Here is a 57,671-nt window from a genome sequence, read left to right on the forward strand (position 1 = left end):
AATCTTCCTACCCCAAAATCTTCCTACCCCAAAATCTTCCTACCCCAAAATCTTCCTACCCCAAAATCTTCCTACCCCAAAATCTTCCTACCCCAAAATCTTCCTACCCCAAAATCTTCCGTCAACAACACCCTCCCTCCCCGCAGCAATCGTCGATCGGTAGCTTCACCGATTTTCCGCCGGCTTTGGTGACCTTCGGCGAGCGGGCGACCTGGCCTCCGGTGCAGTCGTACGGCGCGGCGTTTTCCGGCAGGATTTCCGTTGCCGGTGAAATGCCGAGGAAATCTTGCGAGTAAGGTTCACGCTGCATCTTTTCAAAGGTTTTGCGGCAGACCGCGGCTCGGACGCCGCGGGTGAATTCGTGCCCGTCGTCGTCTTTCACACAGGCGTAGGGCCCCCGATACATCACCGCTTCGTTGTGTTCATAGCAAGGCGTGTCGGGATACTTGTACGCGATCACCGTGACGGACCTGAATTCGACCCCCTCGACGATTTGCCAGGGTTCGCTTTGATAGGCGGGCATTTGGGCGGCTTGAAATCCTGCCCGAGTGAATGCGTCGATGAACTCCTTTTCTTGCAGTGCCCCGCTGATACATCCGCTCCACAGTTGCCCGTCCTGCTGCATGTGCAGCGGGACGGGTTCGTCACTGACGATGTCACTGATTACGGCCCGTCCGCCGGGGCGCAAGACGCGAAAGATCTCCGCGAACAACTTTTCCTTCTCCGCCGCGTCGACCAGATTCAACACACAGTTGCTGACCACGACATCGACCGAGTTGTCGGCGATCATCGGTTCTTGCGATCGCAGGTCTGCGACAAACGCTTCAAACCGCTGCAACGCGGCTTCGCTATCGACGGGGTTGTCTGACAGATACTTATCAACGTGATCCCGATCGATCTGCATGTCTTGAATCTTGCCTTTGCAGAACCGGACGTTGTCGTACCCGATTCGCTGGGCAACGACGCGTTGACTGCTTCTTGCCAGAGCCAGCATGTCGTCGTTCATATCGACGCCGATCACGGCGCCGGATTCGCCGACGACTTGTGCGGCGATGAAACAGATCTTTCCGCCACCGCTACCGAGGTCCAACACCGTCTCGCCTTGACGGACATATTTCGAAGGGTCTCCGCAGCCGTAATCGCGATCGATCACTTCTTGCGGAATGACTTCCAGGTAGCGTCGGTCATAGTCGACCGGACAACACAGTGCGGGTTCACGCGCTTCGGCGGCCGAGGAATAACGTTGACGAACGGCGGATTCGGTGTTCAAAGTCGACATGGTTGGCGAAGGCTGCTCGCTGAGGAAAAGGAGACGGTTACAACAATGCGCCGCTGCAACTGCTGCCGGCGCCGGCGGTACAACCGTAACAGTGGTCTGCGGTTGCGATGCGGCGGTTGGCAAACTGGTGCAGCGAATCGGTGTTCCAGATCGTCGGCGGCTTGGTTGAATGAGAACCAACGGCGGAACTGCTCGCGGGCAGGTCGATCATCTGGTTGAAGTCACAATCATAGATCGCACCATCCCAGGCGATCGACAGCAGCGATCGGCACATCACCGATTCTGCCGCGGCGGAATTAAAGTTCTCCTCCAGCAGATGCATGTACTGCTCAAGACGTTGATTCTTGGCCAGGAACATCGCATAGCGTTTAATCGGAATGTTCGTGATCGTCAGCAGCTGATTGAAACGGATGCCATAGCGCGCCTGAAGTTCACGTTTGTAATCAGCCTGCAAACTCGCTTGGTCGGGCGGTAGAGACGGGCCGGTGGGGTTGAACACCAAGTCCAGCCGCAGCCGGCTGGAATCGTCACCGTAGCCGAGATCGTTCAACCGTCGCAGTGCATCGATACTTTGCCGAAACACGCCATCACCGCGTTGGCCGTCGACGTTTTGTTCCAGATAGCACGGCAGCGAGGCCACGACATCGACGCCATGGTCTGCCAAGAAGGGCGCGGCCCATTCGTAGCCCGGTTGTTGCAGGATGGTCAGATTGCAGCGATCGATGACCCGGATTCCGCGACCGCGGAACTCACGGACCAGGTAACAAAAGCTCGGATTCATTTCCGGCGCGCCACCGGTCAGATCGACGGTACGGAGGGCACGACAATCGCGAGACAGTTCGACGACACGGGCCGCCGTCTTGGCATCCATGTTCTCGCGTTTTTTGGTCGGCCCGGCATCGACATGACAGTGCGTGCAGGTCTGGTTGCACAGTTTCCCCAGGTTGATTTGCAATTGCTCCACCGCGATCCGCCGCATCGGCGAGGCTTCGCGGGCGACCCGGGCGGCGAACGGCTGGACAAGGTTGGTAGGCAAACCGGTGTTGATGACCGGCAAAAGTGACTTCATGGACGCAGCAATCGAAGGAACGTTGGGACACAGAGAAGAAATGCAAAGATAAGACAATGCTCATGCGGCGTGTGCAACCGCCAGCGGGAATTGCCGCCGAATCCGCCCGCCGATCGAGAACTTTCCGGCCACGACCGGCGTAGCAGTCGCGAGACAGGTACACCAGGCACCACGACCGAATCGACGAACATTGTCTTTGCCGCGAAAAATCGGGTTCTTCTTGCTCCTCGGATTGCTGATCGCCAAAGTGGTCGGCGTCGTGATGCGTGGCCCCAGCCCGATGGTGCTTGACGCCCGGTTTTACTGGGAATTGGGCGGCCTGGTCGCCGACGGTGATTGGTTGTTGATGCAGCGCCCGGTCGCCTATCGAACCCCGGCCTACCCGTGGCTGATCGGTTTGTTCCGGGCCGCTTGCAGCGATCCGCTGTTCGCCCTGGTTTGCTTCCAGAGTGTGCTGTGGATCGCCACGATCGGATTGATCGCGGCATTGGCGGCGGAGATTTCGCGAAGCCGGCGTGTCGTGTGGGTCGTTGTGGCCCTGGCGATTCCGATGCTCTGTTCGGCCGTGTACGTCACGACGGTGCTGACCGAAACACTCTTCGTCTTTTCAGTCGTCCTGCACCTGTGGACGGTCGCCCGGTTTACCCGCCAGCCGACGGTGGCGGGCGGAGTCTTCGTCGGACTGACACTGGGGTTGGCGATTTTGACGCGTCCGGTAGCGATGCTGGTGTGGATCGCCGACGTGGTTTACGTGATCACCTGCTGGTACTGGATTGCCAATCCGGCGACGAAGCATCTTTGTCGTCGCCGCGGCTGGATTTGCGTGATGCTGGCCGGCATCGTAACGGTTGCCTGCGTCGGTCCCTGGCTGGCCCGCAATCACGCCCTGTTCGGAAAAGCCATGCTCACCGAATTCGTCGGCCGCAACATTTGGATCGTCACCTTTCAGGACGGCAGCGGCGCCGGATTGGAGCTACCCGATACTGACGGTGCGGCGCAACTGAAGACCCAAATGGGAGACGGCGTTTGGGCAACCCTGTCCGACGAACAGAGCTGGCGACACACCTGGACCGTCTCCAACGCGTTGACCGCATCGGGAATGGACGACCCCTCGGCGGACCGATTGATGAAGCGGGTGGCCACCGATGCGATCGCGGAGGAACCGTTGCAGTTCGCGAGAAAAGCAGTCCGCCGGCTGGTCAACTTTTGGCGAACACGGGCGACGGAGATCCCGGCTCAGTTGGCCGATCTGGCAGCCGACGGTACCGCGACGCGTGAGCAGTTGTCCGAGAAGTTTTATGGGGGACAGCCGGTCTGGGGCATTAAAGTCCCACCCGTCGATACAGCCCTCCGCCATCGCTGGAGCAATTGGTTGGCCGGCAACACGTTATTGATGTTCGCCACGCTCGCTTCGACGATGCTGTTGATCTGGCGACGGCCCACCCGCGCCGCAGGCCTTTGGCTGGGGGCCATCCTCGGCTATTTTGCCACCGTCACCGCGGTGCTGGAAATCCCCGCGTATCGCTACCGCATGATCGTCGAGCCAATTGTCCTGCTGGTCATCGCGTTGGCGATCGTCTCTCTTTCGACAGGTGCCGGTGGTTTGAAGGTTTGGTGGGGAGGTTTGGTCAAAAAATTTAGTGGTCAAAAAATAAGAAAGAAAAGTGCAGGAACTTCATGAATGAATCACGCCCTCATTTTTTGACCAACCCATTTTTTGACCAACTGTTCCCGAACGACGATCCTACCGTAGCGACCCAGCGAAAATGAACAGTTCAAAGGAAAGCGGGCCGAGTGATCCGACCAGACCGATGGAACTGTCGGTCGTCATGCCCTGTCTGAATGAAGCCGATACGGTGGCAACCTGTGTCGAGAAAGCCGTCCGGGCGATGAGTGAAGCGGGCATCGTGGGCGAAGTCGTCGTCGCCGACAATGGCAGCACCGACGGATCACAGGACTTGGCAGTCGAACAAGGGGCACGAATCGTCGACGTGCCGCAGCGAGGATACGGCGCCGCGTTGATGCACGGCATCGAAGCCAGTCGAGGCAAGTACGTGCTGATGGGCGACGCCGACGACAGTTACGACTTTCTGGAAATCCCCAAATTCATCGACTCGCTGCGGCAAGGCCACGATTTGGTCCAAGGCTGCCGACTGCCCCGCGGTGGCGGCCGGGTCCTGCCCGGCGCGATGCCGTTCTTGCATCGCTGGTTCGGCAACCCCGTGCTCAGCTGGCTCGTTCGATTGATGTTTCGCATCCCGATCAACGACATCTATTGTGGGATGCGCGGCTTCACACGAAAACACTATGACCAGCTCGACCTTCGATCGCCGGGAATGGAATTCGCGACGGAGATGATCATCAAGAGCGGGCTGCACCGCGATTCGCATGGCACGTCGTGGAGCCAGGTGCCGATCACGCTTCATCCCGATGGCCGCCAGGCGCACCCGCCGCATTTGCGTACCTTTCGCGACGGCTGGCGAACCCTGCGTTTGTTCTTGGCGTTTAGTCCTACCTGGACGTTCTTCCGTCCCGGCTTGGTTCTGTTGATGATCGGGCTGGTGGGTTATGCATTGGCACTGCCGCAAGTCAAAGTGTTTGGCGCGGCGTTGGATGTCCACACGCTGTTGGTCGCCAGCCTGTTTGTGTTGATGGGATGGCAGTGCGTGTTGCTGGCGACGCTGGCGAGAATCTTTACCGGACGCGAAGGCATGATGCCGCCCCACGAAAAACTGGAACACGTCACCGTCGAACGTGGGCTGGCGTTCGGGATTGCGGCCGGAATCGGCGGCGCCGCGATGATCGGTTTCGTGGTCTGGCGATGGTGGCAACAGGACTTCGGCGCATTGGATTACCCGTTCACCATGCGGTGGGTCGTGCCGGGCGTGACGCTGGTCGCGATCGGTTTCCAGACCGCGATGGCATCGCTGATGAGCGGCGTGTTGATGATGCAGCGTTCACGTCGACTCGATCGGCCGATTGCGGAAACAAATGACGATCGCCAGACAACGCCCTCGTCGCCGCAAGAGACTTTGTCATGAACGATTCGTCGAGCCCGGACATCATTCGTCACGTCGCCGCGGGCCAATTGTGCTGCGATCCTATCTGGGAAGCCGCCTACAAACGATTTGAAACGCCCGAGCAAGAGATCGCCAAGTTCATCAAACGACTGCGGCGATTCGGGTTCGAAACGTTGAAACGCGACTGTCGCATCGTCGAAATCTTTTGCGGCCGCGGCAACGGGCTCGTCGCACTTGAGCGAATGGGGTTCCGAAACCTCGAAGGCGTCGATCTGAGTGACAGCCTGTTGGAAGAGTATCGCGGGCCGGCACAACTGCACTTGGCCGATTGCCTGGACTTGCCGCTGGATGCGAACCACTATGATGTCGTGATCGTCCAGGGCGGACTGCATCACCTGCCGGACATGCCGACGGACTTGGATCGAGCGCTGGCGGGAGTCCACCGGATCCTGAAACCGTCAGGAAAATTTTACGTCATTGAACCGTGGAAGACGCCGTTTCTGGTGTTCGCCCATGCCGTGACCGAATTGTCGTTGATGCGAACGTTGTATGCCAAAGGCGACGCGTTGGCGATCATGACCGAGCGAGAACGCGTGACGTACGAACAATGGCTGGGGATGCCCGACGTGATCCGCGAGACGTTCCAGCGGCACTTCGAGATCGAATCCTGGAAGACGACCTGGGGAAAACTTGCCGCCATCGCTGCACCGAGAGTCCATTGAACCGTCCCACCCTGCACCACTGGATCGATGGTGAACACCGCGCGTCATCGTCCGCCCACACCTTCGAATCGCTCAACCCCGAAGACGACTCGGTGATTGCTACCGCAGCGTGTGGCGACGCCGGTGATGTCGCGTTGGCGGTCGATTCAGCCGCCAAGGCGTTTGAGCGTTTTCAAGACTTGGGACCGTCGCAACGGGAAGCGATCTTGTTGCGTGCGGCAGAACTGCTGCAACAGCGATCGGCGGACTTTCGCGACCTGCTGATCCGCGAAATCGGCTCCCCCGTCGGCAAGGCGTCGATGGAAATCGGAATCGCGACCCGCGTGTTAAAAGCCAACGCCGCGATGGCCCGACGGATGACGGGGCGGACCTATTCGAGTGACGTACCGGGCCGTTGGAGTCTGGGGTTTCGAAAACCGCTCGGCGTCGTCGCCTCCATCACCCCGTTCAACGTCCCGCTGATCAAAGGCATCAAACACAGCAGCATGCCGCTGGCGACGGGCAACACAGTCGTCTGGCTCCCATCGCGGCAGACGCCGATGATTGCCGCCGCGATCACTCAGCTATACCACGATGCGGGGCTGCCCGCCGGGGCGCTGAACATGGTGTTGGGCGACGGCGCGGAGATCGGCGACGACTTGGTGTCCGCCCCCCAGATCGCCGCGGTCTGTTTCACCGGCTCGGCGGCGATCGGACGGCATGTGCAATCGATGTGCGGTCGATACGGAAAACGCGTGACGCTCGAACTCGGTGGCAAGAACCCGCTGATCGTGCTCGACGACGCGAACCTGGACGCGGCGGTCGGTGCGGCCGTGCGGGGCGGGTTCATCTATCAGGGCCAGATCTGCATGGCATCGAGCCGCGTGATCGTCGACGAATCGTTGGCCGAAGCGTTCACGGAGCGTTTTGTCGCCGCGTCCGAATCGCTGGGGATGGGCGAGCTGACGGATCCGCAAACGGTGATCGGCCCGATCATCACGGCGAATGCCCGCCAACGGATACGCGATCACCTGACTGATGCGGTCGACGGCGGAGCAAGCATCTTGTGCGGGAATCGATGGACAAACAATCGAGTGAACCCCACCATCGTTTCCGGTGTCACTGCTTCCATGAAGCTGTTTCGCGAAGAAACCTTCGGGCCGGTCGTCTCGATCGAGACGGCAAACGACCGCCAGCACGCGTTGGAACTCGCCAACGCCTCCCCCGGCATGCTCTCAGCAGCCATCTTCACGTCGGATCTCGATGCGGTGATGACATTCGCAGACTCTCTGAGGACTGCGATGGTTCACGTCAACGACATGACGATCCAGCAAGAACCCGAAGTCCCCTTCGGGGGTGACGGGCCATCCGGCTTCGGCCGCGAAGGCATGGAAACCGGCATCGAAGACTTCACGACCTGGAAATGGGTCACGCTGCGGGGGTAGCATTCCCGGTCCTGGTTTCTCAGAGTTGCGATTCAAGGGCCAGAATTCGCTGACTGCAACGGGATCCTTGGATGCCGTTTTGTTGCATCGTTCGCCCTGCCGCCAGGAAGGTGAATTCAGAAGAGATGAGTTGGTCAAAAAATGGGTTGGTCAAAAAATGAAGACGCAATTCTTCAATGAAGTTCCCATCCAATTTCTTCTTATTTTTTGACCACTAAATTTTTTGACCAAATCTCCCCACCACCGTCACAAACTAAACCTCCTTGAGCGGATTTCGCAAACCCGAACTCAGAACCCGCAACTTACAACAAACAACTTACAACGTTACCTTCAGGATATGGAAATTTCACAAGAACTCGCCGACCGCGTGATGCGGTTGGTCGTCTCGCCGGAATACCGGCCGAGCAAACCCAAACAGATCGCGGCAACACTCAATCTAGACGCGGACGACTATCGGGAACTGCGACGCACGATCAAGCAATTGGTATTGGAAGGTCGTCTGATCTATGCGTCGAATCATTTGATCATCAGCACCGGGGCGATCGGCGGCCCCCTGGACCGGATCCGTGGCGTCTTTCGCATGGCCGCCGGTGGACAATTCGGTTTCGTCCGGCCGGGCGACTCCGGCGACGGAGCGGTCAGCGAAGACCTGTTCATTCCACCGGGACAGACCGGCGGGGCGTTCGAAGGCGACCTGGTCGAAGTCAAAGTCCGACCGAGTCGCCGCGGCGGCAGCGAAGGCAGTGTCAGCCGAATCATCGAGCGATCGCGGCGACAATTCACCGGCACGTTCAACATGGTCGACGGCCGACCGGCGGTTTACCTGGACGGCACACCACACGACGCACCGGTCTTCATCGGCGACATCCAAGGCTTGCCGATCGAAAAAGACGACAAGGTGTTTGTCGAAGTGGTGACGTTCCCCGGCGAAAACGGCAAGGGTGGCGAAGCGGTCCTGTTGGAACGACTCGGCAGTTCCACCAATCCCGGGATCGACACGCTGACCATCATGCGGCAATACGGATTGCCCGATGAGTTCCCCGAAGCGGTGATCGACGAAGCGCGAAAGCGGGCCGATGAATTCGACGAAGACAACCCTCCGGCCGATCGGCTGGACCTGACCGGACAATTGACGCTGACGATCGACCCCTACGACGCGCGTGATTTTGACGATGCGATTTCGCTGGTCCGTGAAGACGAAGGGCGCTGGCGTTTGTGGGTGCACATCGCCGACGTCGGCTACTTCATCCACCCCGGCGGAAAACTCGACCAGGAAGCGCGTCAGCGGGCGACCAGCGTTTACCTGCCCGATCGCGTGATTCCCATGGTGCCGGAAATCATCAGCAATCACCTGGCCAGTCTGCAGCCGGAGAAAGTCCGGTTGGCAAAATCGGTCGAGATCGAAATGACCGATGACGGCACCGTGATCCATAGCGAAGTTCACAACAGTGTGATCCGCAGTGACATGCGGTTGCACTACCGTCTGGTCGACCAATTCCTGGAAGCCCCGGACAAGTATCGCGAGAAGTGGGGCGATGCGATTTGTGACATGCTCCGCGACATGCACTCACTGGCCATGATGATCCGCAAGCGGCGTTTTAAACGTGGCGCGATCTCGATGGACATGCCCGAAGTCAAATTGGAACTGGACCGCAGCGGCAAAGTCAAAGGCGCGTACCGGACAGAGAACACCGAAAGCCACCAGTTGATCGAAGAGTTCATGTTGGCGGCCAACCAAGCCGTCGCGACCTGGCTGGACGACGCGGGGCTGAAGTTCTTGCATCGCATCCACCCGCCGCCGGAACGGCGCAAACTGCGTCAACTGTCCCACTTCGTTCGTGACTTGCGACTGGGAATTGATTCGGTCGAGAGCCGGTTCGAAATTCAAAACGTACTCGACCGCGTCGCCGGCACACCGCTGGAAGACGCCGTGAATTTCGCGGTGCTCAAGAGCATGAACAAAGCGGTCTACGGCCCCCAGACCGACGGCCACTTTGCGCTCGACATGCAGCACTACTGTCACTTCACCAGTCCGATTCGGCGTTACCCGGACTTGACCGTCCATCGCCTGATCGACCGACTCCACGCCGGCGAGAAGACTCCCGATGAATCCGTCGGTGCGTTGTTGCAACTGGGGCACCATTGCAGCGACATGGAACGCAACGCGGCGCAAGCCGAGCGTGAACTGACCGAGCTGAAACTGCTGCATTACTTAAAGAAACACTTGGGCGACACGATGACCGCCGTCATCAGCCGCGTCTTTGCCGACGGCTTTTTGGCACGCTGCATCAAACTTCCCGTCGACGGTTACGTCAGCGTCGACCAGCTTCCGTCGGATCAATATCGATTTGAACGTCGCGGCCAGATGCTGGTCGGTTTCAAAGCACATCATCGCTATCGACTGGGCGATCAGTTGACGGTCAAAATCAGCCGCGTCGACCTGATCCAACGCGAACTGTTTTTGGAACCGGTCAAAAACCACTCGGTCGGCAAGAGCAACCCCAATGACCGCGGCGCGAAAGCCGGCAAGTCCGGCGGCGGCAAGTTGACGCACAAGGAAAAACGCAAAAAGGACCGTCGCCAAAAGGGCAAACGGAAACGGCGTTAGCGCTCGGTCAACGTGACCATCGATTCGACACCTCTTTCTTCCGCTTGCATCGACGGCTCGGGGAGGGCGCAAGCCCAGTACCGCTAATTCGACATTGGCCACCTCACAAACCGTGATGGTGGGCGACACGATGGAGACCGATATTCTCGGCGGCGTCCAAATGGGCTACCGAACGGTATTGACGTTGTCCGGAGGCACGAAACGAAAAGATTTAGACCAATTCGCGTTTGGGCCGGACGTGATTGTCGAATCGATTGCCGACTTGTGCGATGTCGGTGAGTTCGTCCAAACCAGCTTGCCGGTTGCCAACCGTGACGACGACACGGTCACCAACTTCGCCGCCTGGGCCGCCGCCAACGCGTGACGAACGCCGGACAGAATGCCCTTTCAACGGGAAACCGGATCGGAGCGATCCTTTGCAGTTTTCCTGTCGGCATCATTCCCTGACGCGAGACAACGCGGGGGCCAGACGACGCGTGTTTCAGTTTTACCGACCCTGGAACCGCGTCCCTTATTCGGTACACTTTTGCTTTGGCGGTCACCGCCGAAACCTTCGCGGCGTGTTGTTTCACCCGCGTCCCTGCCGATCATTGACATCTTTGCCCGCTTTCTGAGCGACCACGCCATCACCCATTTTCCGAGTGACGCATGAGTCAGGCCGATTCTTCACCACAAACGTACGCGCAAACGCCGCTGGGCGACTGGCATCGATCGGCCGGGGCCAAGATGGTCCCGTTTGCCGGCTATGAAATGCCGATTCAATACGAATCGATCGTCAGCGAACACCACGCCTGCCGCAACGCCGCGGCCCTGTTTGACGTCTCGCACATGGGACGGCTGCGGTTTGACGGCGACGGCAGCGAAGCGTTGCTGGACCGATTGCTGACGCGGCGCGTGACGGATCTGCCGATCGGCGGCGTTCGTTACGGCATGGTCTGCAATCCAGACGGCGGGATTTTGGACGATGTCCTGGTCTCCCATTTGAAAACGCCCAGCGAATCACGCTACCACCTGCTGGTCGTCAACGCGTCTAACCGGGAAAAGATCGTGGAGTGGATCAAACCCCTCCTCGACGATTTCCCCCGGGTCACGTTCTCCGATCGCACCGAGCTGACGGCGATGATCGCGGTCCAGGGTCCCCTGGCGATGGAGACCTGCAAGCGGCTGTTTTCGTTCGACCCGAGTCGATTGAAATATTATCAGGCGCGGATCACCGACCAATTCTCCAAACCCGTCATCGTCAGCCGAACCGGCTACACCGGTGAAGACGGATTCGAATTGGTCGTGCGGGCCGAAGAGGCGACTCGGGTTTGGGAAAACGTGTTGCTGGCCGGTCGCGACGCGGGGTTTGTCCCCGCCGGCCTGGGTGCCCGCGACACGCTTCGCATGGAAGCCGCGATGCCGCTGTATGGTCATGAGCTGGATGAAACGGTTGATCCGATCACCGCCGGTTTGAATTTCGCCTGCAATCTCGACGACCGAGACTTCATCGGTCGCGATGCGATCGCGGCGGTCAAATCCGCCGGCCCGCGGCGGGTCCGCATCGGCCTGCTGCCCGGCGGCCGCCGACCGGCCCGCGAGGGATGCGACGTGCTTTCGACCGACGGCCAGGTCATCGGCAAGATCACCAGCGGCGGTCCCTCACCGACGCTCGGTTATCCGATCGCGATGGCGATGGTCGACGCCGAACACGCGACGGCGTCGGAGTTTGAGATCGACATTCGAGGCAAACGTTCGCCGGCCACCCGCGTCAAATTGCCGTTCTACCGGCGTGCCAAGAAGTAGGGGCATCTGTCATACTAGTATTCCGTCTCGCCTTAAGATTCGGGTCAACGGTCGTGGACGACGCGAGGAGTCCTCGCAGCTGGCAATCCGAAAGGACTCGTCGCCTCGTCCACTACCCGAAAACCACTCCAAAACCACCTCCAAGGGAACCAGCCAAAGTGTCACGCGACAAGAGCAAACTTCTGTATGCCGAGACCCATGAGTGGGTCGACGTTGCCGAAGAAGGCGGTCAAAAGATCGCGACGATCGGAATCTCAGGCTTCGCCATCGAGCAACTCAACGATCTGGTCTACATGGAACTTCCCGAAGTCGGGAAGACGATCGATGCCGGTGAAGAATTCGGTGAAGTGGAATCCGTCAAAGCGGTCAGCCCACTGTACAGCCCCGTCGGCGGCGAAGTGATCGAAGTGCATGCCGAGCTGCCGGACAATCTGGATCAACTCAATGACGATCCCTATGACTTCGGCTGGATCGTCAAACTGAAAATTGCGGATGAATCCGCACTGGAAAACCTGATGGATTTCGCGGCCTACGAAAAGCAGTGCGCCGAATCCGGTTGATCCCATGACTGATCCACGCCCCGGGCGATTGCTGTTTCATCGCGAGGGCGAATCGGCCTGGAACATGGCGGTGGACCAAGCGATCGCCGAATCCGTCAGCGCGAACGCCCCATCGGGGTCCGCGCCGACGTACACGCTGCGGTTCTACACCTGGGCTGCTCCGACCCTCTCGCTCGGGTACTTTCAATCCAGCGCCGATGCGTCGCCGCGTTTCGACATCGCCGAGCGGGTCCGGCGCAGCACCGGAGGCGGTGCGATCTTGCATCATCACGAATTGACGTACAGCTTGACCGTGCCCAGCTCGGCGGGTGAACACGGGGCACGAACGGATTTGTACCGTCGCGTCCACGCCGCAATCATCAACGCGCTGCACCGCCACGGGATCGACGCGCGACCTTATTACCTGAACAAAACCCCCGCCGCCAAAACGCTTGCGGCCAGCGACGATCCCTTCCTCTGCTTTCAACGCCGCACCGACGAAGACCTGATTGTCAGCGGGTACAAAGTACTCGGCAGCGCCCAACGGCGTTTCAAACGCTCGATCTTGCAACACGGAAGTCTGCTGCTGCGTGCCAGTGAGTACGCCAGCGAATTGCCCGGACTTGTCGACCTGACCCCCATCAGCCTCGACCCCGAAACGCTTTGGAAGCGAATCAGCGAAGAATTTGCAGCGCTGTCGGGGATCGCGTTCGAATCGGACGTGTTAACCGCGACTGAATGGACCCGGGCCGATGAGATCGTGGCGAGCCGCTTCGGCCGATCCGAGTGGTGGACCCGTCGTTAAGATCAAGTGAGTTGTCGCGACAATCGCACACAGGCGTTGAGAATACGATATCCTGACCGCCGGAAAGAGAGACAACAGGGTGCATCAGAGAGTGAGCCGAGCAAGATGATCCAGTGCGCATTTACGCCAACCCCCTTTCGCGGGCGGGTATCGACAAAGCTGCGGTTGAACGCAAAACGGCCATTACGGCATTTTCCCCACCTCTGCAACTGTCTACAATACCACCACCCTTGTCGGCCCAGCCACGCGCTTTCTCGTGGCCCCATCGCTTATCAGCTGCTGACAAGTCAAGTTGCGCAAACCGTGATTCAGCGGAAGTCAAGATAGGAACAGGTGCCGTATGCAAGTAAAGCTGAGGGTCATGACGGGGAGCCACGAGGGGACGGAGATCCCGATCAGCGGTGATAAGTTCTTGATCGGCCGCAGTGAATCCTGCCAGCTGCGCCCCAAGAGTGATTCGATCAGCCGGAAACATTGCATTTTGGTCATCCGTGACGGCCGGTTGCTGATCCAGGATTTGAAAAGCCGCAACGGTACGTATGTCAATGAGAAACGCTTGCCGAGCGATCGCGCGAAGATCCTCTCCGCCGGCGACTCGCTCAAGATCGGCAAACTGCTCTTTGAAGTCGTCATCGAACACGGACTCAAGGGCGCCAAAAAACCACAAGTCGCCGACGTCGGTGAAGCGGCCGCACGAACGGTCCAAGACAGCGACAGCCGATTCGAAGAAGTCGACGTGACCGGCTGGCTGGACGAAGCCGATCAAATCGACCGTGTCCGCAAGCTTTCCGATCCCGACACACGCCAGTTCCGCATCGATGATCTCAAGCGAGCCGAACAGGAGGAGGACGACGATTCGTCTTCCAAGGATCCCTCCAGCGATAGCACAGAGCTTTCGGCCAACGACAGTTCGCTGTTGGAACGACTGCGCGAGCAGAAAAAAACCAAGAAAGGCAAACTGCCCGAAGGTCTCAAGAAGTCAATGACGGACAGCTCCAAGGCCGCCGCCGACGACGCACTGAAACGATTCTTCAGCGGACGTTAAACCTTGTCTCCACGCCAGAACCATCGGATGCGTGGCCGCCCCGAGCCCGCCGACCTGCAACCTTCGATCGACGGTTCCGGCGGTGCAACCCTCGAATCCAATGTCGCGCTGGCCCGCCGGATCATGGCCCAGGAAAGTGGCGCTTTTGCACTGCTGGTCGAACGCTATCACGATTTTGTCTTCCGCATCTGCTTCGCCATCCTGCGACATCGACAAGACGCCGAGGACGCGACACAAGATACCTTCAGTCGAGTCGCCAAGTACCTGGACCGCTGGGACCCCCGACGTCCGCTCGAGCCCTGGTTAGCCACCGTCGCCGGCAATCGCTCCCGCAGCCATCTCGCCCGCCGCAAAGTCTACGCGCCGCTGACTGACGCCGACGAACCGGAATCGCTGGCCACCGGCCACAACCACGCCGCCGATGCGATGCGTGAAGAAATCTCGTTGGCCCTCGGAAATCTTCCCGACAGGCAACGCATCGCGTTTGAATACTTCCATGAGCAATCGATGTCCTACGTCGAAATCGCTCGACAGATGCGATGCCCGATCGGCACCGTGAAGACGCTGGTGCATCGCGCACGGCTCTCCCTGATCGAACAACTCAGGCAACGAGACGTCGTGCCGGGCAACACGGTTGGCACTGCGCCGCAGCACAAAGGGGCTTTGAAATGAGATGCGACCAGTTTCACGATCGGTTGGATCAGCTCTTGGACGCGCGACAGGATGTCGGCCAAGACGCCTTGCTGTGCGACCATGCCGACCAATGCCAGACCTGTCGCGACAGCCTGCAGATCTGGTGCACGATCGATGCCTTCGTTTCGGCGGAAGCCCCCCTTTCGCCTGCTGACACTGAACCGAGGATGCCCAGTCGCCGCGGCGTCCCCATGGCCACGACCGGGAGATGGGCGACCGGGGCATGGGCGACCGCCGCTGTCATCCTGGTGTGCGTGGCGATTGCCAGTCGCCGGCTGTCCACCGATCCCTCCACCGGCACCCCCGAATCGCTCGCGGTCGCATCGCTGATCACCGACGGAACTTTCGCTTCTCAAATCCCACCCTCCCCCGGCGCCGCTGAGCGTGCCCAAGCGACCTCACTCAACGAACCCTCGCGACCACCGACCGCGGCGATCAGCTTGTCGACCAGTCAGTGGTGGAGTGTGGTCTCGGACGAACCCTGGGTGCACCACACCCTTCCAGCCGTTAACTCCGTTCGAATCGGAGTCGCACCGATTGGTCGTTCGATGAAACAGGCGATTGCCATTCTGATGATCCAGTCCGGCTCGACTACGATCGATGCACCCAACTTGACGCCGACCATCCAACCGAAACCCTTCCAGGAACAGACCTCTACCCTCGATTCTGCGATCGGTTTCGCGTCGGTGGTATAGTGGGGGGTAGCGAGGTCGAGGGAGTCGGTGACTGAATGAACGGGAAGTCAGCAACAACTTTCGTTATCAAAGGTGAGCGAAACGCTTGTTGGCTTGTCGATAGAATCGGATCACACATGGGATTAGCCGTATCGCGCTAGCGTACGGGCCTCAAGGGCGAAGAACACGCACCGAGGCCCGTAGGCTCGCGCCAAACGGCTGATTCAATCGACAACCGTTGACGCGTTCCGCTACCTCGTTCATTCAACGCCCCGCGCGTCGCAACCATGACATGATGCACAGCGTCTTCAACGACTTTTTGGTGGATTAACAGGGCAATCGAATGATGATGCGACTGCGACGATTCCGACTCTCCTCGCTCGCCGCCGCCGTGATCGCGGTCGTGGCGCTAGGCTCGTTTGCCAACGCCGATCAACGGATCGTGCTCAAAAGCGGAATCGCGCTGGAAGGCTTGTTCGCCGAAATCGCGTCGCTAAACCAAGATCCGTTTCAAGCCGGCGGACGGGGACAACCCAAGTCACGGCCCATTCTGTTAGTGGATGACGGTCTGCGCCGCGTCTACATCCACGAGCGCGGCATGGTTGCCGGTCCGCCGCAAGATGTCCGTGGCATCGAGCGAACCATCGAATTCAATCAAAAGTTGTCGCTTGGCGGCAGCGCGATCCAGGGCATCGGCGACATCCTGGGCGTCTCAGATTTCAACGAGTATGGACGTCGTACGGTCACGATCCGGGGACCGACGGGCGCGGCGATCGACATCGTTCAAGGCATCACGGAATTGAACTCGCGTTACGCAAAGGTCGAGGCGCTCGCATCGAGACCTGCATACGAATGGGACATGCGTGTCGCGACCAGTTCGATCATGTCCGATACCCTGCAACGGATCTTTCGCCAACGGATCGACCAAACCGACGTCAACGAACGCCTGACCGTGGTCCGCTTCTTCATCGAAGCCGAACGATTTCGCGCCGCCGAAGAAGAACTGACCCGGACGATTCGTGCTTTCCCAGAACTGAAGGACATGAAAACCCAGTTGATCGGCATCGTCAATCGACAAGCCAATCAATTGATCGACGAGGCCGCGCTACGGGCGAGCGTGGGACAAGAAAACTATGCCCGCACGGTCTATCAACGATTTCCGATGAACGCCGTCGGCAGGATCACGCGCGAGAAAGTCAAAATCGCGTCGGAGAAACTGGCCGAATCCGATCAACAAGTCAAAGACCTGGTCGAAGCGTTGCGCGCCGATTTGGCCAAGCTTCCCGAAGGCCAACGGGATTCCTTGCAAAAGGTGTTCGGCGAAATTGAAAACGGTCTCAGCTCGGCAACCCTGCCCCGCTTGAACGACTACTCGCGATTGCGAGACTCCGAAACCGTGACGTTGGAAGAACGTGTCGCCCTGGCGGTTGCCGGTTGGCTGATGGGTCCCGGCTCGGGTGAACAGAACTTGGTCGTCGCATCGTCCTTGGTCCAAGTCCGTGACCTGGTCGCCGAGTACCTGGGACCGGCGGATCTGGCGCGGCGGCCACAGATTCTCGAGGAACTGCGAGGCATCGAAGGTTCCCAGATCGAGTACGTCGCGCGATTGCTGCCGCAACTGCTGCCGGTCAAGGAGTGGCCGGATGGATCAGAGGATCCGACGATCCCCGGGATGTTCCGTGTCGGAAACATTGCCGGTGCGGAACAAGAGCAGGATTCGCTGATCGACGAACCCGCATACTTGGTTCAACTGCCGCCGGAGTACGATCCGCATCGCGAGTACCCGTGTCTGGTCGTGCTGGCTCCTCCGGGATCGCCACCGGAATCGGAGCTGGCCTGGTGGGCGGGTGATTTCGATGCCTCCCAAGGCACGCGGATCGGACATGCGACGCGCAACGGCTACATCGTCGTCGCGCCGCAATGGGGACGGGCGACACAGCGAAGTTACGAGTACACGCCGCGTGAGCACCATGCCGTGCTGTCATCGCTTCGGCATGCGATGCGTCGCGCGTCGATCGATGCCGATCGCGTCTTCCTGGCCGGACACGGCGACGGCGCGACGGCCGCTTGGGACATCGCACTCGCTCATCCCGACCATTGGGCGGGCATGATCAGCATCAACGGAGAACCGTCCAAGACGATTCAGCACTACTTTCCCAACGCGGAATACATCCCGCTGTACTTTGTGATGGGTGAAGCCTCCGGTCCCAAGCCGCCGCTGATCCGCATGGGCGGGGTCTTGGATGACTACATGAATGTGCGAAACGACGCGACCGTGGTGATGTACCGGGGTCGAGGCCGCGAGGATTTTTACGAAGAAATCCCCAAGCTGTTTGAATGGTTGAACGTCGCCACGCACGTGCGGAAGCCGATGCCGGAGAAAATCAATACCGTCACGATGCGCAAGGGCGACCAGTACTTTTGGTGGTTGGAGTTGGGGCCATTGAAACCGCTGGTGGAAATCAACCCGGTGCTGTGGGAGCAGGCCGAACGGAAGCGATCCGGGAAAATCGACGCGTCGGTGGGCGGCGGAAACCAAATCCGCGTCGACGGCCCGTCCGACTCCTTCATGTTGTGTCTTCGCCCCGATATGGGGGTGGATCTGAACGAGCAGATCGTGATTCGGCGAGACCGCGACCGGGTGCCCGACTACTACCGATTTGGTGGTGAACTGGAGATGCTGCTCGAGGACACCCGGCGACGAGCCGACCGCAAACGCCCCTTTTGGGCCAGGATTCGAGTGCCCATGAATGACTGACCTAGGGCTTCAATTTGCACCCTGCCGGCATCCTGACGGCGAGACGGGTCACGCGGAGCTAAAAAAACTGGACGATCCTATTCCCGCCACCGACAATATGGCACTAAATCTGTCGAATGGCGCCGGAGAAAAAAAGGTCCAAGTTTGGCAGCGAACCGTTCCTGGGTTGTTGGGCTCCCATTAGTTGGGCGTTGAATTCCCAAGCTGCAATCGAAACGCTTGCCGACGCCACATTCCCACCGTCCCTTCAGTCTGCCCCTTCGATCGGCCCACCTAGCGGCCTGTGCGGCGAACTGATTTCCCCATCCTGTGATTTGCATTTTGTCCAAACCGGCTGAATTCGAATTTCTTGCCCCACCCGTCGGCGACGCGGACGTGGTGGATGATGTTGTCACCCTGGGACCGGCCGATTTTCAGCGGATCGGTATCCAGCCGACCGAAACTCGACTTGCAGTGATCCGTCACGCGGCCAGCCGCGCCGCCAAATCGTTGGCCAGGCGACAGCTGAGCGCCCCGAACCCGATGACCGAACAACAACTCTCGCGAATCGCCGTTTCGACGTATCGGCTGTTGGATCCGCGGCAGCGAATGGATCGTCACTCCCGCGCCCATGTGGGCCGCATCCGTCCCGCCGCCCTGTATCGGGCCGGGCGAGCGGAATTCGCTGATGGTCAGATCCTGATCCAATCCTGCGAAGCGTCTGAGTCGTCGACCGCGACCCATCACATCGACGAAGTGTGTCAGGGGCGAGCGTTTGCAACGGACGTGACGACGTTCCAAAACGTCCGGCCGACGACGGCAAAGCCAGCAATGACGCTGCGACGTCTTGCCACGCGCCCCAGCCTGATCCTGACGATGATCGTCACCCTGCTGTTGACGGCCGGGGCGGTGTGGAATTGGGGACACAATCGAAACGCCGGGCCAGAGCGATCGCTGCCAGCGGCGAACCGTCGCTGAGCGGATCCGCGCCCGGATTCTGTCCCTCGCTTTGCAGGCGTCTACAATCAGACACGAGTGAGGCTCGTTTCTTAACTACTACGGATGATTGTGAATGAACGTCGCGACGGCAGCACCAACCGCAACGACTTTGAAAGAGTTGATCGACAGCGGATGGGAATCGAAATCGGTCAAGCGCGAGATCCGCGATAACTTCACGCGGATGCTGGCCAGCGGCGAAGAATTGTTCCCCGGAATCGTCGGCTATGACGACACCGTGATCCCGGAAATCAATTTGGCCCTGTTGGCCGGACACGACATGCTGTTCCTGGGCGAAAAGGGACAGGCTAAAAGCCGCATCATGCGGATGCTGACCCGGTTCTTGGACGAGTGGATTCCCTTCATCGACCATCCCGAGTTGCCCGTTCATGAAGACCCGACCCACCCGGTCACGTCCCTCGGTCGAAAACTGGTCGAAACGCTTGATCCGGAAGACATCAAGATCGGCTGGTGGCATCGCGACCACCGGTATTCGGAACGATTGTCGCCGGGCACCAAGTTCGCAGACATCATCGGCGAAATCGACCCGGCGAAACTGACCGGCGGCGTCAGCATGAGCGCCGAAGAAGCCTTGTCGTTCGGGCTGATCCCGCGAATGCATCGCGGCATCTTTGCCATGAATGAATTGCCCGAACTGGACGACCTGGTCCAAGTCGGTTTGTTCAACATCCTCGAAGAACGGGATGTGCAAATCCGCGGATTTCCGATCCGATTTGATTTGGACATCATGATCCTGTTCTCCGCCAACCCGTCGACGTACAACCGCAGCGGCAAGGTGATTCCCCAATTGAAAGACCGCATCGGGACGATCGTGCAAACGCACTACCCGACCGAACGTGATCAGGGAATCGACATCCTGCGGCAAGAAATCGGCGAGGACCTGGATGGCGAGTATCCGGTCCAAGTGCCGTATTTCATGTTCCAATTGGTTGAAGAGATCACCGAGCAGGCGCGGCGGAGCAAGTTCATCGATCAAGCGTCCGGTGTGTCGGCACGCTTTTCACTGGCCAATTTCCGAATCATGGTCGCCTCGGCACGCCAACGCGGCATCCTGCACAACGAAAGACCGGCCGTTCCACGAATCAGCGACTTGGGACACCTGTACTCCAGCTCGCTCGGCAAGCTGGAACTGGATCTGATGGGCACCCACCAGATGAGTGAAAAACAGGTGCTTGATGCGGTCGTCGCCAAAGCCGTCCAAGTCATCTTTGGTGAATACGTCGAAAAGCACGGGCTGGGCGAGATCGCCGAAATTTTCCGCAGCGGCGTCCGCGTCGAAGTGGGTGACTTGCTGCCGAGCAGCCATTACGCCGAACGTTTGCAGAGTGTCCCGCCGGCCTGGAATTTGGCATTCGAGGTCAACGCCAGCGAAAGCGAGGCGGTTCGGGCCAGTTGCGTCGAGTTTGTGTTGGCGGGCCTGTATAGCATGGACCGTATCAGCCGAGCCCAACGTCACGGCAAAATCGAATACGAAGTTTAATCGCATGAACAAACGACTCGGCGGCATCATCCACGCGTACCAAAAGTACGATCCGGCTTCGTTTCCGCCACCGAGCGAGCCACCGCCGGACCTCGTGACGCCGGCCTTTGAACAGGCGCTGATGTATGGTGAGTTTCGCGAATTGAGCGAAGAAGAACTCGCCCGTGCGGTGCGTTTGGATCCCAGCCAAATCCAAGGTCTGGGCCCGAGTATCGACTTTCTCAAAGCGATGCTCGAAGAACGCAAACGAAAGATTCTTGAAACCTATGAAGCGCGGTCGGTCCAAAAGAAAGCTCGCAAAGCCTTTCACTCCGCGGCCAAGGACGTCCGGATTCCCAAAAAGCTGGCCGAAACCTACCGACAAGCGATCAACCGCGAACAACCCTACCTGCTCGAATCGCTCTGGTATCGCGCCGAAGACCATGGCGGATCGCTCTCGACGGACTTGTTGAAGGTCGCCGCGCGGATGGGCGACAAACACAACATCGAAGAACTCGCCAGCAAGTATGAGTTCACCGGCAACGAGTCGATGTCGGTTCCCAAAGCCTTGGAAATCAAAGAAGAACTCGAAAAGATCGACGAGCTGCTGAAACAACTCGAAGAGGCAGCCAAGTCGGCCCAGATCGGGCTGATCGACATGGACATGCTCAGCGAGTTCGCTCAACCGGGCGACATGGAACAGCTCGAAGAGATGCGGCGTCAGGTCGAGAACTTGATCCGCGAAGAAGCCGAGCGCCAGGGGCTGCAACGTGATTCGGCCGGCCAGTTTCGTCTGACGCCCCACGCCTACAAGATCTTCCAAGGTCGCCTGCTTGAACGGATCTTCAGCGAACTGGCCCCCTCGCGGTCCGGACGACACCATGGAAATGTCATCGGTGAAGGCGCGGTGGAATTGCAACAAACCAAGCCCTACGAGTTCGGCGATTCGGTCGCCAACATGGACATCCCGCAAACGGTCATCAATGCCCTGCTCCGCCAAGGCGACGAGCGACCGCTGCGGCTGCGCGGCGATGACATCGAAATCCACAAGACACGCAATCACCCCAAGTGTGCCACGTGTGTGATCATGGACATGAGCGGTTCGATGCGCTACGACGGCCAGTACATGAACGTCAAACGCATGGCGCTCGCGCTGCAAGGGTTGATCCAATCGGAGTACCCCGGTGATTTCTTGCGATTCATCGAGATGTACACGTTCGCCAAACTCCGCGCCCCCGGCGAAATCATCAACCTGATGCCCAAACCGGTCACCATTCACGATCCCTGGGTGCGGCTCAAAGCAGACCTCAGTGACCAAAACGTCAGCGAAGCACAAATCCACCCGCACTTCACCAACATCCAACGCTCGTTGCAACTGGCACGTCAAAATCTGGTCAATTGCGACACGCCCAACCGCCAAATCGTGTTGATCACCGATGGGTTACCCACAGCGCATTGCGAAGACGAATGGCTTTACATGCTGTACCCGCCGGATCCGCGCACCGAGCAAGCCACGATGCGTGAAGCCGCCTTGTGCGCCAAGGAAGGAATCACGATCAACATCTTTCTAGTGCCCAGTTGGTCGCAATCCGAAGAAGACATCCGGTTCGCCAACCGGATGGCACAGTCCACTTCCGGTCGCGTCTTCTTCACCAGCGGAAACAACCTCGATCGCTTCGTCCTCTGGGACTACGTTCAAAACAAACGCGAAATCATCGCCTGAAGTGGCGTAAGCTTCCAGCTTGCGATCATCCAAAGCATCAGTGACGGCCTGACCACTGAATCAACGGTTCGCGATTGCGATGGCTCATACGGATTCGGGTCGGTCATGGTCTGTTTTGGTTGCTAGCAAAGATTGGTGAACCGTGGTTTGACATTGCCGGTCGGTGGGAAAGTTTTGTATTGGAAGTTCTGAATTGCGCTAAAGCCGCAGAGCGAGACGTCGATCGGACGTCACTGAAGATGGCAACACCTTACGAATTGGACCTGCGAGGCACGGATGCACTCGGCGAGACACTTAAACGATAGCCAAATTACCTCCGCTGGTGCGTCGGTGGCTGCTGCCGCCCGCGTTGCCGTGATCGCAACGATCGGTTTGTCCATGTTAGGCTGCCGAAGCGGACGGCCGACGGGTTCCATGGTCCAGGTGACCGAGGATCCGGCGGCGGTCGTGACCCATCTGCCGGCACCGGAACAGCGATTGGCCACATCGACGACCGGCAAAGACCGGGGACTGGTCAAGGTGGATCGGGGAGCGACGACGAAAACAGAACTCGCCAGTGCGACGACCAGCAACGTAACGGAAAAACCAAGACCGTCGGCGTCCAAGCCGTCCTCCACCGCGACAACGGCTGGTGCGACGACCCGGATGAGTCTGTCGGATGCGTCCCGAACCGACCGCGCACCTGCTGGAGCCCCCGCCGAGCCGCCCAAGGGATCGATCGCCGCGGCGACCGCCACACCCAAGTCGCCGGCGCCCCAAGCTTCCTCCGACAAGACCGAAAACGCCGGCGCGACCAACGTCGACGTCTCACCGGCCGGACTCGTCTCGGCTTCCCTGACCGATCTAAGCGCGACGCAAAAAGCCAACAAGCCGAGCACGGAGGAACCGGTCGCCAAAGCCGCGCCGCCGGCTGCCACCGCCGAGACGACCACCGCGGCTGAAACAGTGGCGAATTCTTCGGCCACCCAACCGCCCCGTACGCGACGACAGGCCGTCAACCAAACCGATCTGCCCAACGACGTGACCGCAGCGATCAGGCAATCGCTTGCCCGACTTCCCGCCTTGCCCGATTCGCGGGTCGCGGCCGACGGCTTGGCCCCCGTGCGACTCGGCACCGGCATGGTCCAACTGGCCCAGCAAGACGCTCCGGCACCGCCCCCAGTCGCCGAACCAGCAGCTGCGCCCCACGTCGGCGACCTCGTTGCGAAAGCGGCGAAACCGGCAGCCACCGAACCGCAACCGGATACGCCTCGGTCGACCGAGACGACGCAGGCGGTTGCCGAAACCCAGCAAACCGAAACGACGCCGCCCACCGAGCCGATGCTAGTCGCTGAGGAGGACCCCAGCGTGGTCATGAATGCGAACCAGGTGCTGCCGGCGTCACATGCGAGTGACGATGGCGACGACAACCTGGCATTCGCCGGCCACCAAAAGACGCCGGAGATTGAATCGGTTCCGACGGCCGTTGCGATGCAACAGCTGAGCGAAGCGGAACTCTATCGCGCGCTGCTTGACCGATTGTCTCAGCCGAATAACGGTGAAAGCCCGACTCAACGCGAGCGACGTGAATTCGTCATGCGTCACCTGATGGTGCTCGCCGGAGAACCCGAAGCCGCGCTGGAGTCCATGCAAGGATTGAACCCGACTGAGCAACTGTATCTGGAGAATCAGTTGATGGGGTTATGGACGATGATTGATCCCGAAGGCCATCCGTCCTCCGGTCGGCGGATCACCGAAGCATTGCCGAAATTCCGCGAAGCGACGCGTCTAATGGCGACCGCTACGGATTCGTTGACGTTGAACAGTTTGGAGTTCTGTACTGAGATTGAATCCTACGGTCAGATCAAACCGTTCGAAGGCAATCGATTCGTCGCCGGCCAACAAGTGATTCTGTACTGCGAGATCGAAAACTTTGCCGCCGAAGATCTCACCGGTTACTTCCAGACGCAGTTGCAGGGAAGCTATGACATCTACAGCGCCAATAACACCAAGGTCATCAGCCAACTGTTACCGGTCGACCAACAGCAATCGCGTAATCGCCTGCGTGACTACTTCGTCGCCTATCAAATGAACCTGCCAAAAGGGTTGCCGCCGGGGACCTATCGATTGCAACTGACGATCGAAGACATCGTCGGAAAGAAATACGGCCAATCCAGCATTCCGTTCGAGATCCGTTAGGACGACGTGAACCGACAGGGTGCCGCGTAAAAACAGTCAGGCTTGAAGCACTCGTATTCCTTGCCAGCTAAATTTTCGGGTAGTGGACGAGGCGACGAGTCCTCTGCAGTCGGCATCTTGGCAAGGACTCGTCGCCTCGTCCACTACCGCCTACCCGAAACGCAAGGCAAGGACTCGTCGCCTCGTCCACTACCACCTACCCGAAACGCAAGGCAAGGACTCGTCGCCTCGTCCACTACCGCCTATCCGAAACGCAAGGCAAGGACTCGTCGCCTCGTCCACTACCGCCTGCACTAGCGTGCCGGCCGTTTGCTTTCACGGAATTGGTGAAACAGATCGACCAGCGCCCAGTCAAAACTCATGTGGTTGGCTTCGGCGTGGCGAAGGGCGGCGGCGTTGGTTTGGTCGGCCGTCTGCGGCGACGGTACTTCGACGCGAGTCAGGGCGCTGATCAGCGGCGAGACGACGACCAACAGCAACGACAACACGATCGTGACGCGTGCCGTTCGCAGCTGATTGCGTGCTCGTCCGGCCGAGTCCGAGGTGTGTTCAAGCAGTTGATCGCGATGTCGACGTCCGGGCAAGATCGACCCACCCAACGCGGCGATCTGGCGTTCGATCGCTGCATGATCGTCGCGGAGTGGACATCCTCGTTTGCCATCGTGATGCATCGTCATTGGCCTAGCTCCACGACCGAACGTGAGGAGACAGCCACACCAGCGGGTTGGGAATGCGACACGCGTGAAAGTTTTCCGGCCAGTTTTTCGAGCGCGTAGCGATAACGGCTGGCGGCCGTCGAAGGCGTGATCTGCAGGACTTCGGCGATCTCGGCGAACGTCAATTGTTCCCAGATTTTCAACACCACGACTTCGCTCTGCGTCGCAGGCAGACTTTCCATCGCCTCCCAAACCAATCGATTTTCGTCATCGCGTTCGACGACGTCCGACGTTCGACCGATCAAACGCTCCGCGATCGAACCGATTGCCGACCAACGGCTCCGCGAACGCAGGATCACCAGCGACTCATTGCGGACCATCCGGAGCAGGTAGTGCCAGGGTTGATCGGCGCCGACGAGTAGCTTGGGACGCGTCGCGACCTTCACCATCGTCGTGCTGACCGCGTCTTCGGCGTCGTGCTGACGCCGTGTGATCGACGCAGCAAACCGGACCAATCGATCCGCCGTCAGGTCATACAACTGGGCCATCGCGAGCGTCTGGGCAGACGATTCTCGCCCGACCGCGATCTCGCGGGCCGCTTGGCGAATTTGGGCGTTAAAAGGGGCATCGTTGGGCATGACACTGCCCATGATGCGCTTCGGCAGCGGATTTGTCTAATCAATTCCGATTTTTGACACTTTTCGCTGAATCCGACGAGTGGAACTGAATCTCCGCAATCAGTGTTAATTGCCCCGCCCATTAGCCCACTACAACAACGTATCGCCCAAGAACTTGGCCGTCTCGCTCTGGTAGAAATAGTTCAGATGGTGGACGGTTTGCGACTGGCCGAAATCCATCAGCCGCGAATCGGGAATCTTCACGTCCGCGGCCAAATCGATCATCGAGGGTGTATCGACGACCAGATCGTTGGCACCGTCAAACAACACGTCGGCCGCGGCGTCGACCAGCCGTTCTTTGCGAAACATCCGCCAGAATTTCCAGGCCGGATCGCTGGGCTGGAAATCCGATCCCACGGCGTAGTAGCGTTCGGTTTGTGTCGTCGGGGTTTCCAACAGGCGACTCAGTTCGGGATTGTTGCCGACCCGTGACATGCCGAACAAACCGGGGACCATCGCCATCGCCGCATCGGCCACCGGCGTTCGTGCGGCCAAACTGGTGATCGACGTGACCACGCGCAACAGCGCTTCGACGACCGAAAAGACGGGGATCGCCAGTGCGGTCAGACCGGACGTGACTTGCAAAGCCCTGGAAAACTGAGTCAACAAGTGAATCGTCTCACGAATATTCGGCGGTGCGGCGAGCCCCGTTCCCGCCAGCGGTGACCCGACAAAAATCGACTTGTCGCAGCGTCGGCCCGTCGGATCAAAGGTTTCACACCACCACCGCGAAACCAGACCCCCGCGGCTGTGACTGACCAAATGAATCTTGGCGTCACTCTCGCCGATCGCGCGCTGTAAATCGAACGCATTCAGGATCGGCCCCACCGAGAGCGTCGGGTGATCGAAGGTGAAGACATTGCCGCGGTATCGCTGAAACGCTTGTTCGAGAAACTCGCCGCCGTCTTCGTTCTCTTTCTCAAGCAGTCCGGCGATCATGTTGTCACTGTTGCTGAACGTCCCGTGGACGAACAACAACACGTCTCCCGAGGACGGAAAACTCGCCGGCTGCAATGTCTTGGTTTGAGAGTCCAAACGCCGCAGACCTCGATGCGGCGTCAATTTATCGTCGCGGCGACTGAGGAATTGCGTGATCTTGGACGGCGGTAAACGCTCGAATTCCAATTCCAACGTTTCAAACCCTTCGCGGGTCTTGATCGACGGCGCGCCACGAAAGCGTCCCAGATCGGGCGGCAGCGCGGTGACGTCTTCCCAGTCCATGATGCCGTCGTCGTCGACCAATTGCAGTCGCACCAGCGGCGGCAACGGGCCGGAGGGCGTGACCGAATGGGTGCGAATCCGAGTCCGATCGGGCCGCTGGACCAACGGCCGAACGTGGCTGCTGCCGGCGGTGGCCGAACGCGCGATTTCCAGAAACTTGCCGTCCATGATTTGACCTGTCAGCCGACGTGAGACTCGGAAAAGCGAAGGGGCAGTGGTGTCACACCGTCTTCGGCGCGGGCGCTGACCAAATCGATCATGGCCCGAAAGGCACGACTGCGTTTTTTGTAGAAGTGCTCGCGGCCCTCGTCAATCGCAGCTGCAAAGCCTTTTCCGCGCGTCAACGCCACCGTCTCGATCGGCACCAGTTCGCCCCGATCGACAAACCCTTTGATTTCGGCATAGGTCTTCGGCCCCGATACCCATCGCTGCGATGCATCGTCACGCGGCATCTCGCCGTCCGGCGTCCGCGCCGGCAAGTCTTCGGTGGCAACGTCCAAAAATCGTTGATGCGCATGAAAGTCCTTCCAATAGCCGACGAACACATGCCCGTGCAGCAAGAACAACACGGGATGGACTTCGATCCATTCCAAACACGACGCCATCACAATCGCCAAGTCGACACAGGTCCCGAATCCGCCGCCGATGGTCTCCCCAGGCGTTCGCAACCGCTGAGTGAAATCGGCATACGAAGGCGGCGGATTGATGTAACGCAGCTTGTTGCTTAGCAACAACGCCGCCCAGATGGAGCGCACCTGTCGGTCCACGCCATCCCAACAGGCCAGCCCGGATGCGAACCCGTCGTAGCTTTGATAGCCGTCAAAGCCTGCACCGACCTGGTCCTTCAAACATTGCAAATACCCCTGGGCCACGTCGATCGTTCGCGCGACCGCCGGATCTCGCGGTTGTACGAACGAAGGCAGCCAACCGATTTGAGAATCGTCCAAGGTCCATTGATCGATCGGCGCCAACCAAACCGAATGCGTGTGGCGATAGAGCACTTGATCGTGCCAGCGGAGATCGACGAACAAACTGGTCTGAATCCGTTCGTTGATCGCGCGAAACAGTTCCCCCGTCAACGGCAGCGTCACGCGGTCTGCCAAGTCATAGCGATAGGCGTCCATGTCCAAATTCAACCGCGACCGAAACGGATACGAGTCGACGCCGACATGCAATTGGACTTCCAATTCCAAATCATTGATCTGCGTGATCGCTTCCGGCTCGGAAGGGTTCGGATGAAGCCGCAGCGTCAGTTGTTCAAAGACGCTTTGGCCGTTGTGAAGCGAGGAATAGTTGATCTGATGGTTCGGCCGGACCGAAACCTGGACCAAGTCGCGAATGTGAACCCGCTGCGGATCCGCCGAACGAGACACGGCGGGCGGGCGCGTCGACGGTCGTAGGGTGGTCGCGCCGATGCCGAAACCGTTTTGTCCGATTTCACTCGTGGCATTGGAAACGAGCGAATCGGCCGACCACAACACGATGCTGCTGCCGCGAATCCGTGGCCGATAGGCGGCGATCGATTCCCATCCGCTGCAGAACGCGGCCAGCAGGTTCCACTGGGAATCGGCGTAAGCACGATAGAAATGCAGAAAAAAGATCTCCGCGACGGCTTCATCAAACGTGTGTTGAAACCCGATCGCGGAACGGGCGCCGGCGTGGATCGTCATCGGGGCCAATCGCGCCGCCGAGTCCCAGCAATGAAAACCGACCAGCAACGGATTGGGTGAACCCCGGTTGAGCAACCGCGCGATGACTTCGGCGCGATACTCCTTCGCCTCCGCCGATGGATCCGCCAAATAAAGCCCATCGCGGAGCCCCGACAGGTTGCCGCCGAGCCGTTCCCGACCGCTTCGATTGTCAAAGCCGGTCACGTGCACGATGTCCGGCGACACGGCTTCGATTTCCTCACCGAGTTGCCTCTCGGTCGGGTTTTCCAGCACCCCGGTCGTCTCGGCACTCAATGCCCGCAACCCGCCGGTGACCAATTGACGCTGGGCCGAAAAATTGAAGTGCCGCGCGAGCTCACCCGGCGCTGTTTCGATCACGACCAGGCGTTTGGGCGTCCGCTTGCGTTTGCGACGCCCCGTTTTCAAATGCCGCACGACCAAGATGTCTTGTTCGACACGATGCGGTTTGGTGGCCGCGGCCAACACATACTCCCAAGGTAAAATTCTGGCTTCCCAGAATTCATCCAAGGGAGAATCGGGAACGGAAACCTCCACGATGCCTTTCAATCGCCGCAGATGTTTGGCGGTCACCCCCAGACCGCGAAGATCACGCTGCAGCCGAAGTGTCTGTCGCTGACGGGCCGCCGGATCGTCGGCCCAACGATGCCGCTGGCGAACGACATAGTTCCAACGCATCGCGAACGCCTGCAGGGGCGGACCGCAGCGGATGCGACACACCTCGGAGTCACTCGTGCGCAAGACGACGTTGGACATCAGCTCTCCTGGTTCCGGACCGATCGTGCGTCACCGCGGCGGCGATCAATCTTGGAAAAACGGGTTCACCATGCTGCCATCGGCGGCCCGACGAACCGTTTTGGTTCGCGGTCGGGAGGCTGGCACCGGAGTGACCTTCGTCGGCTCGGCCGACGGCGTGACCGTGGATTCCGAAGTCCGCGTTTCGGTCACCGTCTGCTCCGGTTCAAAGTGGACTTGTTTGATTTCCGGAATCTCCATCTGATCCAGCGTTTCCATCTGGGTGTCGAGTTCCTGCATCTGGGCCTCCATCTCCGCCAGCATCTCCTCGACGTCGTGGACCTCGGCTTGGGCGCCTTTGTCAGGGTCCGGCACCATCGCCACCAAGGGGATCAGCACAAAGAAAAAGATCGCGACAAGTCCGATCACGTTCAGGATGCCATTGACGATCCAGATCCCGAAGGCGCGGAACAGCCCACAGTTTGCGACATGCGCAATCATGTAAAGGGTCACGAACCAAGTCAGTGGGATCGCGATCAGGACGCCGACCTGCCCGAGCAGGTCCTGGGCCGCCACAGCAAGGAAGGCATTGACGAAATACATCGCCACCAGCCACCCGAAGCAAGCGAAGAATCCCGGCGTCGCGTTACCGATCCAGTGGATCGAAAGTTTCAAAGAGCCGGCCGCCAACGCAAATGTTGTCAGCAAGACTCCCCCAATGATCGCGATGGTGATCGCTCCGAGCGCTAAGAATTGTTCCGGACTGATGGTTTCCATTGTTGCGATTGCTGACGAGTGAACACGGACGGATTTCGATGTGAGGTCGAAAACCGTAGCTCAGCAATGGCACGTCGGGGCGGACGTCACACCCGCCCCGGCGGAGGATGGCAAAAGAGGTTCAACAGGAAACCGGAAGAATCGTCAGGACCGGAATGACGCCGCGCGGACCATGCATCAGCGCGTTGGCGTTCAACCGAGCCGCTCGATCAACGCGAAACTCAATTCATCGATCTTGACCCGCGTCTGCTCGAGCGAATCTCGATCGCGGATGGTCACCGTCTTGTCACTGAGCGATTCGCCATCGACGGTGATGCAGAACGGGGTGCCCGCTTCATCCTGTCGTCGGTAACGTCTGCCGACGGCGCCTTTGTCGTCGTAGAACACGTTCATGTGCTGCTTGAGTTCGCCGTAGATTTCCTGAGCGACTTCGGGCATGCCGTCTTTCTTGACCAGCGGGAAAATCGCAGCCTTGATGGGGGCCAGTCGCGGGTGAAGTTTCATCACCGTGCGGGTCTGCATCTGCCCCTTGTCATCGGGCGCTTCATCTTCGGTGTAGGCTTCACAGAGAAACGCCAACACGCCGCGGTCGGCGCCGGCGGACGGTTCGACCACGTGCGGAATGAATTTTTCGTTGGTCGCTTCATCGCGATACGACAGGTCTTTGCCGCTGCCGCGATACTTGGGCTTGCCGTGTTCGTTCAATTCGACCTGCATCGGCTCACCCTCGGGTGAATTGGGATTCAGCTTGCCTTCCATGTGGCTTCGCAAGTCGAAATCGCCACGGTGTGCGATGCCTTCCAGTTCGCCGTATTCACCCGGCGGCAAAAACGGAAACGCGTATTCGATATCGGCCGTCCCGACGCTGTAGTGCGCCAGTTCCGCCGGCTCGTGCTCGCGCATGATCAACGAATCGCTCGACAGTCCCAGCTCGGTGTACCAGGCCATCCGGCGGTCGCGCCAATAGCGGTACCAAGCTTGCGACTGATCCGGCGGACAGAAAAACTCGATCTCCATCTGCTCAAACTCGCGCGATCGGAATGTGAAATTCCGCGGCGTGATCTCGTTGCGAAAACTCTTTCCGATCTGGCCGATGCCGAACGGCACTTTGACGCGTGAGGAATCCAGCACGTTCTTGAAATTGACGAAAATACCTTGAGCGGTCTCCGGCCGCAGGAACGTCGTGTCGTCCTCCCCGCCGAGCGCGCCCAGGGTCGTCTTGAACATCAAGTTGAACTCGCGCGGCTCGGTCAGCGTGCCGAGCGTTTTCGCATCGGGGGCCAGCACCGAATCGGTGTCGTCGAGTTTGTCCAACGTCAACGATTCATCGGAAATCGTCAGTTCGTCCGCGTTCTTGGCACGCAGCTTGAAAAACTTCATCGCGCGGCGACGGACCTCATCGAGTTCCTGTTCGACTTCGGCCAGCGTCGACACGAAAATCTTTTGGTCGCCCCGCTCGCACCAGCGTCCCCGCACCTGGTCGAATCGGTATCGCTTTTTCGATTCCCGACAATCGACCATGTGATCGTGGAACAGATCGTAGTGGCCGCTGCACTTCCAAACCTGGGGGTGCATGATGATCGTGCAATCCAAGCCGACCATTTCAAACGAAGCCGGGGCGCCCGGTGGCGTCACCAGATCGTTGTGGCCGCGGATCATGTCCTGCCACCACGCTTCCTTCAAATTGCGTTTCAGTTCCACCCCCAGCGGACCGTAGTCCCAAAACCCCTGGACGCCGCCATAAATTTCGCTGGATTGGAAGAGGAAGCCACGTCGCTTGCACAGCGACACGATTTTGTCCATCGATTTCATGGTCGGAAGGATCGAAACGTTGGTGGAAGGGGGGGGAAGGACTCGAATTGGGAGAATGTACGCGCAACGGGTCAGTTGCGGGAGGTCAGCTTCGTCCCGGTGCCCCGGTTTTGCTGGGGTCTGAGCCGAAAAAGGGTCAAAAAATGGAGGGTCGATCGATCCACGCGGCAGCGTCAGTCGATTCGTGCAGTTTCAACGCGACCAAATCAGTTCCACCGGTCGCGATCCCCGACTCAGCCAATCCCCATTTTTTGACCAGCCCATTTATCGACCACAGCCCATCCCTGGTTCTGTCTGCCCCGCTCCACCTGCGTGGCGTTTAGAAAGACGCGGAGAAGATCTTGTCGATTTCCGTGTCGGGGACTTCATCGTGAAGCATCGAGCCGAATCGCAGGAAATTCTGGTGCAGCTTGAAACAGCGCGTCAGATCGTGCTGGATATGGCTGGCACCTGAATCGCACAAATAACGATGCAAATAGTCGCGATAGTCGGGGTGAGCACAGCGTTCGATGATTTTCAGGGCGCGTTGTTTCGGTGCCAGCCCACGCAGGTCGGCCAACCCTTGCTCGGTGACAATCACTTGAACGGAGTGTTCGCTGTGGTCGATGTGGGTGCACATCGGGACGATCGCGGAAATGCTTCCGCCCTTGGCAACCGACGGACACATGAAGATTGACGTGTAGGCATTGCGGGTGAAATCGCCGCTGCCGCCGATTCCGTTCATGATCCGCTTGCCGCAGACATGGGTTGAATTGACGTGCGCAAAGATATCGACTTCCAACGCGGTGTTCATCGAAATGATCCCGAGTTGTCGCACCGCGGCGGGATTGTTGGAAATGTCCTGGGGACGGAGCACCAACCGCGAGGAGAAAAAGTCATGCTGCTCGTCAAGCTGTTGCATTTGTTGGGGCGAGAGGACTAACGCACAGGTACTGGCCCCTTTCAGGCGACCTTGCAACATCAATTCGAATGCCGAGGACTGCAGGACTTCGGTGTACATGGTGAAGTCGGGCAAGTCGGGATGCTCGCCGATGGCTTCCAACACCGCGTTGGCGACATTCCCCACCCCGCTTTGAATCGGCAGGAACTCGCGGGGGATCCGGCCGCAGGCGATTTCAGCTGCAAAAAACTCGGCGACGTGACGGGCGATGGCCTTGTTGACGTCATTGGCTTGGGTAAAGTCCGTCGCTTCGTCGGGCTCATTCGTTTCGACGATCCCAATCACTTTGTCCGGATCGACGCGTGCGTAGGGTTTGCCGATCCGCTGTAAGGGATGATCCAGATCGATGGCGGGTCGATAGGGAGGTGTCTTGGGGACCACGATATCGGACATCTCGGCGATCCGACGCGATTGCCCGCGATTCAATTCGATGACGACGTGTTCTGCCGAATGCAAGAACGCGGGGGAGGCACCGATGGAATTGGTCAGATAGACGCGTCCGTCCGCAGTGATCTCGGACGCTTCGATCACCGCAAAATCAATCTTTCCGAAAAAGCCGAACAGGGTGAACTGGGGAACGTCGGACAGGTGCATGTCCACGAAGTCCACGTCGCCTCGATTGATTTGATCGCGCAGCGTGCGCGAAGATTGATACGGCGCGCGCCAGCGGATCGCCTCGGCCTGGGCGAGTGCTTCGTCCAGACTGCGGCCGGTCGAAGCCCCCGTCAGCACTCGCAGCGCGTAAGGAAGCCCGGCGGCGTGGTCCTGCCGCGCGCGACGGGCCAGCGCCTGAGGCACGGCTTTGGCTGCGCCCGCCGGGGTGAAGCCACTGAATGCCACCATCGCCCCGTCGGGGATCAGACTGGCCACCTCGTCGGCGTCCAAGACGGGAAATCCTTCGTAGTCCACTGAAATAGCCCCCATCGCAGCATGGTGTCGGAAATCGGCTGACTCGAACGGATTCCAGGGATGCCTTCGATCTAGCCCAACAAATCACCCGCGCCGTTCTCATCTCGCGGCGCTCACGGTGCTTAAAAAGCTAGGCCACGGAGATTCAATCGATCGGCCGCCAGCGGGTTTCAATCCAATTGGGCGGCGCGAGGGTTCGGAATGTGCCGCCAAGAACCCGCGACCTGAGAGCAGAAAACGCCGACGTTCCCGATCGCCGACAGGGGGCCTCCGTCTCAGCCACCCTTTGTTTGACCAAACCATTTTTTGACCGACCGGTCGCGTTGCCGAATCCGGACGTCGGGGCCGGTGTGCTGAATCCGCCCACCTGCGGTCGCAACCTTGGCGACGTTTCAGACGTTGATCGGCAGAGCGTCCGGCAGGCGGACTAATACCGCGAGGTGGTCGGATAGGGCAGCGGGGTGGCGATCTGGCTGTTCGCGTTGGTGCGCGCGGCGTCCAAATTAGAATTGATTTGGCGGCTGAGCGCCGCGACGCGTTCGGCGATCATCGGTTGGGTGTTATTGAGCGCCAGGGCCCGCTGATAATTCTGCAGGGCTTGGGGCAGATCGCCATCGGTTTCCCGCAACCGCGCCAGTGCCAACCAGGCTCTGGAGTTGTTGGCATCCAACTGGACCGCGTCTTCGAGATATTTCAGTGCCGTCTGGGATTCGCCGGCCTCCTCGTACAACCGCGCCAATTCCACCCGCGGTTCCGATGCCATCGGATTACCGGACGCCCAGTTCTTGATCAACGCGAACGCGCGGTCGGGACGACCGGTGTCCATCAGCAACACGGCCAAGCCGCGATGGCACTCGATATGGTTGGGATCATGGTCCAGGCACTGGTTGTAAAGCGCCTCGGCATTGCGAAACAGCGATTCGTCATTCCGCTGGCTCGCCAAGCGATGTGTCGTGGCGGCCAGGTTGTAATAACCGTCAGGATTGGTCGGATCGTCCGCCACCACTTGCTGAAATTGCTGCAGCGCGGCGGTGTACTGTCCCTGCTGATGAAGCTGGGCGCCCAACACGTTTTTTCCGCTCGCGGTCCAGCTGCAACCGACCGATGTAAGGACTGGCAATAGCGCCAGCGGAAAAACCACAGCGCGCCAGCGGGTGAGAAATCGACATCCGCAGCAGGAACCACCGCCTTGATAGGTGGCTTTCTGTTCAGATAGAAGAGTCATTTAACTGCCATCCTGACATGTTACGACCGCACCTTCAGGGGGGATCAACTGAGACCCGTCGGAGGCGTCGCGGTCCAAAGAGCGTCGCATTGTGCAGGCAAACCCTATCAACACGCGCCGAAACCACGCAAGAGAGGAACTTTCGTGCCGTAAACCACGTCGAACGGGGCACGTGTTCGCTCGCAATGCCAATCTGCACGGATTAAGACGGTCGTAACAATCGTGGTAGACAGCCCAAACCCCGTGAAAAACGCCTTTTTCATTGCGGTTCCACACGACCTAATTACACTTCGTGCCAGGTACCGCCGCGCAACAGCGCAGATCCCCTAGCTTATCGATTTTGCAACTTTTGACCTAAGACGGGTCAACTCCGACAACCGACGTGTTGTTGCCGGACTCAACCCCACAAGTGCTGCCCCAACAGACTGACTGCCCGCAACCCGGGCATAATGACGAGGCCTCTGGATGACCTTCCGCAAACCATCGCATTCCCTTCGCACCCATCTCAGCCGCAACTCCGGGTTGCACTCCGATGGTACGACGCCACCGGCCGCTGCACCTCGTGCGGGCCGTAACCGCCGCAGCGAGAAGCGCCGCGACGAGAAACGCCGGTCGCTCATGGAGAGTTTGGAGACGCGCCAATTGCTGGCCGGTCCCGAGCTGATCGGGATTCAGCCCAACGAGGGCGATCTGTTGTTCAACGGCGACACGTTGAACTTTTCGCCCAAGGAGTTGGTCTTCCGATTCGACGACAACACGCGGATCGACGAGAGCACCTTGGATGCGATTCGCATCACGCGTGCGGGCGAGGACCGGACGTTTGAATCGGCGTCGGTCACAAGCGACATGGGAACCGGCGGCACGGCGTTGTTCGAATTCCGCGCCCGTCAATCGGGCAGCCTGGGCAACGGGATCACGCTGGAGTTTACCGAGACCAATCGCGTCGGCACGTCGGCACCGATCATCACGACCAATGGCCGCACGATCACGATCGACATCAACACCAATCCGTTGCAGCGGACGCTGGCACGGGACTTGGTTTCGGCGATCAATCGCGATCTGAGAACCAACACCAGTGATCCGTTGCGTTCGGGTGATCTGATCGAAGCGATCCAGATCAGCGGGGCATCGGGACAGCGCATCGCTTCGTCCGCCAGCGTGCAAAACAAAACGTTGGAACTCGACGGGGCTAACGCCGCGCAAGCGGTAACCGACTTTGGGACCAACGGCGCGGTCCGAGTGCGATTGATTTCACAGCTGCCCGGTTTGGACGGCCGCGGCACCAACCTGGTGGTCGAACAGCGCAACTTCGGCGGGCCGGCCAATCCGGTCGTCGTCGTCAGCGACCAAACGATTCGCGTCCAGCTCAACAGTTTCTCCGCCGATCCGACGACGGCCGACGAGTTTGTCAACGCGATCAACTCCAACCCGCAAGCCTCGGCTCTGATCCAGGCGACCATTCAGGAAGGCAACGGGTCGACGCCGATCGGCCAACGAACGGTCAACTATTCACCGATCAATCTCAGCGGTGTCAGTGACGTGGTGGTCGAACCCGGGTATGTCGGGTTGGGCGATTCATCACGCGAAGTGATTTTTCGATTTGCCGAACCGCTGCCGGATGACATCTACCAGATCGACGTGCTGGGCACCGGGAATTTTGCGCTGCGTGGCGAAGACGGTGAAGCGTTCCAGGACGGCACCGATTTGACACGGGTGTTCAACATCAACTTGGGACCGCAGGTGGTCGCGGTCGTTCCCGAACCGGTCCGTCGCCAACCCAACGGGACCCTCGGAACCGAATCCGGCAAGATCGAAGTTCACTTCAATGACGACGATCTGCTGCAGTCGGCGGCCGTGAACCCCAACTTTTATCAGCTGATCTTCACCCGCGACACGGTCGACAACACCGACGACGTGATCGTGCGGATCAGTCCCACCGCCAGTGCGATCACGAACACCAAGGTGGGCGATGTCTGGACGGTCACCTTGCCCGGCACCGTGCGGTACAGCAACATCACGAACATTGCCACGCTGGACTACAAGCGGGCACTCTCTCGAATTCCGGATCCGGAAACCCCTGGGCAATTGCTGACCGGAAACGCGCGGCTGCGGGTCGGAACGGCAGAAAACTTGCCGATGGCGCCCCAAGAGATCACGCTGCCGATCGGCACCCCGGGTGCCCCCGACGGCGCCGGCGACAGCTTCCTGACCGCGTACGACTTGAACACGACGTGGAGTCTGAGCGGCGCGACGACGACGCGTTCGGCGACGCTGGTCAGCGAGATCCGCAATGAGACACCGTTCGAATTGGACCTGCCCGGTCCCGACGTCCCGGGCACGCGGGTGATCCGAGCCGAAGACCCCTCGCGACTCGATCGCGTGGTGCCGTTGGATTACGTCCGTCAATTCGCCGACACGGTCGATGGGATCACGACGATCGAATACGACTTCGTCGCCAGTTGGTTGGGCGACGACCCCAATCGTCCGGGGATCACCGCGGACACCAATTATTTCAACATCATCAGCGAAGAACAAAAACAACGCGTCCGCGAGGTGATGTCGCTCTACAGCGAGTACCTGGGTGTCGCGTTTGTCGAAGTTTCCGATCGCGACCCCGCCGACATCGGTGGTTTTTCGATCGTCGTCGGTGACTTGTACGGTGGTGACGAACGCGAAGCCAGCGCCCAAGGCGGCCTGGCCGTGGTCACGCGTGATCGCGACGGTGACGGTGTCGATGACCTAGTCGTGATGGACTTCCAAGACTTTGACGAGTCGATCGATGATCAATTCGGCGGCGAGTTCTTCCGCGGGGCAATGTTCGGCGTCGGCCAGTTGCTCGGCTACGGCTATGCCGACGACCTGCCGCAACCGGTCACCCAAAGCACCGACTTTATTTTCCAACCGGGGACGGACAACGAGCCGGCATTCCCCAGTTACGCGGACATCGTCCACGGCCAGTATCTGTATCGCCCGGACAGCACCGACATCGACATGTATCGCTTCCAGGTCGACCAGACCGGATCGATCGCGATCGAAACCATCGCCGAGCGACTGGGCACCCCCAGCCTGTTGGACACCCAGCTGCGACTGTACGTCGAAGACGCCAACGGACAGTTCGTCGAGATCGCTCAGAACGACGACTACTTCAGCAACGATTCGTTGATCCGAATCGACAACGTCAATCCCGGCAACTACATGATCGGTGTCAGCGCCAAGGGCAACGACACCTACGATCCCGTGATTCCGGGCACCGGCTTCGGCGGCACCAGCCAAGGCAGCTACGAGCTGCGTGTGGATTTCACACCCTCGGCCGTCAGCACGATGGTCGACAACACCGGCATCCCGCTCGACGGTGACGCCGACGGCACACCCGGCGGAACGTTCAACTACTGGTTCAAACCGTCCGATCCCTCCGAAACGCTTTACGTCGACAAGGGGAACGTGACGCTGCGTCAGGCCAGCGGGTTCCTGCCGTCGAGCCTGGGTGACCTGGCCTTCATCGAAGCCTTCCAGACGCGGACGATCGGCTATGTCAACAACGCTTACGATGAAATCGATCTGGCGGTTGCCGACGCCAGCCGCATGTCGATCCTGAAACAAAAGGCCTTCAACGGCACCCTGACCGAACTGAACCAGTTGCGTCTGTCGGGCAATCTGAACGACATCCAGCGGGCCGACTCGATCACCCGTTACCTGTCCGACTTGGACCTGACCATCCGCGTGCTCGGCAACGGCGGTCGTGACGGATTGGTGCACACCGCGGGCGACAACTTCAGCTACAACATCGGCGTCAATGACAGCGGATTGGCACTGGAAGACGGCACCAGTTTGAATCTGCCCGCGGGCATTCAGATGATGGTCGACGCCGGCGCGATCCTAAAGTTCAGCAACACCCGGTTGGGCGTCGGCAGCGTCGCGCCGACGATCGATTTGAGCGGTGCGAACCTGCAAGTGCTCGGAACGCCGACGCTCGTCACCAGCACGGGTTTGCCGGCCCGCAATGAGTCCGGCGCGATCGTCCCGGGCAGCGTCTTTTTCACCAGTATCAATGACGATTCGATCGGCACCGGGAACCAGATCGGCGTCTTGCCGGCGGCGCAACCGGGCGATTGGGGCGGCATCGATTTCCGTGGGGATCTCGACACGGCCGACGAGCTGCGGATCAATCCCGAAGACCAAGGGATCTTCAACAACCATATTCAATACGCGGACATTCGCTACGGCGGTAGCGCCGTGCCGATCGGCGGCCGCAGCGTCGTCGTCTCACCGATCGACATGGCGATCACGCGTCCGACGATCATCAACTCGACGATCAGCAACAGCGCCGACGCTGCGATCGCCGCGACCCCGGACACCTTCCGCGAAGATCGATTCACCGATCCCAAGTACCAACAATCCGGACCGTTCACGCCCGATTACACCCGTGTCGGACCGGAGATCCACGGCAACACCGTGATCGACAACAGCATCAACGGTCTGTTCGTTCGTCTGCGGACGCGGAGCGGATCGACACTCGAATCGGTCACCACCAGCACGCGTTTTGACGACAGCGACATCACGCACGTGCTGACTGAAAACCTGGTCATCGCCGGCACACCCGGCGGCCCGATCCTGCAGTCCGGCGCCCCGTCGTCGTTCCTGATCCGATTGTCGGCCCGGCCGACCGACGGCGCCGTCCCGGCGGGCACTTACGTTTACCGATTGACCAACGTGACCGACGCCAATTTGGAGTCGGCCGCCAGCGATGCGACGGTTTCGATCACGACGACCAGCACCGGCGGAATCCGTCTGCAACAACTGCCGACGGTCGAACCCGGCAGCGCGACCGTGGCGCGGCGTTTGTACCGTGCGACCGTGGTGGGCGGCGTCCCCGGACCCTTCGAACTGGTCGCCCAGCTCAACGCCAGCAGCACGTCGTTCACCGATCGTTTGGCCAACGGTGGGGCGGAAATGCAGGTCACGTCCAGCCCGCTCCGCAGCCGTCTGGACGCCAGTCTGGTGATCGATCCGTCGACCGTCGTGAAAGTCGACTCGGCGCGGATCGAGGCCCGCTTTGGCGCCAACCTGATTGCCGAAGGCACCTCCGGCAACCCGGTGGTGATCACCAGTTTGGAAGACCAACGCTACGGCGGCGGCGGCACCTTTGACACCAATGACCGTGGCAACGCTGCGGAAATCGCGCCCGGCGATTGGGGCGGACTGTACATCGGCCATGGCTCCTCGGCCAGCATCGACAATGCCGTGATCGCCGGCGGCGGCGGAACGACCCGCATCGAAGGTGGCTTTGCGTCGTTCAACGCGATCGAAGTCCATCAGGGCGAACTGCGTCTGACCAACAGCCGGATCGAGCAGAGCGCCGACGGCCGTGGCTCACTCAACGGCACCCGCGTGGGACGCAGCGACAACGCATCGGGAGCCGTGTTCGTTCGCGCGGCCACCCCGATCATCGTCGACAACGACTTCATCGATAACGAAGCCGCGGCGATCTCGATCGACGTCAACTCGCTCAACGCGTTGGAGGTCTTTGACAGCGGGCGCTCGATCGGATCGATCGACAAGTTTGACATCATCGGCAACAGCGGACCGCTGATCGAAGACAACTCCATCACGCGCAACGCGATCAACGGCTTGGCCGTTCGCGGCGGCCAACTGGTCACCGAAGGTGTGTGGGACGACGTCGACATCGTGCACGTCGTCACCGACACCATCGAAATCCCCAACAAACACATCTACGGCGGTTTGCGGCTGATCAGTGATGCCCGCGGATCACTGGTCGTCAAGCTGCAGACCCAGGCCGGCGAAGAGCAAACCAATCCGGCCGGAATCGTCGTCGGCGGATCGTTGCTGACCGCCGCGGATGAATTCCGTGACATCGCCGATCGCATCGGCGGATCGCTGCAATTGATCGGCCACCCCGATTTCCCCGTCATCATGACCGCCTTGTCCGATGACTTCTCGGGCGCCGGGTTCACCATCGACGGCTTCGCACAAGTCGACACCGACAACGACGGCGTGATCAGCGGCGTCATCACCGGTGACGACAATAACACCGGCACGGGAACCGGCGGCGCACTGGTCGGAACGCTTCCAACCGGCCCCGAAGTCAACTTGGGCACGACGATCGACAACGACGTCGCGGCGACCATCACCGGGTCGTTCACCGCAACGATCGGAGACGCCAACGAAGTGGTTTCCAGCGCCACCACGGTCGAAACGCCCACCGGCCAACAACTGCTCAACCAAGACTTCGTCTTCCAGTACAGCACCTACCTGACCAGCGGCGGCAACACCACCGCGCTGTCGGCGACCACGATCACGCAACCCGCGACCCTGATCGCGAACGACCGCGTCGAAAGCCGGGGCACCTACACCGGCCCCAATGGAGACGTCAACTGGGTCGCGACCAGCTTTTTCATCAACGGATTGCCGACGTTGTTCTCCACGCTGGACCTGCAATCCGGCTCACCGTTGGGTGACATTCGAGTGGTCAGTTACTTGGACGAGGACGTCCAAGGGATTTCGGACGACGTGCTGTACACCGTGGGAACGCCCGGGCAAGCCGATTTCCGCGTCTACACCGTCGACGGTCCGCTGCGGATCGGGTTCTCCCATGGAGGCTTCTACACCAACGACGGCGTCAATCAACTGGGTGCGACCTATGAAGGCTGGGCGGCCGACCGGTTCGCCGAACTGCGAGCCCAAATCACCGCCGGCACGCAAACCTACTCGATCCCCGGCGTGATCGACTTGAATGACTTGCCGCAAGGCAACGACCCGATCTTCGGCACGACCTTCGGCCCCAACGACATCACCACGGCCCACTCCTGGGTCCTCGATTCCAACGCGTCGAGCGCCCGTGTGACCAGCTTCTTGGAACTGCTGGCGTCTGACCCGACCGTCGCGCAATCCCCCAACGCGGTCCAAGCCGGCCAGTGGAACGGCGTGACGATCCGCGAAGGTGCCGATGATCGCAACGTCGCCGCCGTGGCCGAACAAGAACCGGTGCGAACGACCGTGTTCGACACCAATTCCTTCCCGGGACAAGCTCAGTTCCTCGGTCAACTTGCCCCCGATGAACAGTCCGGCGACGAGAACCGTCGACTCGGATTCATCGTCGACGGTGCGATCACCACCCGCAACGATGTCGACGTTTACACCTTCATCGCCGAAAGCAACACGGAAGTCTGGTTGGACATCGACCGCACCAGCAGCGGACTCGATACGGTAATCGAGCTGATCGATTTCAACGGCGACATCCTGGCCGCGTCGAACGACTCGCTGTTGGCCGAACGCGACGTCGCGACCGGCATCTACGTTTCGCCACGTTTGGACAGCGATGCGGCCCAACCGCTGACGGTCAACGAAGAACGCATTCCCGTCCAACGGATCACGGTCGATTACGACATCGTCAACGCCACCAGCGGAAACCTGACCTTCGGACTGGCAAGTGCCCCGGGAACGACGATCAATGTCGACGCGGCGGACTTCAACGCCAATCCCGCCGGTTCGATCGCAGCGGCGCTCAACGGCGCATTCCAAAGCGAACTCGGATTCGTCACCACGCAGTTGCTCCCTCGATCCGCCACGGGTGACTTCGTCATCGAAGTCCGCTTCGACGCCGCTTTCTTCACGGCCCTGGAAGTCCCCGAGATCATCGGAACCGCCAACCCGATTTTCCCGGCGATCGGCAGTCTCGGCTTTGAAACCGACATCTTGGATTCGGTCCTGCAAGACACGTATTCCTACAACGCCAAAGACGCCGGGATGCGGATTCGTCTCCCGGGCGAATCCGGCACGCTGAACCAGTATCACGTGCGGGTGCGCAGCAGCAACACGCGTGACGGCAGCGACCTGAACACCCTGGTCAACGGAAACGTTCTCGGCGGGCTGACCCAAGGCCGCTACTCGATGCAAATCCGTCTGGGTGAGACCGACGAAAGCGCCGGTACACAGATCCGATTGACCGACGTCCGTTACGCGACCAACGGCGTGCAAATCATCGGCCAACCGCTGCACTCACCGTTGACCGGCGAAGAAGCCGAGACGACGGCCAGCAACGAAATGGCCTCCGAAGCTCAGCGACTGGGCTACTACGGCACCACGGCCGATGTGGGCATCGAAGCCGGCCCGCTGCAGAGCGATCGACTGGCCAAATCCTTTGCCGGCGTCATCGACTCGGCCACCGACGTGGATTGGTATTCGTTCGACATCCAATACGAAAACCTGACCCGCGATGGTGATCCGCTGTACCTGTCCACGGTGATCGACTTGGACTACGCGTCCAACTTTGCCCGTAGCGACATGGCGTTGTACGTGTTCAACGCGCAGGGCGATTTGATCTACACCGCCACCGACAGCAACATCGCCAACGACCTGCCGGCGTCCAGTTCCAACAACAGCAGCGATGATCTCAGTCGCGGCGGCGCCGGCGTCCAGGATCCGTTCTTGGGCAGCGTCGAATTGATCGAAGGCACCTATTACGTCGCGATCGCCAATCAGACGCAAGTCCCGATCGCGATGGACCAGTTCTTCAATCCGGCCAGCAACAACCCGCTGGTCCGCTTGGCTCCGATTGATGCGATCGATCGGATTGCCCAAGACGACATGAACGACCGCGTGCTGTTCGATGAAACCTCGATCGTCCCGTATTCGCTCGACGACGTCGTCCTGTACGTCAACACGAATTCCGGTCTGCACGTCGTCAACCCCTTCACCGGACAAGACTACGGCCAAGTCGGCACCTTCGGCAACGAAGACATCTACGACGTGGCGTTCCGCAGCAACGGCGAACTGTTCGCGTACACCGGATTCGGCAACCGGGTCCGTAGCGACAGCACCTGGTTCTACGTTCAAATCGATACGGGAACCGCGGCGCTGAATCAACTCAGTGCCGGGGCCGGGATCACGACGTACGGCGATATTCTGTTCGAAGTCAATTCACAACAGATTTTGGACGGTGTTTCCGACGAAGGGATCTTTGTCGAAGCCATCTCGATCCGCGAATACAAGAACGTCGAACGCGGCTTGTTCGTCGGCAGCCGTCCGACGTTCAACGGTGCGTCGGGATTGCAGTATCGCGACAACGTGTTGTGGGAATTCAGCCCGCAAACGGGTCTGGCGGTCGGCCCCTCGTTCAACCGTTTCCTGTTCAACTCCGGTGCGGGAACGATCCCGCGTGAAATCGGCCAGATCGACACGACCGCCCCCGCGACGGCGTTCTCGACTCAGCTGGGTGTTCCCGACGTGGTCGAAGTGGTCGGCAGTGGTTTGCTGCAACAACAGCTCTTCGACGGCGATACGTTCACGCTGATCAGCGGCACCACAACGACGTCCTTCGAAATCAACATCGCCGGCAACGTGGCCGTGACCGGATCGCCGGCCCTAGACGGCGATACGATGACGATCGGATCGAACATCTTTGAATTTGACACCGGCCCGCGTCTGCGTCTGGCAGGCGTTTCGGCCAACGGCGGACTGGATGTCGGACAAACGTTTACGGTGACCGATTCCAGCAACGTCAGTGCGACCTTTGAATTCGTCAACCAAGGCGACACGCCGAGGCCGGGAAACATCCCGATCTCCATCCGTCTGGCCAGTGGGCAAGCCCGCACGTCCGGCCAGATCAACAATGACTTGGCGCTCGCGATCCAGAACAATCTGTCCGGCGTGACGACCACCGTGTTGAACACGGACCTGGCGCTCGATAACGCGACGTTCACGTTTGACGGAGCCGGCATGTCGATCGTCGGCGCCAATGGCGTGGCGGCCGGCAACATCGCGATCCCGGTGGACGAGTCCTTCGGTGCGACCGAGGTGCTCAATGCCATCGTGGACGCCTTGACCGCCAACGGCATCGCCCACACCGTCGTCGGCCAATCGTTCTCCGTCCCCGGCGCGACCTCGATCACTGTGAATTCGCAGGCACTCGTCAGCGGCGGCAGCCCCGGCGTACAGGTCGGACGCACGCCGATCCAACTGGAGCTGTCCGATTCGGCTGCCGAAGTCGCTCAGAAGGTCGCCGATGCGATCAACAATCTCGGCGGCAACGCCAGTGCGGTCGCACAAAACCGTAGCGTCACCATCAGCGGCGGATTCATCGGCGGGGCCAGCGGCAATCTGGTGGCCGGCGGCGTGCCGCAAGGCGGAACGATCACCGGTGTCGAAATCGTCGGCAACGACATGTACGCCGTCACCGATGCCGGCGGACTGTTCCGAGTCACCGACGCCGAACTGACCGGCGGCGGCAACCAGTTCCTCAACGGCAACCGTCAGATCGGGACCTACGTCGAAACCGCGACCGACCTGCTGCGTGTCCCCGGCGGCTTCACCGGCCTTCGCGCCGGCCCCAACAGTGTTGACGGCGGCGTCTATTCCAATGTGTTGTTTGGGATCACCCCCAACGGTGACATCTACGCGTTCAACACGGCCGGCGAGTTCCTGCCGTACTTCGCCGGCGGGCGTTCGAGTATCTCGACCGGTATCGCCAACGCCGAAGGTCTCGATTTCAGCACCCTGGATTACAACCTCTGGCACTACACCGGCGCACGCGGCGGTGATGCCGGGCACGGTGGCGGCACCTCGTTGGCGTTCACCTACGAAACCTCGTTCCAGAACAACTACGCCAGTCAGGCGGAATACCCGACCAACACCGCGCGGATTGACGGGCAAGGTGTCAACAACACCTACAACTTCCCCGGCGGTGCCAAGGGCCAGGTTCAAAGCAAGCCGTTCTCGTTGGAGAACTACTCGCCGAGCGATGTCCCGGTCCTGTACTTCAACTACCTGATCGAAGCCGACGGCGGCGGAAGCACCGACGCGTTGCGTGTCTACGTCGTCCAACCCGACGGGACCGAACACGCCGTCGCGCTCAACACCACGTTCCGCAATGCGGCCCCGGGTGCGAACGATGAATTCGACGACCCCGATCCCGTCGCTCCCTATAACGACGTGATCGATGTTGACAAGCAACAACTCTTTGACAACACGCCGACGTGGCGTCAGGCACGTGTGCCGTTGGCGGAGTTCGCCGGACAGTCGGGCCTGAGTCTGCGGATCGAATTCGCGACCGCCGGTCGATTGGATACCGGATCGACCTCGATTCGTACCGTCGACGCCTCGGATCTGGTCGAAGGCCAAACGATTCGCGTCAGCGGTGAAACGTTCACCATCAATTTCCCACCGACGCTGATCGCGCCGGCGGGGGCACAAGTCGCCAACGCGTACGCGGCCGATCCGAATACCCGCGCGACGTTTGTGCTCGATGGACAAACCTACGTGCTCAACGACGGCACCCGCACCGTCGACACGTCACCGTCGGATCCCAACGATCCCAATTCACCGCCCAATGAAATCTCGATCGATCTGACCGCCGGATTGACGGGGACGATGACGGTTGCCGATTTGACGCCGTCGCAGATCGGAGCGTTGATCGAAGCGGCCGTCACGGCGATGCCGCCGGCGACCTTCCTTCTGTACGACTTTGTCGTCGACAGCAACTCGGTCGAGTTCGGTGAAGCGGTCGACTTGAGCTCCAGTTCCAGTTTGTTCACGATCCGGAACACCACCGCGGGCGGGGCGAACTTGATCGACGTCCGCGCAGCGATGTCGGCCGGCGAAGTCGCTGTGGCGGTTCAATCCGCGATCCTGGATCGTTTCGTGCCCAACGCAGTCGGTGCGGCCGGTCCCAACTACATTCCGACGTCCAACGCGATCATCACCCTGCCCGGATTCAGCGTGTCCGATGCCGGGCCGTTCGCCAACACGGCGCAACGATACGCCGACCAATACGGCGGCTCGCCGGTCGGCGGCTCGCGTAACAACGATTTCGAAGGCGTCTACCTGGACGACTTTGTCATCGGTTTGGCCGAACGCGGTGAGCAGGTCAGCGATCCTCGCGGCATCAATGCTCCCTTGGACACCGCGTTTGTCACCGACACGCGTTTTGCATTCCCCGAACCCGATGATCCACGCAGCAGCCTGGTGACCGGCTCGTATCAAGTCGAAATCCGCGACGCCAGCGAGTACATCGAATCGGCGTCGTCGTCCCAGTTCCGCACGTTCAACAGCAACGACCGCTTGGGTTCGGCGATCTCGATCACCGCGAAAAGTGCGACCGAGATTGTGGACGGGCAAATGTTCTCGATCACCGACGGCCGCGCCGTCGTCGAGTTCGAGTTCGATTCGGACAACTCGGTCACACCGGGCCGCGTGCGCGTTCCGTTCTCGATGACCGTGCCCGATGAAGACACCGGGCTGGACCGTCCGCAAACGGCGACCGAAGTGGCCAAGTCGATCATCGCGGCGATCAACCGCTCGGATGTCCGCAGCGTGTTGGACGTGCAAGCGGTCCCGAGTAGCGGATTTGAACGTGAAGTGGTCGCCCAACCGGGTATCAAACAAATCTCTCGAATCGATCCGCGAATCAACCTCGTCGGCAACGTCGTCGTCGCGGACCCGACGCGTTCACTCGCCGCGGTCGATCGCGCCGAATTCCGTGGCGACAGCAACCGTGATCGCGACGCTCAAGGCGTGATCATGATCGAGAACAGCCGTTTCTTGTTCAACGAAGAATACGGCATCAACATCCAGCATGACATCTCGGCGACGGTCGCAGGAAACGACACCGATTCGATCGTCCGCTATCCGAGAAACCTGATCGAGCTGAACACCGAGCAATTGGTCCCCGGCGTCGTCGTGCAGAGTAACATCATCGCCTTCAACACCGTCGGCGGCATCAATCTGCAAGGCATCGACAACGCCCTCGACGAGACCTCGTTGGATCCGGTCGCGATTGAGCGAATTGTCAACAACACGATCATCGGCGGAACGATCACGCCCGGCGTCAGTGCCCCCTCGGAAACCTTCGCGGGGATTCTGTTCGAACAAGGCCAGATTTCCTTTGCCGACGCCGTGGTCAACTATTCACCCAATGCGGGCAACGGTGCTCCCACGCTGACCCACCAGACGCCGAACACCGCGTTGGGCGCCCCGGACGGCAGCGGCCGTGGACTCGAGCCGATCGACGGCCAGTTCGCCGTTTCGCTCGGACTCGGTGGCACACTAACGCTGCAGTTCGTCGACAACTTCCTGACCGGCAGCGGCGATGCGACCAACGATTTGGTCGTCTTTGAAACCGGCGAAATCGAATCGGTCCTCGTCGAGATCAGCCGTGACGGAATCGACTTTGTCAACGTCGGGATCGTCGGTGGCTTGACCAACCAACTGGACATCGACCGGCACGGGTTCGGCCCCAATGACCGATTCGCCTTCGTGCGACTGACCGACCTGCGTCAAGGCAACACGACCGGCAGCTCGCTGGGAGCAGACATCGATGCCGTCGGTGCCATCAGTTCGGTTCCGGTGGACACCTTCAATCAAGGCGGGATCGGGATCAACATCGTCGGCGGTTCCTCTCCGACGGTGCTCAACAATGTGATCTCCAATACGGAAACCGGTATCGAATTGACCGGAGGCAATGACGGCTTCGTGTCCGGTGGTAACTCGTACTATCGAAACACGAACAACACCGGAACGAATGTCACGCTGGGAACCCTGGCCCAGGTTTTGACCGATAGCGAATCGGTCTTCGTCGATCCGGGCAACTTTGCGTTCTCACCGGCTTCGGGCGCTCGCATCATCGACAGCTCGATCGATTCGCTGCCCGATCGATTCAGTTTGACGACGGTCCGCAACGCCGTCGGCATCGATCCTTCGCCGGTGCTCGCGCCGCGACTGGACGTCAACGGTCAGTTCCGTGTGGACGATCCGAACGTGGAACCCCCGAGCGGACTCGGCGAAAACGTGTTCAAGGATCGCGGCGGATTCGACCGCGGCGACCTGGAAGGCCCCCGCGTGACGCTGGTCTCGCCGCTGGCCCCCGGAATCGGACTCGACGCCGGACGCGCCACCGTGCTCGGTGCCGCACCGCAAGCGTTCGAAATTCAGCTGATCGATGGCATCGCACCGGCGGACATTGTGCCCGGCACCGGGATCGACGATCGATCGATCTCCACCAGTTCACTGGTACTGCTCAAAGACGGCGTGGCATTGGTCGAAGGCACCCACTATCGATTCGCCTACAACCCCAGCACCAACATCATTCGGCTGACGCCGATCGCCGGTGTCTGGGAAGACGATTCGACGTATGTGATTCGAATGATCGACAGCAGCGATGCGATCATCCGCGCCGCCGACGGCGTCGTCTACCCCGACGGCGAAACCGTTTCGGTCATCGACGAACTCAATCAACGCACGGTGTTTGAATACGACTCCGGCATCATCATCGACCTGTTGCCCGGATTGACGCCGGTTGCCGCCGACGGCTTGACGGTGTTCGTTTACGACGGTTCGGTCACGCGTTCCTTCGAACTGGACGTCAACGGTGCGGTGAGCCCGATTTCGACCGGCGTGACGATCCCGGCCGCCGGCGTCACCGCCGACTTCGCCACCGCTCTGGCGGCGGCGATCAACGCGGATCCGGTGCTCAGCTTCACCGCACGAGCCTCCGGCGAAACCGTCCAACTGGTCGGCGGCACCCCGTTGTCGACCGCGACCAGCACCAGCGGCTTCGTTCAAATCGCAGGCCGCATCGGCACCGCGACAGGCTTCGGATTCCAAATCCCGTCGATCAACAACAGCAACGTCGCCAATGTCGTCGACGGACAATCGATCACCGTCCGTCTCGGTGCGGTCAACCAAGTCGTCTTTGAATTCGACAACAACGGTTTGCTCAACGACCCCACTGCGACGGCAGTGCCCTTGGCCAACAACGCTTCGCTGGATCAGGTCATCAACGCATTGGTGATCGCGATCGGCGGATCGGGACTGGGACTGGCACCGACCAACGCCGGATTCGGACGGATCTTCTTGGGTGGTGACAGCAACTACTCGATCGACTTGACGAACTCCAACGCCACCCAAATCGGCTTGCCCGGTGAAGCTCCGACGGTCCCGATCAACATCCCGATCGATCAGCCGGCCGAAGAGATCGTCAAAATCATCCAAGCCACGATCGACGCCCAGAATCTGGCCGGTATCAGCACCTCGCTGGTCGACGTCCGCGTGTTCCTCGAAGGCACCGGCGGCGTGTCCGGCTTCGGCGCCGTCGACGTCGTCGTGGTCCAGGACCAAGTCGGCAACCTGCTGCAAAGCAACCAGGCCGACGGACGGACGGAATTGACCATCTTTATCGGAACCGGATTCGATTACGGTGACGCCCCCGCGCCGTACATCAGCACGATGGCCGATGGCGGTCCCCGGCACCGTGTCGATCCCACACTCAGCCTGGGACAGATCAACACCGCCGATTCGGACGCCGAATTGCCTAACGCCGATGCCGGTGACGATGGTGTGACGCTGCCGTCGGCTTTCCAGTCCGGTTTCGAAAGCAACATCAGCATTTTCGTCCGCAACACCGACGCGGGACTGCTCAGCGACAAACCGGTCTACGTGGACGCCTGGTTCGACTGGGACCAAGACGGCCAATTCGAAGTCCAAGAGCGACGTCGATTCGGAACGCCCGGAACGAACCTCACCCCGGTCTTCAACAACGTCTTGACCACGGTCACGATCGATGTCCCCGCCGACGCGGCGATCGGGCAAACGTACGTCCGATTCCGCATCAGCGAGTCGCCGACGACCGGACCGACCGGAAATGCGACCAGCGGTGAAGTCGAAGATTACGCCATCTTCGTGACCAACAATCCGTACCAAAACCCGGTCGGACGCTATGACGTCAACAACAGCGGCGCAGTCACTCCGCTGGATGCCTTGAACGTCATCAACGCGATCGCCCGCCTGGCCGCCAACACCGGCTTTGTGGATCTGCAAACCACCCCGGTGACGAATCCCCAGTTCCCCGATGTCAACGGTGACGGATTGCTGTCCCCGAGGGACGCCAACGACGTCATCACCGAACTCGGCCGACTCGTTTCCGGAGCCAGCGGCGAAGGCGAAGCGACCACGATGAGCTATGTGGCCGCCGCACCCGGTGTGCTGGCCAGCGGGCCGACCGCTTTGGGGGATCTGCTGATCCAGCAAAGCGTCACCGACACGGTGCAGCCCGCGACGACCGGGGCTTCCGATGCCGACGCCGAATCCGGCCCCGCCGAGTCGGCCAACGTCGCCCAGCAGCCCAGCAAGACCAGTGTCTTCGACTCTCCGGCGTCGATCGAGCTCGATTCGATCGTCGATGACCTGGTTGCCGATCGGATTCAATCGGGTGACGAAACCTCGGGAGACGAGAACGGTTTGGACCTTTTCTTCGCTTCGCTGTGAATGAGTTGAACTTTTCGCCCGCTGGCCGCGTCCAACGGTCGGTGAAAGGGAAAATTTGGGATGCCGGCGGCGCCGCTGGCATCGCCGAATCCCGAACTTTCACGGGCGCGTTGCAGCCCGTCCAGCCGATACAACGGTCAGCCTGCGATTGGATCCGCGGGCAAGTCATCCGATGATGGAGAGCGTCCCCGCACGACTCGGGGCCGCCAACTAGGATGGGTTCGAAATCCGCAGCGGTTCGTTTTTTGGTTGCGTCCCTTATCCTCGACAGGGTCTTCGCCCTCGACAGGGTCTTCGCAATCCGACGCACCAACGTGGGATGACGCCCCCCACCATCAAATCAAGACTCCGGAGCCTGGCGCTCCCGGAGCGAGTTTTTAATCGCCGATGAACCGAGCAACGACGAGACGACCCCGCCGACGGCGCCTCGGTTTCCAAAAAGTGGAAGACCGTCGGTTGCTGGCCGGCGACGTGCCATTCGGCGCCACTCCGATCGACAACGGTGAATTTCTGCTCGGCACCGTCACTGTGACGCCCGTTTTCTTTGAAAGCGATGGGTCGATCGATCCCGAAACCCAAAACTGGTCCGAAACGGAGATCGAAGACACGCTGGCCAAGATTCGCGACAGCGTGGACTGGTGGAGCGACTTGCTGGCGACGCAGACGTCGGTTCACTCGCTGGATTTCATCATCGACGATCGCTACGCCCGCGATCCCGTCGAAACCGGTTACGAACCGATCGACAATGACAGCAACACGTTCAAACGCTACGTCGGCGGCTGGCTGACCGATCTGGGCTACGGCGATGCCCCCTCGATTGAACGGGCGGTGTCCTTGTTCAACGACTCCCAACGGCAAACCCATCAAACCGATTGGGCCTTCACCATGTTCGTCGTCGATTCCTCGGACGACGAAAACGGGTTTTTCGAAAACGGCGGGTTTATCGGCGCGTTTGCCTATCCCGGCGGTCTGTTCATGGTGGTCCCCTCGGGGCGTCCGGTTTCCACGTTCACCCACGAAATGGGGCACATTTTCTGGGCCCGAGACGAATACCCGGGAGCCGGCAACTGGACCGACCAACGGGGCTATTACAACGCACAGAACTTGAACGCATCGGACAACCCGACGCCGGGATTCGTGCAACAAGACAGCATCATGCGGGGCGGCGTGGTCACCGTGCGGGCGCATGACAACTTGGTTTCCCCGGAATCCACGCTGGCCATGATCGGCTGGCGCGACAGCGACGGTGACGGCATTTTTGATCTCGTCGACGTGCCATTGAACTTGGACGCGATCGGTTCGTTGGATGTCCACTCGGATGTCTATTCGATCCGCGGCTCCGCGACCGTCGATACCCTGGCCAACCAAAACTCCGAAGGCACGCAGAGCGACATCACGCTCGCCCGCATCAGCGAATTGCAATACCGGCTCGATGACGGCCCCTGGCAGACCGCCATCACGCCCGATGCGACACACGTCGAATTCGATCTGGAAATCGAGGTTTCCAGCCCCTTCAACCAGATCGCCTGGCGGGCCATCGATACCCACACCGGGATCACCAGCGAAGTGCTTCAGGGTGACATGCTGACACCGGTCTGGTCTGGGATCGGCGGCGGTTTCGCCTATGTCGACCAAAACCAAAACGGACAACGCGACTTCGACGAGCCCTTGATCGACGGCACCCAGTTCACGGTGCGTCGCGACGATGGGACCGAACTGTTCAACCGCTCGTTCCAGGCGGCGAATTCGCCCGACGGAGTCGCCACCCCCGTCAGCGGATTGACGCTGACCAGCCTGGGCGCTGACGTCGACGGTCGTGTGGCAACCTTGGCATCCGGCACCGACCAACAAGCCGGCCGGGTCCTGCACTATTACAACACCCAGACCGATCAATGGACCGACACCTGGAACACGGCCAATCGGCTGCAAGTCGCCTTCGCCGGGTCGACCGGGCGGGTGGAAATCGATTTCACGGCACTGGACACCGGCAGCTACGGACTCGAAAGCGGCAGCTACGCTCGTGTCGAGGCCTATGACTCCCAAGGCAATCGCATCGATCGGATCACCAGTCCCCTGGTGCCGGCCGGCAGCAGCGACACACTGGTCATCGAAGACTCCCTGGGACGAATCGCGCGTGTCGTCGTGTCCGGACACGCGGAAACCGAAATCTTGATTTCCGGCATCCAGGTCGGACAGGCCGCGCTGGTCTCGGCCGATGACAACGGCGCCTTCTCCGTCGACGGGCTACCCGACGGCGACTACTCCGTCGAGATCGTCACGCCGAACTTGATTTACCAGTTCCCGTCTGAACCGGTCGTCTTTCAAATCTCCGCCGGAACGATCGCGCCGCTGGCGATCGCAGCCCAGCGAGTCGACAGCCCACGCTACAACCGCTCGCTGCCGGGCGACGTCAATGGAGATCAACAAATCACCGCTCGCGACGCTCTCGCGGTCATCAACGACCTGGCACGGCTGGGCAATCGCGTCCTGACGGCCGACGAGACGTCCGACTTTCACATCGACGTCAACAACGACGGACGTGTCTCAGCGATTGATGCGTTGCGGGTGATTAACTTGATCGAACAGGGCATTGCCGGTGAGGGTGAATCTTTTTCTGAAATCTCGGCAACGACGCCCCCGATTTCCGCTGCAAACCAAACCACCGACCCAACCCCATCGCCTCAGCCGGTCCAACCGCTCTCAACGGCCGCCATCGACCTGGTTTTCAGCCCCGAGAATCCGCAACTTGGTTCCTACCAGGACAACACTCTAAATCGTGAAGATCCGGAAATGTTGAACTGTGCGGGCCAACGGACTTCCGACCAAAGTCTCAGCAAGCTGCCATCCGATAGACCCACCGGGGCGGATGTTCACTGGCTCGTGAAAACCGGGGCAAACACGGGTTTTGAGCGTCCTTTGTTGGGTTTTTTGCTTCAAGACGGCGAGATTGAGAGCGGTTTCGCGGTACATCCTTCACCGGAACAACTGTTTTGATCGGATTTACTGGAACTTTGCGGCGCGGCCGCGATCTAAACCGCCGAGCGGATTGGCCCAATTCCCATGTAATCAGAACGTTGATAAAGCGGGAAGGGGAGATAAGATAGGGCCAATATTCAGCCTGGCGAGTTTTTAACCCCTCTAGGCTTCCAATATTTGGGCTCTGCGCCCGCAGAACCCAACTCCTCCGATTCGCCACTTGACCGACCCCACAGTCACCGGCAAACCACGTTCTACTTCATCTTTCCGGAATCCCAGATGAAAAGCCTGCGTCAGTTGCTCCGCCGCCGTTTGCACTCCACCGGTGCCGAACGCCCCCAGAAGCGTCGAGCCACCAAGCATCAACACGGCGGCGAAATGAAACGACGGCTGACCACTCAAACGCTGGAACAGCGTCAGTTGCTCGCCGGTGACCTGCAGATCGCCCACAACTATTGGAACAGCTTCGACGTCAACCAGGATCTTCAGATCTCGCCCAGCGACGCGCTGAGCGTGATCAACTACCTGGCGACCACGCACGCCAACGGCGAGCAGGTGGCCGGAGGCACGGCCGACGAGTTTGCCGGCCGTAAAGTCGACGTGAACGCCGATGGCAATGTGACCCCCAGCGACGCCTTGAGCGTGATCAACGCGTTGGCACGCGGCGAACAGTTGGGTGAGTTGGTCGAATTCTTGTTGAGCGCCCGCGACGAGGACGACAATCCGCTGCCGGTCAACAACGGCGTCGTGCAAGCACCCGGTGTGGGGATCAACAATTCGTTCTACTTGGAAATCGCGTACGACGACCTGCGAACCTTCGGTGATGACAAGGGCGCGTTCTCGGTCTTCCCCGATTTGGGCGTCAGCCAAGGCGGTATCCTGCAACCGGTGTTGCGTGAGACGCAACAGATCATCATCGGCGAAGAGATTCGTTCGACAAATTCCGGCTTTGTGACCGTCGGCCGTGAAGGCTCGGCCGCGACCGTTGACATCACGATCGGTGATATCCAAGGTGGCTTTTCCACGGCACTGTCCAACGCGTTGATCAATACCTTCGGGATGACCGCGGGCGATTTTGAAATCACCGAGCCGACCGCACTCAAGGGCGAGAACGGGCAAGACCTCGGTTTCGAGATCTTCTACAAAGCCGACGCCTTCGGTAACGTCGACATTGCAGACCTGTCCTTCACGCCCAACTTTGACAACACGGTCCCGATCGAATTCCGCGAATTCGCGCCGCTGGAAGCCGACGGCGTGACCCCGAACTCCGCCGCGGTCCGCTTTAACCTGGACGCCCGCAGCCGAACGCTGCCCAACAACCTCGAATTCTACAACCTGCTCAATCGTGGCTCGTTTGACTTGACGACCGGCTTCACCGACATCGGCGGTGTGGGCGGAGCGTTCCCCAACGGCGTGCGAGACGTCAATAGTGGTGTGATGCCGCCTGTCGTCGATGTGTTCCGCATCGAAGTCTTCTTGAACACGGAACTGTCCGATTCCAACCCGTTGATCATCGACATGAATCCGGGTGAAGGCACCGATCCGTTGACGCTGTACGGCAGCAACGATGTCGTTACCGAAGACTTGATCACCATCGATGACGACGCTCGCGTGACGATCAGCACCGGTGCGGTCGCGGTCAACAATCCGCCCACCGTTTCACCGGTTCCGCTTGAAATCACGCTGACCGAAGACGACGCCACGACGTCGCCGAGTCTGTTGACCGGTGCCAGCGATGTCGATGGCGACACGCTGTCGGTCAGTACCTTCAACTTCACCGGTGGTGATCAATCGGGAGTCTCCCTCAGCGGAAACACCATCACGATCACGCCAGCGACTTACAACAGTTTGAAAGTCAATGAGTCGGAAGTGATCACGGCGACCTACAGCATCATCGACGGCCGGGGCGGAAGCGCCTCTCAAACGCTGTCCTTGACGATCAATGGTGTCAACGACGCGCCGGATGCCGGAGCGAATCTCGCCACGACCAACGACGAGTTTGATCCCCAATTCAACATCGATCTGCTGCAAAACGCCTCCGACCCCGACGGCGACACGCTCAGCATTTCCAGCATCACCCAGATCGGCAGCGATGACACCTCCGGCGTCACCCCCGATCAGGCCAACAACCAGATCACCGTCAACCCGGCAGCCTACGCGGCACTTGAGGATGGCGAAAGCGTCACCGTGACGTACCAATTCGAAGTCTCCGACGGAAACGGCGGGACGGACACGGCGACCGTTTCGGTCACCATCAACGGCGACACCCCCAACAGTGACCCGGTCGCCGGCGATCCCGTCATGTTGTCGGTCTCCGAAGACGACGCCGACACCACACTCGATCTGCTGACCAACGTGACCGACGTCGACACCGAAGACACCCTGAGTGTCGATGCGGCGACGATCGTGACCACCGGTGACACCTCCGGCTTCACCCTCAACGGCAACGTGCTGTCGATCTCGCCGGCGGCTTACAACGCCTTGGCCGCCACGGACACCGAAACGGTGACCTACAGCTACGACGTCATTGACGGTGAAGGCGGTCGGGCTGCCCATTCAGCGACCATCACGATCGGCGGAGCCAACGATGCTCCGGTGGTCACCGCCGCGGTCAGCACGACGGTCACCGAAGACGACGCCAGCACCAATGTCGACCTGCTCGCCGGAGCCTCGGATCCCGACAACGGCGACACCGTCTCGGTCGAAGACAGCTCCTTGGTTCTCCGCTCGGGTGACGACAGCGGCATCTCGGCCAACGGCACCAGCGGATTGACCATCGATCCGTCGGCTTACAACAATCTGGCGGCCGGTGAATCGGAAGTCGTCATCTACGACTACAACCTGATCGACGGCAATGGTGGCACGATCACCCAATCGGCGACGATCACCATCACCGGTGTCAACGACGCACCGTCGGTGGGCGATCCGCTCGCCTTGACCGTCACCGAAGACGATGCGGCCCAATCCATCGACCTGCTCAGTGGTGCGACCGACCCCGACACC

General features: G+C 60.0%; 29 protein-coding genes and 1 pseudogene (1 of these 30 cut by a window edge). 20 read left to right on the top strand and 10 right to left on the bottom strand.

The window, feature by feature from the left end; genetic code table 11:
• Positions 1 to 121: 121 nt before the first annotated feature.
• Both TBK1r_RS33790 and arsS read right to left on the bottom strand, forming a co-directional pair.
• Complete coding sequence (locus TBK1r_RS33790; protein ID WP_145220082.1) at positions 122 to 1,279, bottom strand: methyltransferase domain-containing protein; 1,158 nt, start codon at positions 1,277 to 1,279, stop codon at positions 122 to 124.
• A gap of 37 nt (positions 1,280 to 1,316) precedes the next feature.
• Complete coding sequence (gene arsS, locus TBK1r_RS33795) at positions 1,317 to 2,348, bottom strand: arsenosugar biosynthesis radical SAM (seleno)protein ArsS (RefSeq protein WP_145220084.1); 1,032 nt, start codon at positions 2,346 to 2,348, stop codon at positions 1,317 to 1,319.
• Between the two features lie 196 nt (positions 2,349 to 2,544).
• Here arsS and TBK1r_RS33800 point away from each other — a divergent pair, with 196 nt between their 5' ends.
• From TBK1r_RS33800 to TBK1r_RS33880, 17 genes and pseudogenes are all read left to right on the top strand, one after another.
• On the top strand, positions 2,545 to 4,029 hold the full coding sequence (locus TBK1r_RS33800; protein ID WP_145220085.1) for an ArnT family glycosyltransferase: 1,485 nt from the start codon (positions 2,545 to 2,547) through the stop codon (positions 4,027 to 4,029).
• Between the two features lie 85 nt (positions 4,030 to 4,114).
• Complete coding sequence (locus tag TBK1r_RS33805; RefSeq protein WP_145220087.1) at positions 4,115 to 5,389, top strand: glycosyltransferase family 2 protein; 1,275 nt, start codon at positions 4,115 to 4,117, stop codon at positions 5,387 to 5,389.
• The gene (locus tag TBK1r_RS33810; RefSeq protein WP_145220089.1) at positions 5,386 to 6,090 is read left to right on the top strand and encodes a class I SAM-dependent methyltransferase; all 705 of its coding nucleotides are present in this window, start codon (positions 5,386 to 5,388) and stop codon (positions 6,088 to 6,090) included. The genes TBK1r_RS33805 and TBK1r_RS33810 overlap by 4 nt, the downstream gene beginning before the upstream one ends.
• Positions 6,087 to 7,514 (top strand): aldehyde dehydrogenase family protein, encoded by a 1,428-nt coding sequence (locus TBK1r_RS33815; protein WP_419580662.1) that lies wholly within the window; start codon positions 6,087 to 6,089, stop codon positions 7,512 to 7,514. The genes TBK1r_RS33810 and TBK1r_RS33815 overlap by 4 nt, the downstream gene beginning before the upstream one ends.
• A 337-nt stretch (positions 7,515 to 7,851) precedes the next feature.
• Complete coding sequence (rnr, locus tag TBK1r_RS33820) at positions 7,852 to 10,122, top strand: ribonuclease R (protein WP_145220093.1); 2,271 nt, start codon at positions 7,852 to 7,854, stop codon at positions 10,120 to 10,122.
• A gap of 94 nt (positions 10,123 to 10,216) precedes the next feature.
• A pseudogene (locus tag TBK1r_RS33825) lies at positions 10,217 to 10,486 on the top strand (HAD hydrolase-like protein); the annotation flags it as partial.
• 284 nt (positions 10,487 to 10,770) lie between these two features.
• On the top strand, positions 10,771 to 11,907 hold the full coding sequence (gcvT, locus tag TBK1r_RS33830; RefSeq protein ID WP_145220095.1) for a glycine cleavage system aminomethyltransferase GcvT: 1,137 nt from the start codon (positions 10,771 to 10,773) through the stop codon (positions 11,905 to 11,907).
• Positions 11,908 to 12,065: 158 nt separating this feature from the next.
• On the top strand, positions 12,066 to 12,467 hold the full coding sequence (gene gcvH, locus TBK1r_RS33835) for a glycine cleavage system protein GcvH (RefSeq protein ID WP_145220097.1): 402 nt from the start codon (positions 12,066 to 12,068) through the stop codon (positions 12,465 to 12,467).
• 4 nt (positions 12,468 to 12,471) lie between these two features.
• The gene (locus TBK1r_RS33840) at positions 12,472 to 13,251 is read left to right on the top strand and encodes a lipoate--protein ligase family protein (RefSeq protein WP_145220099.1); all 780 of its coding nucleotides are present in this window, start codon (positions 12,472 to 12,474) and stop codon (positions 13,249 to 13,251) included.
• A gap of 340 nt (positions 13,252 to 13,591) precedes the next feature.
• Positions 13,592 to 14,296, top strand: a complete 705-nt coding sequence (locus tag TBK1r_RS33845) for an FHA domain-containing protein (RefSeq protein ID WP_145220101.1) — start codon at positions 13,592 to 13,594, stop codon at positions 14,294 to 14,296.
• A gap of 3 nt (positions 14,297 to 14,299) precedes the next feature.
• Positions 14,300 to 14,968 (top strand): RNA polymerase sigma factor, encoded by a 669-nt coding sequence (locus tag TBK1r_RS33850; protein WP_145220103.1) that lies wholly within the window; start codon positions 14,300 to 14,302, stop codon positions 14,966 to 14,968.
• On the top strand, positions 14,965 to 15,684 hold the full coding sequence (locus TBK1r_RS33855) for a hypothetical protein (protein WP_145220105.1): 720 nt from the start codon (positions 14,965 to 14,967) through the stop codon (positions 15,682 to 15,684). Before TBK1r_RS33850 ends, TBK1r_RS33855 begins: the two co-directional genes overlap by 4 nt.
• Positions 15,685 to 16,006: 322 nt before the next feature.
• Positions 16,007 to 18,421 (top strand): carboxylesterase family protein, encoded by a 2,415-nt coding sequence (locus tag TBK1r_RS33860; RefSeq protein ID WP_419580663.1) that lies wholly within the window; start codon positions 16,007 to 16,009, stop codon positions 18,419 to 18,421.
• Between the two features lie 309 nt (positions 18,422 to 18,730).
• Positions 18,731 to 19,378 (top strand): hypothetical protein, encoded by a 648-nt coding sequence (locus TBK1r_RS33865; protein WP_145220108.1) that lies wholly within the window; start codon positions 18,731 to 18,733, stop codon positions 19,376 to 19,378.
• A 94-nt stretch (positions 19,379 to 19,472) separates the two neighbouring features.
• Positions 19,473 to 20,897, top strand: a complete 1,425-nt coding sequence (locus TBK1r_RS33870; RefSeq protein WP_145220110.1) for a P-loop NTPase family protein — start codon at positions 19,473 to 19,475, stop codon at positions 20,895 to 20,897.
• A 4-nt stretch (positions 20,898 to 20,901) separates the two neighbouring features.
• On the top strand, positions 20,902 to 22,599 hold the full coding sequence (locus TBK1r_RS33875) for a vWA domain-containing protein (RefSeq protein ID WP_145220112.1): 1,698 nt from the start codon (positions 20,902 to 20,904) through the stop codon (positions 22,597 to 22,599).
• Between the two features lie 378 nt (positions 22,600 to 22,977).
• Entirely contained in the window at positions 22,978 to 24,777 is a 1,800-nt protein-coding gene (locus TBK1r_RS33880; RefSeq protein WP_145220114.1) for a hypothetical protein, read from the top strand.
• Between the two features lie 293 nt (positions 24,778 to 25,070).
• On the opposite strand, the gene TBK1r_RS33885 is transcribed toward TBK1r_RS33880, so the two are convergent.
• The 8 genes from TBK1r_RS33885 to TBK1r_RS33920 form a co-directional block, all read right to left on the bottom strand.
• Complete coding sequence (locus tag TBK1r_RS33885) at positions 25,071 to 25,454, bottom strand: hypothetical protein (protein WP_145220116.1); 384 nt, start codon at positions 25,452 to 25,454, stop codon at positions 25,071 to 25,073.
• Positions 25,451 to 26,071 (bottom strand): RNA polymerase sigma factor, encoded by a 621-nt coding sequence (locus TBK1r_RS33890; RefSeq protein ID WP_145220118.1) that lies wholly within the window; start codon positions 26,069 to 26,071, stop codon positions 25,451 to 25,453. The genes TBK1r_RS33885 and TBK1r_RS33890 overlap by 4 nt, the downstream gene beginning before the upstream one ends.
• A gap of 129 nt (positions 26,072 to 26,200) precedes the next feature.
• Complete coding sequence (locus TBK1r_RS33895; protein WP_145220120.1) at positions 26,201 to 27,499, bottom strand: esterase/lipase family protein; 1,299 nt, start codon at positions 27,497 to 27,499, stop codon at positions 26,201 to 26,203.
• An 11-nt stretch (positions 27,500 to 27,510) separates the two neighbouring features.
• Complete coding sequence (locus tag TBK1r_RS33900) at positions 27,511 to 29,775, bottom strand: hypothetical protein (protein WP_145220122.1); 2,265 nt, start codon at positions 29,773 to 29,775, stop codon at positions 27,511 to 27,513.
• 45 nt (positions 29,776 to 29,820) lie between these two features.
• On the bottom strand, positions 29,821 to 30,531 hold the full coding sequence (locus TBK1r_RS33905) for a hypothetical protein (protein WP_145220124.1): 711 nt from the start codon (positions 30,529 to 30,531) through the stop codon (positions 29,821 to 29,823).
• A 192-nt stretch (positions 30,532 to 30,723) separates the two neighbouring features.
• Positions 30,724 to 32,334, bottom strand: coding sequence for a glycine--tRNA ligase (locus TBK1r_RS33910; RefSeq protein ID WP_145220127.1), 1,611 nt, complete (start codon positions 32,332 to 32,334; stop codon positions 30,724 to 30,726).
• A 328-nt stretch (positions 32,335 to 32,662) separates the two neighbouring features.
• On the bottom strand, positions 32,663 to 34,207 hold the full coding sequence (locus TBK1r_RS33915) for a succinate CoA transferase (RefSeq protein WP_145220129.1): 1,545 nt from the start codon (positions 34,205 to 34,207) through the stop codon (positions 32,663 to 32,665).
• 412 nt (positions 34,208 to 34,619) lie between these two features.
• On the bottom strand, positions 34,620 to 35,417 hold the full coding sequence (locus TBK1r_RS33920; protein ID WP_145220132.1) for a tetratricopeptide repeat protein: 798 nt from the start codon (positions 35,415 to 35,417) through the stop codon (positions 34,620 to 34,622).
• A gap of 465 nt (positions 35,418 to 35,882) precedes the next feature.
• Between TBK1r_RS33920 and TBK1r_RS33925 the strand changes: the two genes are divergently transcribed.
• From TBK1r_RS33925 to TBK1r_RS33935, 3 genes are all read left to right on the top strand, one after another.
• Positions 35,883 to 51,692 (top strand): GEVED domain-containing protein, encoded by a 15,810-nt coding sequence (locus TBK1r_RS33925; RefSeq protein ID WP_145220134.1) that lies wholly within the window; start codon positions 35,883 to 35,885, stop codon positions 51,690 to 51,692.
• Positions 51,693 to 52,133: 441 nt separating this feature from the next.
• A complete protein-coding gene (locus tag TBK1r_RS33930) occupies positions 52,134 to 54,686 on the top strand; it encodes a dockerin type I domain-containing protein (RefSeq protein WP_419580664.1) in 2,553 nt (850 codons plus the stop codon).
• Positions 54,687 to 54,947: 261 nt separating this feature from the next.
• Positions 54,948 to 57,671, top strand: partial view of a cadherin-like domain-containing protein gene (locus tag TBK1r_RS33935; protein ID WP_145220139.1) — the 5' portion only. It continues 1,593 nt past the right edge of the window; 2,724 of the gene's 4,317 nt are visible here — the first part of the coding sequence; the start codon lies at positions 54,948 to 54,950; its stop codon lies off the right edge, out of view.

The sequence above is a fragment of the Stieleria magnilauensis genome (assembly GCA_007753675.1).
Classification (GTDB): domain Bacteria; phylum Planctomycetota; class Planctomycetia; order Pirellulales; family Pirellulaceae; genus Stieleria; species Stieleria magnilauensis.

Excerpts from the sequence above, each read along its gene's own strand:
- TBK1r_RS33790 (WP_145220082.1), bottom strand. The coding sequence starts at position 1,279 with ATGTCGACTTTGAACACCGAATCCGCCGTTCGTCAACGTTATTCCTCG.
- arsS (WP_145220084.1), bottom strand. The coding sequence starts at position 2,348 with ATGAAGTCACTTTTGCCGGTCATCAACACCGGTTTGCCTACCAACCTT.
- TBK1r_RS33805 (WP_145220087.1), top strand. The coding sequence starts at position 4,115 with ATGAACAGTTCAAAGGAAAGCGGGCCGAGTGATCCGACCAGACCGATG.
- TBK1r_RS33810 (WP_145220089.1), top strand. The coding sequence starts at position 5,386 with ATGAACGATTCGTCGAGCCCGGACATCATTCGTCACGTCGCCGCGGGC.
- rnr (WP_145220093.1), top strand. The coding sequence starts at position 7,852 with ATGGAAATTTCACAAGAACTCGCCGACCGCGTGATGCGGTTGGTCGTC.
- gcvT (WP_145220095.1), top strand. The coding sequence starts at position 10,771 with ATGAGTCAGGCCGATTCTTCACCACAAACGTACGCGCAAACGCCGCTG.
- TBK1r_RS33840 (WP_145220099.1), top strand. The coding sequence starts at position 12,472 with ATGACTGATCCACGCCCCGGGCGATTGCTGTTTCATCGCGAGGGCGAA.
- TBK1r_RS33845 (WP_145220101.1), top strand. The coding sequence starts at position 13,592 with ATGCAAGTAAAGCTGAGGGTCATGACGGGGAGCCACGAGGGGACGGAG.
- TBK1r_RS33855 (WP_145220105.1), top strand. The coding sequence starts at position 14,965 with ATGAGATGCGACCAGTTTCACGATCGGTTGGATCAGCTCTTGGACGCG.
- TBK1r_RS33860 (WP_419580663.1), top strand. The coding sequence starts at position 16,007 with ATGATGATGCGACTGCGACGATTCCGACTCTCCTCGCTCGCCGCCGCC.
- TBK1r_RS33870 (WP_145220110.1), top strand. The coding sequence starts at position 19,473 with ATGAACGTCGCGACGGCAGCACCAACCGCAACGACTTTGAAAGAGTTG.
- TBK1r_RS33875 (WP_145220112.1), top strand. The coding sequence starts at position 20,902 with ATGAACAAACGACTCGGCGGCATCATCCACGCGTACCAAAAGTACGAT.
- TBK1r_RS33880 (WP_145220114.1), top strand. The coding sequence starts at position 22,978 with ATGTTAGGCTGCCGAAGCGGACGGCCGACGGGTTCCATGGTCCAGGTG.
- TBK1r_RS33885 (WP_145220116.1), bottom strand. The coding sequence starts at position 25,454 with ATGACGATGCATCACGATGGCAAACGAGGATGTCCACTCCGCGACGAT.
- TBK1r_RS33890 (WP_145220118.1), bottom strand. The coding sequence starts at position 26,071 with ATGCCCAACGATGCCCCTTTTAACGCCCAAATTCGCCAAGCGGCCCGC.
- TBK1r_RS33895 (WP_145220120.1), bottom strand. The coding sequence starts at position 27,499 with ATGGACGGCAAGTTTCTGGAAATCGCGCGTTCGGCCACCGCCGGCAGC.
- TBK1r_RS33900 (WP_145220122.1), bottom strand. The coding sequence starts at position 29,775 with ATGTCCAACGTCGTCTTGCGCACGAGTGACTCCGAGGTGTGTCGCATC.
- TBK1r_RS33905 (WP_145220124.1), bottom strand. The coding sequence starts at position 30,531 with ATGGAAACCATCAGTCCGGAACAATTCTTAGCGCTCGGAGCGATCACC.
- TBK1r_RS33910 (WP_145220127.1), bottom strand. The coding sequence starts at position 32,334 with ATGGACAAAATCGTGTCGCTGTGCAAGCGACGTGGCTTCCTCTTCCAA.
- TBK1r_RS33915 (WP_145220129.1), bottom strand. The coding sequence starts at position 34,207 with ATGGGGGCTATTTCAGTGGACTACGAAGGATTTCCCGTCTTGGACGCC.
- TBK1r_RS33920 (WP_145220132.1), bottom strand. The coding sequence starts at position 35,417 with ATGACTCTTCTATCTGAACAGAAAGCCACCTATCAAGGCGGTGGTTCC.
- TBK1r_RS33925 (WP_145220134.1), top strand. The coding sequence starts at position 35,883 with ATGACCTTCCGCAAACCATCGCATTCCCTTCGCACCCATCTCAGCCGC.